This window comes from Pseudomonas sp. 43mfcvi1.1 (assembly GCF_900115935.1).
In the GTDB taxonomy this organism is placed as follows: domain Bacteria; phylum Pseudomonadota; class Gammaproteobacteria; order Pseudomonadales; family Pseudomonadaceae; genus Aquipseudomonas; species Aquipseudomonas bijieensis.
On record NZ_UETT01000004.1, the window covers coordinates 284,681 to 342,351 of the forward strand.

The following is a 57,671-nucleotide window of genomic DNA, read 5'->3' on the forward strand; positions in this document are numbered from 1 at the left end:
GGACCCAGGGAATGACCGTGGCGATGCTCATGTCCTTGACGTTCAGGCCGTGGGCCATGGTCAGGTAGCTGGGGAACCAGGTCAGGAAGAAGAACAGCGTGTAGTTATAGGAAAAGAACGCCAGGGACGTGAACAGCACCGTCGGTTGCTTGAGGTAGTACCGCAGCGGAAACACCGGTTGTGCCGCCAGCTCGCTTTGCCCCTCGGCCCGAAGAATCTCCTCGGCACCCTCGCCCTCTGGCCTTTCCTTGACGAACTTGAACCACACCGCCGCCCAGACCAGGCCGATCAGCATGATGATAATGAACGACATCTTCCAGCCGTAGGTGACGGCGATAAAGCCTACCACGGGACCGGAAATCGCCCCGCCCAATGGCGTGCCGGACATCGACGTGCCTATCGCCCGCGCCCTGCGCTTGGGGGTGTACCAGTTGTTCACCATTTTGCTGGTGGTAACGCTCAGCGGTCCTTCGCCCATGCCGAACAGAATCCGGATGAGCACCAGCGAAGCGAAGCCCACCGTCAGCACGGTCAGGCCGCTGAACAACGACCACAAGACCATGGCCAACAGCAGCGTGGTCTTGGCGCCATAACGGTCGGCGGCCCAGCCACCGATGAAATTGAAGGCGGCATAGCCAACGAAAAAACTGCTGAAGATCATGCCCATTTCACCCGTACTCAGACCGTAGTCCTTCTGGATGAAAGGCGCCGCCACAGACAATGCCGAGCGGTCGAGGTAATTGATGACCCCGGCCAGGAACAGCATGATGATGATTAAGCTACGTCCTTGACCAAACATGGTGGAGCCTCCCGCTTGTTGTGTTTATTCGGTGAGGGTGCCCGCACTCGGGCACGATAAGGTCGGAAGATCAGTGGTGGGCGTTCGTCAGTTCCACCAGTACCTTTCGGGTTTGCTCGGGGTGTTTTTCGATCAGGTCGATGGCACCGGGCATTTCGTCGAACGTGACGCGATGGCTGATCAGGTCCTGGACCTGCAACTGGCCGCTGGCGATCAGTTCGATCACCTTGGGGAACTTGCGGTTATTGAGCCGTGAGCCCACCAGGGTCAGTTCCTTCTTGATCATCTCCAACTGCACCAGGTCGCTGGGCGTGGCATTGAACCCCAGCAGGCCGATGCGTCCGGCCGGCGAGGCCAGGCGCACCATCTGCGGCATCAGTGCCGGGATGCAGGCGGCGTCGACAATCAACGGCACGCCTTCACCCTGGGTGAGTTCACGCATCGTGGCTTCGACATCGACTTGCTGGCCGTTGAGGGTCCGGCTCGCACCCAGTGCCCGCGCCGTCTCCAGGCGACTGTCGATGACATCGGTCACGGTGATGTCGGTCAGCCCCAGTGCCCGGGCCATCTGCACCAGGGTCAGGCCGATCACCCCGGCACCGTAGATCAGCACGCTGTCGCCCGGATGGGGCTGCATGCGATCGAGCACATTCAGGGCAATGGAATAAGGCTCCACCAGGGCACCGTGGCTGAGGGACATCGAATCGGGCAAGCGGTGGGCGTTCTCGGCCGGTACGCACACCTGCTCGCTGAAACCACCGTCACGATGCACGCCGATCACTTGCAGCCGCGTGCAGACATTCGGTCGGCCGATGCGGCAGGGATAACAGGTGCCGCAACTGATCACCGGATCGATGCACACCCGATCGCCCACTTGCAGGTGTTCGACACCTTCGCCAACTTGCCGGATCACCCCGGAAAACTCATGGCCGGTGACTCGGGGGAAACGCACGAATGCGTTCTGCCCATGAATGATGTGCATGTCCGAGCCGCAGATGCCGGCGTAGGCCACATCGACCTGGACCTCGCCATGGGCAACCTGGGGTCGGTCGACCTGGGCCAGCCCGAACTCGAAGGGTGCTCTTACCTGGAACGCTTTCATCGGGTCACTCCTGGCGGGGATATCCGCCCCGCCGCTTGATGGGTTGGAAACGCTTCACCAGTGCCAGAGCGTGCCGTCTTCAAGACGGTTGACCGGCAGGCTGGCGCGCTTGTAGGGGTATTGGCGGGCGAGGTCTTCATCAATGTCGACGCCATGCCCCGGCGCATCGCCGGGCGTGAAATGACCGTCCTCGAAGCGATAAGCATGGGGGAAGACTTCATCGATGCGCTCTTCATGAGGCATATGTTCCTGGATGCCGAAATTGGGCACCCAGGTATCGAAATGCAGGGCCGCCCCCATGCACACCGGTGACAGATCGGTGGCGCCGTGAAAACCGGTACGCACCTGGAACAGTGCGGCGAAATCGGCAATGCGCCGCACATGGGTGATGCCGCCGGCATGCACCAGCGTCGTGCGGATGTAGTCGATCAACTGTTCCTGGATCAACTCGCGACAGTCATGGATGGAGTTGAACACCTCGCCAACCGCCAGGGGCGTGGTGGTGTGCTGGCGGATCAGGCGAAAGCTCTGCTGGTTTTCGGCCGGCGTACAGTCTTCGAGCCAGAACAGGTTGTACGGCTCCACGGCCTTGCCCAGGCGCCCCGCTTCGATGGGCGTCAGGCGATGGTGCACGTCGTGAAGGATATGCAGGTCGTCGCCAAAGCGTTCACGCACGGCGGCAAACAGCTTGGGCACGTGGTTGAGGTATTTGGCAGTGTCCCAGACGTGTTCGGCGGGCAGGTCGCTGTCGGCCGGCTCATAGCGTTCGCCGCTGCGCTTGGCGACGCCGTAGGTGGTGGCGATACCCGGTATGCCGCATTGCACGCGCACGGCCTTGTAGCCCAACTCGACATGGCGAGCGACTTCGTCCAGGCAGCCTTCGATGTCCTTGCCGGTGGCATGCCCGTAGACCATTACCCGCTCGCGACTCTTGCCACCGAGCAACTGGTACAACGGCATGTTCGCGGCCTTGGCCTTGATGTCCCAGAGTGCCACGTCGACGGCGGCGATAGCGGTCATGGTCACCGGGCCACGGCGCCAATACGCACCGCGATAGAGGTACTGCCAGATGTCTTCGATGCGATGGGCATCGCGGCCGATCAGCGCGGGCAGGACGTGCTCCTCCAGATAGGCGACGACCGCCAGTTCGCGGCCATTCAAGGTTGCATCGCCAATGCCGTAGAGACCTTCATCGGTGACGATCTTCAACGTAACCAGATTGCGACCCGGGCAGGTGACGATGACGCGCGCTTCAACGATTTTCATAAAGTCAGACCTGTGCAACAGAAGAAAGAGAGGACGCGCCCATTTTCGGCATCGCCGCCTGGGGAATCAGCGCCCCCCGGTACTGGACAACCTGGGCCGCCAGGCGATGGCCCCAGCGGGCGGCCTGCTCCGGGTCGCCGCCCCGCAGGCGGCAGGCCAGGTAAGCGGCGTTGAACGAATCGCCGGCGGCGGTGGTATCGATGACATGGGCAACATGCTGGGCGGGCACTTCGAAACGGCCAGCCGGGCATTGGATCAAGCAGGAGTCGGCGCCGCGCTTGAGGGCCACTTCGCCGACTCCCTCCTGCGCATAAGCACTGAACAAGGCATCGGTGTCGCGGTAGCCGAACAGGATGGCGTCATCTTCCCAGGTGATCAGGGCCAGGTCGGTCAGGCGCAATAGTTCGCGGTAGACCTGCCGGGCCGCTTCGGGATCGGGCCAGAGGTGGGGACGGTAGTTGTTGTCGAAAACAATGCGCGTGCCCCCTCGGCGCGCCAGGTGCAAGGCCTGGATCAGGCGTTGGCGCCCTTCTGGCGTAAGGATCGCCAGGCTGATGCCGCTCAGGTAGACGTAGTCGTAATCGGCCAGTCCATTGAGCAGGGTGTCGGCCTCGGGGCCGTCGAACATGCGCCGCGCCGCTGCCTCCCCGCGCCAGTAGAGGAAACGCCGCTCGCCACGCGGATCGGTCTGGATGAAATACAGCCCCGGCAGCGCGTCTTCAATCACGCGGACATGGACGTCACCGATCCCTTCATCCAGCCAGGACCGGCGCATGGCAACGCTGAACGCATCGCTGCCTACGGCCGTCATGTAGTCCAGGGCAACTGCGCCACGGGGATTCAATCGGGCCAGGTAGACCGCGGTGTTGAGCGTATCGCCACCGAAGGTCTGCATGATCGCGGCACCCGGTTCACCACGCATCTCGATCATGCATTCCCCTACCAACGCCACCTTCAGTGGACGGGCGAAGCGGATCTCCGGGCCATGGTTAAGCGTTATATCCATAATCAACGCGCCTTTCTTGTTTTTAAAACGGCGTTTCATTTTTATCTCAAGGCCCGAGTCTAGTCAGATTTCCGGTCTCGTCAAGCAAAAATGAAACAGCGTTTTGTTCTGCTTGCGTATATCCTTGAGTTTTACTTTTCACGTTGGAGCCTTCATGGACAACAGCGTCATTCCAAACAACGAGCTGGTGTCGGCAGTGGGCCGGACCATGGCCGTGCTCGAGGCACTGGCCGAGCATCCGGAAGAAAGCGGCGTCTCGGAAATCGCCACCAAACTGGACATGTCCAAGGCCACGGTTTATCGCTTTTTGCAGTCGCTCAAGGCGCGGGGGTATGTGGTGCAGGATGCCGAGGATCGCTATCGCCTCAGCGTGCGGCTCTTCGAACTGGGCGCCCAGGCCCTGCCCCACCTCGACATCGTCCGGGAAGCGGAGCCGGGCATGCGGCGGATCAACGAGCTGACGGGCGAGACCGTCCACCTGGGGATTCTCGACGAAGGCAGCATCGTCTACGTGCACAAGATCGACTCCAAGTACAACCTGCGCATGTACTCGCGGATCGGTCGGCGGGCACCGCTGTACTGCACCGGCATCGGCAAGGTGCTGATGGCCTGGCTTGAAGAAGAAGAGCTGCTGGCGCACCTTGCGCAGGAAAGCTTCGAGCGCCGCACAGCCAATACCTTGACCAGTGCCGAGGCGTATCTGCAGGAACTGGAGACCGTTCGCCAACAAGGCTACGCCGAGGATCATGAAGAGTTCGAAGACAACATGCGTTGCCTGGCGGCACCGATCCGCGACCGCTTTGGCCACGTGATCGGCGGGATGAGCGTTTCATTCCCCTGCTTTCGCTTCAGGGAAGAGTTGAAGCAGGACTACGTCAAGCAACTGATGCAAGCCACCCAACAGATCTCAGGTCAGCTGGGTTGGCATGCACGGTAATAGCCGTCGACAACCGTGGCGAGGGAGCTTGCTCCCGCTGGGCTGCGCAGCGGCCCCAAAACCTGCCGAATGCGGAGCATCAGACACACCGCAACCGCCGGTTCACGACTGCTTCGCAGCCGAGCGGGAGCAAGCTCCCTCGCCACAGAGTCCACGTTTTTCCTAAGTGGACCACATTACCTGTGGGAGCGGGCTTGCTCGCGATGACGGCGGCACATCCAACACCTGTCCAGGCTGATCCACCGCTATCGCGAGCAAGCTCGCTCCCACAGGTCTCGACTGGCGGGTCTCAGAACCAGGTTTCCATCTGCATGCCGTACTGCCAGACGCCGCCGGCGTTGAAGTCGGTCTTGCCGAAGGAATCCGTGGTGCTGTACCGGTCCAGGTCCGACGACCAGTTCATCACGCTGGCGAACAGGCGTAGCTCGGGACGCGTGAGCAGATCGCCCAGGTCTGGCTTGAAGGTCGGGGCGACCGTGAACTTCCAGAAGTTACCGTCGACCGCATTGCGTTGCAGGTAGCCCTTGGGGTCGAGCTGCATGGTTTGCCAACTCATCTCGTAGGCCATTTCGAAATTGCTGTTGATTTCGTTGGCCAACCGCACGTTCAGGGTCATCCAACGATAGTCGTCGCCCTTGACGTAGCGGTCCTTGCTTTGCTCGGCCAACAGGCTCGGGCCGATGCGCCAGTTGGGCGCCAGGGGCGTCTCGCCGTACAGCGCCACACGCAGGGCACGGGCATCGTCGATCAGTTCGCCATCAGCGCCGATGTTCTTGACCTCAGCCCCCAAACCCTGCCCATAGAGCAGCGCGGTCTTGAAGAAGCCCTCGCGGCCGAAGAAAGTTTTCTGGTGATTGGCGACCATGCTGTGCAAGCCGGAATCGGCCGGCGTCAGCCCCGCTTCATTGGTGCGCGTGCCGAAGTCGTTTTTCTTCGAACCAATGGCGTTGAACATCCACTGCCACTGCCCACCGTCGAAAAACTGGTTGGACGTCAGGATGTAGCTTTCCACATCGGCATTGACGCCGCCCTCGCTGAAATCCCCGTAGTTACGACCGATCAGCGAATAATTCGAGCGCCAGTCCTTGTTCATCTGCACGTCGTAGATACCGCCGCCGGTGCCGGCCAGGTAGACAACGTCGGAGTCCAGCCAATGGATGTCGAAGTTGTCCCTGTCGAAGCGCTTGCCTGCCCACAGGGTGGAATTTTCGAACATCGAGTTGCCCTTGAATGCCGCCAGGTGATCGAGTTCGGTAAACACCTGGCGCACGTTCAGGTTGCTTTCCTCGGCGGTCCAGTCGTTGGAACTCTCCACGCCATCGGCGATGGACACCGTGAATTTGGAGCGGGTGCCGTTCTGCGCGTACAGCTCTTTCGACAGGTCGATGCGCATGTAGGTGTCGTCCTCGTTGCCAAGTCGCCCGACGGCGCCACCGACAGAGCCCGCCGGGGTGGTATACGGGCCGCCACGACCGCCGCCCAACCCATCATTGATCAGCAACCCGGAGCGGGCGTAGCCCTTGAAGCTGAAGCCGTCAGTGAGGTGTGGGCCACTGCCCTGCTTTTCCGTGCTTTGCTGGCGGGCTTCGAGTTTAGCCAGGCGAGCATCCAGCGTGGGGGTCTCAGCGACGGACACCGCCGGTTGCATGGCGGGCGCGGCGAGTTTGATTTGCTGCAGTTCCCTGGCAAGCGCCTGGGTTTGTTGTTCGGCGGCGGCGGCACGCTTTTCCGCTGCGCTGGCACGGGCCTCGAACGCGGCCATGCGCTCTTCCAGAGTCGCGGCCTGAGAGGTGGCCGCCGAGGCGCCGAGCACGCTTGCGAGTAGCCAGCTTGATGCTTTCTGCATGTGGATTTCCCTGTTTTGTTTTTATTGTTCTGTTGCCGCGAGCGGCCTTTTTCACCCAGGTTCTGAATTGTCAGAACTCAGGAAAAAAAGGATGCCTCATCGCAAATACACTGCTACATTTGGCGATGTTAACGTTAACTTTTCTAAAAACAAAAATAAAGAGGGCTTTATGAAACAACTCAAATCGCTCCTTCCAGCGGCATTGCTCGGCCTTTGTGTCGGGTTTCCGTCCATCTCCACAGCCGCCAACCTGACGATTTCCTGCGGTGCCGTGGGTGCTGAATTGCAGCTTTGCAAGGAAGCCGTCGAGGCGTGGTCGAAGCAGACCGGCAACGGCGTCGAGGTGGTTTCCACGCCTAACTCGGCGACCGAGCGGTTGTCGTTCTACCAGCAGATCCTCAGCGCGCAGTCCAGCGACATCGACATCATCCAGATCGACATGGTGTGGCCGGGAATGTTGGCCAAGCATTTGATGGACCTGCGCGAGGTGCTGCCTGCCAACGCTACCCAGGGTTACTTCCAGGCCCAGGTGGACAACGCCACGGTGAACGGCCGCCTGGTGACCATGCCGTGGTTCACCGACTCAGGGCTGTTGTATTACCGCAAGGACCTGCTCGAGAAGTACAACAAGCCCGTGCCCCAGACCTGGGAGGAAATGACGGCGACCGCCAGGACTGTCCAGCAGGCCGAGCGCGATGCCGGGAACGCCAATGCCTGGGGTTATGTATTCCAGGGACGCGCCTACGAAGGCCTGACCTGTAATGCCCTGGAGTGGATCAGCAGCCAACCCCAAGGCGGGCTGGTCAACACGCGAGGCGACATCGTGGTCAACAGCCCGGCCTCAAGGGCGGCGTTGACCCTGGCCAAGAGCTGGGTCGGGGACATCGCCCCCCGTGGCGTGCTCAATTACACCGAGGAGGAAGGGCGCGGCGTCTTCCAGTCGGGCAATGCGTTATTCATGCGTAATTGGCCTTATGTCTGGGCCCTGGTGCAAAGCCAGGACAGCGCGGTTAAAGACAAGGTCGGCGTCGCGCCCCTGCCCCGCGGCGGCGCGATGGGTTCCCACGCATCCACCCTCGGCGGCTGGGGCCTGGCGGTATCGCGCTACAGCGCCAATCCCAAGCTCGCCGCAGAACTGGTGAGCTACCTGAGCAGCGCCCAACAGCAGAAACACCGCGCCCTGGTTGGCGCCTATAACCCAGTGATCGAATCGCTGTACCAGGACCCCGAATTGCTCGCGGCCATGCCTTACTACAGCCAACTGCGCAGCATCCTCAACGATGGGGTCATGCGCCCCGCTTCAATCACCGCCGACCGCTATCCACGGGTCTCCAATGCGTTCTTCGATCAAGTGCATGGCGTGCTGGCGGGCGAGCGGCCGGTGGATCAGGCGCTGGCCGAACTGGAAAGCGAACTCACGCGCATCAAACGCCGGAACTGGTAAGCCACAAGGAAGGAAATCACCATGTCTGTCTCCACCACACTCGCCCCCGACGGCGAGTACCTGCTCACCCGGGAAACACCGGTACAACGCCGTCGCGTTCGCGCCGCCTGGCTGTTTCTGACCCCAATGTTGCTATGCCTGGCGCTGGTGGCGGCCTGGCCACTGCTGCGCACCTTCTGGTTCAGCCTGACCGACGCCAGCCTGGCCGACACCGGCGACGCGACCTTTGTCGGCTTGAGTAATTATCTGTTTCACAGCAGTGCTGGTTGGTCAGGCCTGCTTGTCGATCCACAGTGGTGGAACGCGGTGCGCAACACCTTGCATTTCACCGTGGTGTCGGTGGGGCTGGAAATCGTCCTGGGGCTGCTGGTGGCGTTGCTGCTCAACGTCCAGTTCGGCGGACGCGCCCTGGTGCGGGCGTTGATCCTGATCCCCTGGGCGATCCCGACCATCGTCTCGGCGAAGATCTGGTCATGGATGCTCAACGATCAGTTCGGCATCATCAATCACCTGATGCTGGGCCTCGGCCTGATCGACGCGCCCCTGGCCTGGACCGCCGATGCGGATCTGTCGATGTGGGCGGTGATCATCGTCGACGTCTGGAAGACCGTGCCCTTCGTCACCCTGCTGATGCTGGCGGCCTTGCAGATGTTGCCCAGCGACTGCTACGAAGCCGCCAGGGTCGACGGCATCCACCCGGTGAAAGTGTTCTGGCGGGTCACCCTGCCGCTGCTGATGCCAGCGTTGCTGGTGGCGGCGATCTTTCGCATCCTCGATTCCTTGCGGGTATTCGACGTCATCTATGTGCTGACCTCGAACTCGTCGAGCACCATGAGTATGTCGGTCTATGCCCGCCAGCATCTGGTGGAGTTCCAGGACGTCGGTTACGGCAGCGCCGCCTCGACCTTGCTGTTCCTGGTCGTTGCGGTGATCGCCATGGTTTACCTGTACCTCGGACGCCGTCAGCTGGAGGTCCGCTCATGAGCCCGCGCCTGCTGAAAAAATCCCTGCTGCGTCTCGGGTTCTGGTGCCTGATCGGCATCTTGCTGGTGTATGCGGTCTTCCCTTTCTACTACGCCATCGTGACGTCGCTGAAGCCGTCCAGCGCCTTGTTCCAGGTCAGCTACTGGATCGATAACCCGGATTTCTCCAACTATGCCGCCGTGCTCAACCAGGCCTCGTTCCTGCGGGCCATCGGCAACTCGCTGGTGGTGGCGCTGTGCGTGGTCACGCTGGCGCTGTTCCTCAGCCTGACCGCCGCGTATGCCTTGGGCCGTGTGAAGTTTCGCGGACGCGGTACGGTGTTGATGATGGTCCTCGGTGTCTCGATGTTTCCGCAAGTCGCGGTGCTGTCGGGATTGTTCGAGGTGATCCGTGCCCTGGGCCTGTACAACACATCCTGGGCGTTGATCCTGAGCTACACGATTTTCACCCTGCCCTTCACCGTCTGGGTGCTGACCACCTTCATGGGACAACTGCCTCATGAACTGGAAGAGGCCGCCATCATGGACGGTGCATCACCCTGGGTCACGCTGACCCGCGTGCTGTTGCCATTGCTCTGGCCGGCCCTGGTCACCACTGGCCTCCTGGCCTTCATCGCCGCCTGGAACGAGTTCCTGTTTGCCCTGACCTTCACCCTGACCGACTCGCAACGCACGGTCCCGGTCGCCATCGCATTGATTTCCGGCGGCAGCCCCCATGAGCTGCCTTGGGGCCTGTTGATGGCGGCATCGGTGCTGGTCACGGTCCCATTGGTGATTCTGGTGCTGATCTTCCAGCGCCGCATCGTTTCCGGCCTCACTGCCGGCGCGTTAAAGGGTTGAGGCCCAACACAGACAAGAAAGGAACAGCATCGTGATCAAGTTGAAGCTGGACAACGTGAACAAACAATTGGGCGGCGCACGCATTCTTCGCGACGTCAGCCTGGAAATCTCGGCGGGTGAATTCGTGGTCTTCGTCGGCCCTTCGGGCTGCGGAAAGTCGACCCTGCTGCGATTGATCGCCGGACTGGATTCGATCTGTGGCGGCGACCTGCTGATCGACGGACGCCGGGTCAACGACCTGGAACCGCGCGAGCGCGGCGTCGGCATGGTATTTCAGTCCTATGCGCTGTACCCGCACATGAGCGTCTACGACAACATCAGCTTCGGCCTCAAGCTGGCCAAGACCGAAAAGACCAGCCTGCGCGAGCGGGTGCTGAAAACCGCGCGGATCCTGCAATTGGACAAACTGTTGCAACGCAAGCCAAGGGAACTCTCGGGAGGCCAGCGCCAGCGGGTCGCCATGGGCCGGGCCATGGCACGGGAACCGGACATCCTGTTGTTCGACGAACCGCTGTCCAACCTGGACGCCTCCCTGCGCGTGCAGATGCGCAACGAAATCGCCCGACTGCATGGGCGATTGGGCTCGACCATGATCTACGTGACCCACGATCAGGTTGAAGCGATGACCCTGGCCGACAAGATTGTCGTGCTCAATGGCGGCCGTATCGAGCAGGTCGGCTCGCCACGGGAACTCTACGAGCATCCGGCCAGCCGTTTTGTCGCCGGTTTCCTCGGCTCGCCCAAGATGAACTTTCTGCCGGCACGCCTGCATACTCCCGGCGAAACCAGCCTGATCGATAGTCCCTTATTGGGGATGACGCCCCTTCCCTTCGACAGCGCCCACCTGGCAGCGGACAGCCCGCTGACCCTCGGGGTTCGCCCGGAACACGTGTCGCTCATAGCCGCGCAGGGAAACGCCGGAGTCGTCGTGGCCGGGGTCGAATACCTGGGCAGCGAGACCTACGTGCACCTGGAGACAGGCGAGGATGAACCCTTGATCTGTCGCTGCGAGGTCAACGCCGGATGGCACGTGGGCGATCGGGTTGAACTGCAACTGGCGTTCGACAATCTGCACCTGTTCGATGCCGACGATACAGCCCTGAGACGCCATCCTGCCGTCATTGAAGTCCTTGCACAGGACATCCCCCAGCGCTCGCCAAAAGCAGGCGTTCTATGACCCTGTCTGTGAATACCATGAACGCACCAATGCCAACTCCTCTCGAACGTGCGCAGCAGGCGCTGAGTGACGCCCAGTCCCGCGTCATCGACGATTATCGCCCTGACTATCATCTGGCGCCTGTCGCGGGCTGGATGAACGACCCTAACGGGGTGGTGTTTTTTCGTGGCGAATACCACGTGTTCTACCAACACCACCCCTTCGACGCCAAATGGGGTCCGATGTACTGGGGTCACGCCAAAAGCGCCGACCTGGTCCATTGGCAGCATCTGCCCATTGCCCTGGCACCGGGGGATGACTTCGACCGCGACGGCTGTTTTTCCGGTAGTGCGGTGGTGTGTGGCGACACCCTGGCGCTGATCTACACCGGGCACACATGGTTGGGAGAAGTCGGCGACGAACGTCTGATACGCCAGGTCCAGTGCCTGGCCACCAGTGTCGACGGCGTCCGGTTCGTCAAGCATGGCGCCGTCATAGAGGACGCACCGCAAGCCGCGATCATGCACTTTCGCGACCCCAAGGTCTGGCAGTCGGATGGCTATTGGTACTTGATTGCCGGCGCGCGCCTGGGCGACACGCCGCTGCTGCCGTTATACCGCTCCACCGACTTGCGCGCCTGGGAGTTCCTTGACTACGTGTCCAGCGGCAATGAGGGCGATGGCTACATGTGGGAATGCCCGGACCTGTTTCGCCTGAACGGGCGTGACGTACTGCTGTACTCCCCCCAGGGCATGCGACCAGTTGGCTACGAACGACTCAACAAGTACCAGACCGGCTACCGCATTGGCCGGCTCGACAGTGAATGGCACTTCACCGGCGGGCCGTTCATCGAACTGGATAACGGCCACGATTTCTATGCCGCGCAAACGCTGGAGGCCGCCGATGGTCGGCGCCTGGTGTGGGCCTGGCTCGACATGTGGGAAAGCCCGATGCCGAGCCAGGCCCATCACTGGTGCGGCATGCTTGGCCTGCCCCGCGAACTTGAACTGCAGGGCGATCGCCTTGGCGTGTTTCCGGCGCGGGAACTGGTCGCGCTGCGCCAGGCGCCGTTACCGAGCATCGCGCCGTGGGGCGAGTCGGGCAGCCGCTGGGTACCGCAGGTGAAAGGCGACAGGCTCGAAATCCACGTGCACCTGGATCTGCTCGACTGTACCGAAGGCCACCTGGGCATCGCCTTGCGCTGCAGTGCCGATGAGCAGGAGCAAACCCTGCTTTACTACGACGCGTCACTGCAACGCCTGGTGCTCGATCGCAGCCACTCGGGCGCCCAGGTGAGCGGTCAGCGCAGCGTGTCGATAGAACGGGCACAAACGCGACTGCACCTGCGGGTGTTTCTCGATCGCTCGTCCATCGAAGTGTTTGAGGAAAACGGCCGCTTCAGCCTCAGCAGCCGCCTCTATCCGCGGCCCGACAGCCTCGGGGTGAAACTGTTGGCAAACGGCACTGGCGGGCGCGTCGCCATTCCCAAGGCGTGGCCGTTGGCCTCGGGCTGGTTGTGAGTACCGCCATTGGAGTCGCGAGAAGCCCGGGCCCTGTGTCATGATTCTGCGTCAACCTGACTGGCCGCACTTCGCATGACTTCCGTGAAAGACGTTGCACAGCTGGCCGGCGTATCCCTAATGACGGTTTCGCGCGCGCTCAACACGCCGGAAAAACTGAGCCCCGAGACCCTTCAGCGGGTACGTCGCGCCATTGATGAACTGCAATTCGTACCGAGCCTGTCGGCGCGCAGGATGCGCGGCGACAACTTGCAGGCGCGCACCATCGGTGTGTTCGCGTTGGACACTGCAACCACGCCATTCGCCGTCGAGCTGCTGTTGTCCATCGAACAGACCGCGCAGCAGGCAGGCTGGAACGTCTTCATTCTCAACCTGTTGAGCAACCCGCCCACCGACCAGAACATCGACCTGATGCTGTCGCATCGCCCTGACGGATTGATCTTCAGCGCCATGGGATTGCGCCAGGTGAGCATTCCCGAGCGACTCAAGAGCAAACCGCTGGTGCTCGCCAACTGCCTGGCGGACGACAACCAGTTGGTCAGTTATGTGCCGGATGATGAAGCTGGACAGCATCGAGCCATGGCGCATGCGTTGAGCCAAGGCTATCGGCGCCCGCTGTGCATCAATTTGCCCAGGAAGAGCGTTGCCTGGCGCCTGCGCCAACAAGGCCTGCAACGCGCCTGCCAGGCATTCGCGCTCGCGCCCGAGGCACTCCTGCAATACGACCTTTCCGATCACGACGCCTATGGTGAAACCGCCGCCATTCTTGACCGGCATATCGTCGACGGCCGTCCGCAATTCGACATCCTGGTCTGCGGCAACGATCGCATTGCCTTTTGTGCCTATCAGCTGTTGCTGGGCCGTGGCCTGAAGATTCCCGACGATGTCGCTGTGCTCGGTTATGACAACATGATCGGCATCGCTGAGTTGTTCATCCCACCCCTGACAACGGTACAACTGCCGTACTACGAGATCGGTCGCCAGGCTGCCCGGCACCTGATCGAGAACCTCGAGGTATCGGGTGCCCAGCCCGTGGATTGCCCGCTGGTGGTCAGGGCGTCGCTATAAGGTCAATCGGTACCCGGTGTCCTTGCATCAAGGCTGCTTCGCCGGCGACGGCGGCAGCGCCGCGATTATCCGGGCGCGGCAAACCTCGAGTATTTCATCGGCCAGCGCGGAATCGTCCGGACAGGCGCGAGACAACATGATCGCACCGACGGCATGCGCCAACGTGTCGAGCATCTTGGCCCTGATCGTCTCCTGCGGCGCGTCTTGCCCCGCCTCGTAGTGGCGTTCGAGTGCGGCCAGCGTGTTTTCCACGCCGCTGGCAAAGGTGGCCTTCAGCTCAGGCGATTGACGCGCAGCGTCCCCACACAGGGCCGACAGGGTGCAACCGTCGCCCCGGCCGTCACGGTGGTCCCTGGACACGTAAAGATTGATGAACCCAGGCACGCCGAGGCCCGAGCTGTCGGTCAGCGATTGCGCAAGGCTGCTGGCGGCCGCTTCTGCCATCAAGTCGGCCTTGGAGCCGAAATGTTTGTAGAAACCGCCATGGGTGAAGCCGGCGGCCGCCATCAGGTCCGCCACCCCTACGCCGTCAAAGCCTCGCTCGCGAAACAGGACAGAGGCCGTCTTGACGATGTGCTCCCGATTTGCCTGGGCCTGGGCCTTGGTCACTCGCATTTTTCACTCCCTCGTGCTGCTCGAAAATCATGCTCGCATCATACATAGATGTCGGGTGTAATCAAATTCGTTGACAGCTTAGATTTCGATCATCATCCTAATAACAGACCGAGCTCGACTGAGTCGATGCCTCGCCAGACTGCACGCGATCCTTTATCCAAACCTACGGAAACAAGACGCCATGACCGACCGGAATCTGTTCACACCCCATAAGCTGGGTGATCTCACGCTGTCCAACCGAGTGGTCCTGGCACCGCTGACACGTAACCGTGCGGGGCAAGGCTTTGTACCGAGCGAGTTCGCTGCCACTTACTACAGCCAGCGAGCGTCAGCAGGCCTGCTCATCTCCGAAGCGTCGCAGATTTCGCAGCAAGGACAGGGTTATCAGGACACACCCGGGATCTACACCCAGGCGCAGATCGACGGCTGGCGTACGGTCACCGATGCCGTGCATGCCAAAGGCGGGCGAATTTTTCTGCAGTTGTGGCATGTCGGCCGCGTTTCCCACGTCGACCTGCAAGAGAACGGCGCCGCGCCAGTGGCACCCTCCGCTTTGCGTCCGGCGACCAAGGTATTCGTCAACAACCGTTTCGAGGACGTCTCGGCGCCGCGCGCGCTGGACATCAGCGAATTGCCCGGGATCGTCAATGATTTTCGCCAGGCAGCGGCGAACGCCATCGCTGCGGGATTTGACGGTGTAGAAATCCACGGCGCGAACGGCTATTTGCTGGACCAGTTCATCAAGGACGGCGCCAACGTGCGTACCGATGCCTACGGCGGCTCGATTGAAAATCGTGCTCGCCTGCTGCTGGAAGTGACCGCGGCCGTCGTGAAAGAAGTCGGCGCCAAACGCACCGGCCTGCGCATATCGCCTGTCTCGCCGGCCAACGGTGTGTCCAGCAGCGCGCCACAGCCTCAGTTCGACTACCTGGTCGACCAGCTCAACGCCCTGGATATCGTTTATCTGCATGTGGTCGAAGGTGCGACAGGCGGACCGCGCGACGTTGCACCCTTCGACTTTGGTGCTTTGCGCCAGCGCTTCAAAAACACCTACATCGCCAACAACGGCTACGACCTGGACCTGGCCACCTCACGACTCGTCGAAGACAAGGCTGATTTGATCGCCTTCGGCCGGCCGTTCATCGGCAATCCGGATCTGGTGGAGCGGCTGAAAACCGGCTCGCCTTTGTCGGCGTTCAATCCCGCTACCCTCTACGGAGGTGGTGCGACGGGCTACATCGACTACCCAACGCTCGCTGAGTCCAGCGTGCGGTAACACCGGCCAGACCCGACCGCACGCCTGAACGACAGCGCGCGCGACTCGCTCATCAACCCCCTTGAAGAAGAGACTGCCCCATGGACACTCGCACAACCGTTCTCATCACTGGCGCGTCCACCGGCATCGGCGCTGTCTATGCCCAGCGCTTTGCGCAACGTGGACACGATCTGGTCCTGGTGGCCCGCGACAGCGCGCGCCTGGAAGCGCTGGCCGCCAAGCTGCGCAGCGAACACAACGTTGCCGTCGATATTCTCCAGGCCGACCTGACCCGGATCAGCGATCTGACGGCCGTCGAAGCCCGACTGCGCGATGACGCCAACATCGGCATCCTGGTCAATAACGCCGGTGCCGCCCAATCCGGATCCTTCATCGAGCAATCGACCGACAGCGTCACGCACCTCGTGTCGCTCAACACCATCGCGCTGGTCCGGCTGGCCAGCGCCATCGCCCCACGCCTGGTCAAAGCGGGTGACGGTGCGATCATCAATATCGGCTCCGTTGTTGGCCTGGCACCGGAGTTCGGGATGTCGGTCTATGGGGCGACCAAGGCCTTCGTGTTGTTTCTGTCCCAGGGACTCAGCCTGGAACTATCCCCTAAAGGCGTCTATGTTCAAGCCGTCCTGCCAGCGGCCACCCGTACCGAGATATGGGAGCGCGCGGGCATCGATATCAATACCCTGAATGAGATCATGGAAGTCGGTGACCTGGTCGATGCTGCGCTGGTTGGTTTTGATCGTCGCGAGCCAGTGACCATACCGCCCTTGCATGAAGAGGCACGCTGGGATGCCTTGCAGGCAGCGCGCCAAGGGCTGCTCGGGCAAATCAGGCAGTCCCATGTTGCCGAACGCTATCAAGACCCGGCGTGATCATCGTCTAACGGACGCCGGCGCGAAGGAAAGCGCCGGTATTCCTGGATGCCTGGCGGGTGATCACTGCGCTGCATCCCTTATGAGAGCAAAGCACCATGAAGGCATTTTTAATCGACCGCTACGGCAGGAACAGTGGCCGTATGGGCGACCTACCGGCCCCTGAAGTGGGTGACCACGACGTTCTGGTCCGCGTGCATGCCGCCAGCGTCAATCCACTGGACTCCAAGATCAGCCAAGGCGAATTCAAACTGATCCTGCCCTATTCATTTCCCTTGGTGCTGGGCCATGACTTGGCCGGGGTCGTGGTGCGTGTGGGATCCCGCGTCCAGCAATTCAAGCCAGGTGATGAAGTCTATGCCCGCGCCCCGGACGGGCACATCGGCACCTTCGCCGAGCAGATTGCAGTGAACGAAAATGCCCTGGCCATGAAACCCATGAACGTCAGCATGGAAGAAGCCGCCGCCCTGCCCTTGGCCGCCCTGACGGCCTGGCAGGTACTGGTTGAAACAGCCCGATTGAAGAAAGGACAAAAGGTGTTCATCCAGGCCGGTTCAGGTGGCGTCGGCAACCTCGCCATCCAGCTTGCCAAGCACCTCGGTGCCTTCGTTGCAACCTCCACCAGCACCGGCAATGTGCCCTGGGTCAAAGCGCTGGGGGCGGACGTTGTCATCGATTACAAGCAGCAGGATTTCTCAAGCGCTCTGCAGGACTATGACGTCGTGTTGAACAGCCTGGGCGCCGATGAACTGGAGAAGTCGCTGAAGATCCTCAAACCCGGCGGCCAGCTCATTTCCATTTCGGGGCCACCCACCCCGCAGTTCGCCCAGGCCCAGGGGTTTTCCTGGCCGCTGAGACTGATCACGGGCCTGTTGAGCAGCGGTATACGCCGCAAGGCCCGCCGAAAGGGCGTGAGCTACGCCTTCGTGTTCATGCGCGCCAGTGGTCCGCAACTGCGTGAAATCGCCACGCTCGTCGAGTCCGGCAACCTCAAGCCGGTGGTCGACCGATCCTTCCCCTTCGACGCGACGGCCGAGGCCCTGGACTACGTCGAACAAGGACGGTCCAAGGGCAAGGTTGTCATCAAGGTTCACTCAGGAATGGCCGATGAGTGAAACCGCTCATCACCAAACAGCAATATGCGAATCCGCCCGAGGCTCGGTCCCGCCGCACAGCACGCCGCTGACCGGGTCACGCAGGATGATCTGGCCGCGGCCATAGTCGGTCAGGTCGCTGGCGATCTGGACCTCATGCCCCCGTCGCGCCAGGGCGTTGGCCAAGTCCCGTGACGCCCCGTGCTCGATCCCGACCTTCATGCCCCCCAGCCATTGCCAGCGCGGTGCGTCCAGGGCCGCTTGCGGGTTCAAGCCAAAATCCACCAGGTTCATGACCATCTGCACATGCCCCTGGGGCTGCATGTAGCCGCCCATCACGCCGAAGGGGCCGAGGGCCTCGCCATCGCGGGTGAGAAATCCGGGAATGATGGTATGGAAGGTCTTCTTGCCCGGGGCCAGGCAGTTGGCGTGGTTCGGATCGAGGCTGAACTCCTGCCCACGGTTCTGCAGGGCGATAGCGCTGTCGGGCAACACCACGCCGGAACCGAACCCGTGGTAATTGCTCTGGATGAACGAGACCATATTGCCCTCCCCATCCGCGGTCGCCAGGTACACCGTGCCGCTGGCGTGGGGGTCGCCGGGCACGGGCGGTTGGGCCTGTTCGCCGATTTGCCCGCGTCGGCGAGCGCTGTAGTCATCACTGAGCAGGTCAGCCACCGCCACACGCATGTGCAGCGGGTCGGTGATGTAGTGCAGGCCGTCACTGTAGGCCAACTTCATCGCCTCCAGTTGGCGATGCCAGGTCTGCTGGCTGTCACGATGATCGAAGTCGAAGCCCTCCAGTATCTTCAGCGCCATCAAGGCCACCAGGCCCTGCCCACTGGGCGGGATCTCCCAGACATCCACGCCTCGGTAGTTGACGTGGATAGGGTCGACCCACTGGGCGCGGTAATCCCTGAGGTCCGAGGCGCGCAGGTAACCGCCACTGGCTCGGGAATGGGCGTCCAGGCGCTCGGCCAATGCACCGCGATAGAGGCTTTCGCAGTGGGTGTCGGCCAACTCCTGGAGCGTGCGGGCCTGGGCCAGGTTGCGAAAAACCTCCCCGGCCCGTGGCGCACGGCCTTCGATCAGAAAGGTATCGAACCAGGTTTCCAGGACGGTATCGCGATGGGGCGTGAACTCGTTCACCGCGATCTGCCATTGATGGGCAACCACCGGCGACAACGCAAAGCCATCCCGCGCCAGGCTGATCGCCGGTTGCAGCAGCTCGGCAAAGGGCAGCTTGCCAAAGCGTCGGGACAACTCGGCCCAGGCCGATGGGCAACCCGGGACGGTCACCGGTGTCCAGCCATAGAGCGGCATCTGTTCATGACCAGCGGCCCTGACCGCTTCGATACTCAAGGCGGCGGGTGCATGGCCGTTGCCGTTGAGGCCGTGCAACTGCCCCTTGCACCAGACCAGGGCGAAGGCGTCACCGCCGATGCCGCAACCGGTGGGTTCCACCACCGTCAGCGCCGCCGCCGTGGCGATGGCGGCGTCGATGGCATTGCCGCCTTTTTGCATGATCTCGATGCCCGCCTGGGCAGCCAGGGGCTGGGACGCGGCGACCATTCCCCGACGGGCGAAAACGCTCTGGCGTTGCGATGGATAAGGATACTCGTGGGCAGAAAATTTCAGCATGGCGAAGGCTCTTCAATACAAGAATTGATTGACCGGATCCAGGATGGACAATCGTGCACAGGTCAAAGCACCCGACTGAGAAAAGCCCGGGTACGCGGGTGAATGGGGTGACAGAAGATCTGCTCCGGCGGCCCTTGCTCGATGAGCTCGCCTTGATCCAGCACCACCACGCGGTCGGCCACTTCCCGGGCAAAACCCATTTCGTGCGTCACCACGACCATGGTCATCCCCTCCTCGGCCAACTCCTTCATCACTTGCAGCACCTCGCCGACGGTCTCCGGGTCGAGGGCGCTGGTGGGTTCGTCGAACAACATGGCCTGGGGTTTCATGGCCAAGGCCCGGGCGATCGCTACCCGCTGCTGCTGGCCGCCGGAGAGCATCGACGGGTAATGATCGGCCTTGTCCGCCAGGCCGACCCGCTGCAGCAACCCGCGGGCCTGCTCCAACGCGGCGGCGCGAGTCACGCCGAGCACCTGGATCGGCGCCTCGATGATGTTCTCCAGGGCGGTCATGTGGGGGAACAGGTTGAAACGTTGGAAGACCATGCCGATGTCCCGGCGCTGACGGGCAATGTTGCGCTCCGACTCACGCACCAGGCTGCCGTCGGCCCGCTCGCGATACCCCATGGCCCGGCCATTGACGCGGATGCGGCCGCCCTGGATGTCCTCCAGCAGGTTGATGCAACGAATGAACGTGGTCTTGCCCGAGCCGGAGGCACCGATCAGAACCACCACTTCGCCGCGCCGTACTTGCAGGGAGATGCCCTTGAGAATCTGCAGCTCGCCGAAGGACTTGTGGACGTCCAGCGCCTCGATAATCAGCTCTTCGCTTTTGTGCGCCATGGTTAACGAGCCCTCAGCAGGTTCAGGGTGCTGCGACCGAACATCCGCGTCGACGCCGGCGGTGGCGACGAAGGCCGGTCCGACTGGCCGAAACGGGCCTCCAGCCAGCGCTGGAAAAAGCCCCACAATGTAGTCAGCAACAGGAAATAGATCGCCACCACCAGGTACAGCTCGAACACCCGGAACGTCGCCGAAGTAACCATCTGGGTACTGAGCAACAGTTCCTGGACGCCGATCACACTGACCAGCGTGGTGTTCTTGAGCATCACGTTGAACTCGTTGCCCAGCGGCGGAACGATGACCCGGAACGCCTGGGGCAAGACAATGCGGCGCATCAGTTTGGCGAAGGTCATGCCCAGGGAACGCCCGGCCTCGTATTGGCCCTTGTCCACCGCGCCAATGCCGGCGCGGATGATCTCGGCCATGTAGGCACCCTCGTTGAGGCCCAGGGCAATGATCGCGGCCTGGATATTGCCAGGAATGACCAGGCCGAACAGGTCGATGTCTTCGAAGCGGAAAATCCCGCCGGCGGCCAGCGCGGTGTAGAGAAAGACGATCTGCACCAGCAGCGGCGTACCGCGCATCAACCATACATAGAAGCGTACCGGCAGGTTCAGCAACGGGTTACGCGACAACCGCAGCAACGCCGCGGCCAGCCCCAGCACACAACCCAGCAGCATCGCCAGCACGCTGATCAGGCAGGTCAACCAGAGCCCGGTGAGGTACACCCCACTGGGCTGCAGCAGGTACTGCCAGAACACATCCCAATTGAAATTCATCGATGGTTCACCTCAATCGAGTGTGTCACTGGCGACATGCCATTTACCGAGCAGTTGGCTGTAGCTGCCATCGCTGCGCATATCACTGATCACCTGCTGCACGGCGGCGGTCAGTTGCGGATCGTCCTTGCGAATGCCCAGGCCGGTGAGAATCCGGCTGAAGGCCGGCACCCCTTCCTCGAACAGGTCGGGCGCCATGGCGGCGTAGTAACCGGCGGTTTCCACGGTGGTGCCGTAGGCGTCGACCTGGCTGATGCGCAAGGCCTGGAAAGCATCGGTGTCGGTGTTGTAGACCACCAGCTTCATCGCTGGCCTGCCGGCCTTGGCCAGGGTTTCGTTCTCGGCGTCGAGCAGGGTCTTGATGGTGGAACCGTTGAGCACCGCGACCTTGTGCCCGGAGAGATCCGGCAATGTCTTGAGGCCCTTGGGATTGCCCTTGGGCACCACCACCGCCTGGCTGGAATACATGTAGTTGACGATGTCGATCACCTCGCGGCGCTCGGGCTTGTCAAACAGCTGGTCGACGATCATGTCGCACTGTCGGGCCAGCAACGCGGGGAGCAACCCGGAGAAGGGAATGACCCGCCATTCCACCTTCTTGTCGCCCAGACGCTTGGCGATTTCAAACCCCAGGTCCACGGTCAATCCCTTGGGTTTCTGAGCCTCATCGAAGGACACCAGCGGCGGCGAATCCATGCCCGAGCAGTAGACGAGTTTGTCGACCTTGAGCAAACGCTCCGGGACAACGGGCGCGGCAACCGCCCACTGCGCACAGAAACCCAAGGATATAGCGGCAACCAACAGGCGAGGCTTATGCATGACCAGACACTCCAGTTCAGTAAGTAACGGGCAGTACTCAAAGTCAAAACACGGGCAGGCTCTAAGTGTCCTGCTCTCGTTATTTTTTCGATTGCAGGAACTCGATCAATTCAGGAACGGTGCCTTCGATGTGTGCACGCACCACCGCCTCGGCCTTCTCGGCGTCGCCAGCACGCAGCGCGTCGAGGATCAGCATGTGCTCCTGGCGTGCGCTCAGGGGCTTTTCCACATGCTGCAACCACAGACGCATGGGCGCTTCGATCAGGGAATAGAGCGCGCTGATCTGCTTCAACAAACGGGGGCGACCACTGAGGCTGCACAGGTATTCATGGAAAGCGCGATGACGACTGACCCACTCGGCGCTTTCCTCGCGGTAATCGTCCATCTCGTCGAGCAAGCGCTCCAGGGCGGCCAACTGGCGTTCGCCGATTCTGGCTGTCGCGACACGGACCGCCAGGCCTTCCAGGGCGCTGCGCATTTCGAAGACTTCGTGCAACTCTTCGATGTCCAGGCCGCTGACAATCGCTCCACGATTGGGCCGCAGAGTCACCAGGCCCTGGGCATCCAGACGGCGAAAGGCCTCGCGCACCGGCATCCGGCTCATGCCGATCTCGTTGGCAATGTCCTCGGCAATCAGCCGGTCACCTTTGCGTAACCGACCGCCACAAATGGCATTGAGCAAGAAGTTGTAAGCCTCTTCTTCGGCAGTCATGGGCGGGCGTTCAGCGTAAGTCGGAGCGAACTGCATGGCAGCACCTTCTGCATTTTTGTATCCAATTATCCATGAATTCAAAAAAGCAGGATGCGTGCCAACCTCGCGCGTCATCGTGCAAGAGATTGATTTGAAGGGATTTTCCCAGGGGAAACGACGGCCAGACTCAAGCGCCACTACCGGCTGAACCGCACAGGTGTGCTACCAAACAGCTCAGCGGCTGCCTTTTATGGGTGCAAGATGGTGCTTCGGTAACACCGCAAACAGCGGCTCATCATGCCTGTGCCCTGGGCGTATCTGACGGCGACTCGCCGAACAGCGCCCGGTAATGGGCCGCAAAATGACTCAGGTGGTAAAACCCCATCGCCACGGCAATTTCACTGACGTTCAATGTAGCCGCATGGGTTGCGATCAGACGTCGGCGCACAGCGTTGAGCCGCAGGTTGCGCAGGTATTCCATCGGACGCATCCCGGTGACCGCCTGGAAACTGTTTTGCAGGGTCCTGCGACTGACCCGCAATTGCTCGCACAGATCGAGAATGCTCAAGGGCACATCTGCGCTGGCGTCGACCAGTTCCTGGCAGCGCTTGACCAGGTAGGCGCTGACGGCAAAATTGCCGCGGCGGCCACGCACCTCGTCCGAGGCGTGACTGAACAGGTCGAGGAAGGCGTTGAGCAGGACGTCCTCGAGGATTTTTTCCGAGGCGGGATTGACGGCGTCCGCCTGTTCCAAAAGGTGGCCAAACAGTGGGTGGATCCTTTGCTGCACCCTGCGCAGTACCACCTCATCCACGCTGACTTGGGACACGCTTTTCAAGCGCTTGAGTTGTTCACTCGACAGTTCATAGGCCGCCAGCTTGGCGAACCGTACCGTGTCGACATTGGCCGCGAAGAAGTGCGTACCCTCCGGGGCGTGCAGGACGAAGTCTTCGCCATCGCGCAGCAGCACGACGCTGTGGGCGCCCACCTGGTGCCCCTGGACCACTGGCGCACCGCCCAGCGACATGGCAATGCACAGGCGCCCTTTTGGCGCGCAACCACGCTGCACCACCCGTTTATCCAGCACCTCCTGGAAGATCTGGAAACGATCGGCGCACACCTGCCGCAGCTCGCTGGAGAGGCATCCACGCCCGAGCTGATCGTAGACTTGTTGCCAGCCCAGGATCGAACCGGCGTGTTGCTGAGGATCATTGAAAGTACGAACTTCGGCGAACATGATCATTGTTCCTCGGTGGCCCTGCGCTTATTGCCTGGTACGGTTATGCAAGCAAGTCGGTAGCCTCGTGGCGAGGGAGCTTGCTCCCGCTGGGCTGCGCAGCAGACCCATTTTGGCGAGCGCTTCGCACTCAAGCGGGAGCAAGCTCCCTCGCCACGCGTGCATCATTTCACTTGAGTAAACAGTTCTTACTGTCGACCGTCTTCATCCGCCTGGAAAACCAAAGCCAGTTCCATGCCAAGCATGTACAACCGGTATTCGGCGGCCTTGATGTCCAAGGGCACCAACAAAGAGCCGGAAAGCACCACCTGGCCCGCTTCAACGCACTGCCCGTCGGCCAGCAAGCGCCGTACCAGCCAGCACAGGTTTGCCTGGGGGGTGTCCTCGCGCGCCTGGGCATTGCCTTCGCCGCAGGGCACCCCGTCGCATTCCAGGCGATAGGTCACGTGGGTCAATTGCTCAGGATGAAACCTGACTCGCGAGCCAAGGCAATAAAGCCCCGCAGCGGCATTGTCGGCCAGAAACGCCCCGACGCCGAAACGCCAGCCCTCCCAGCGGCAATCGGCAATTTCGAACGCCGGCGCGACCTCGGACACAGCGGCCAGAATATCTTCGTCGCTGTAAAAACCTGGCACCAGCGTACGCCCCAGGACAAACGCCAACTCGATTTCCAGCTTGGGCTGGATCAGCCGTGCAAGCGCCAGCGTACTGCCGGGTTTCACAGCCATGACATCGGTCAGTCCGCCCAATACCGGCTCATCAATACCGAAACGGTCCTGGGCGGCGCGGCCAGCGAAGGCCACCTTCCATCCGGTCAACTGCTCACCAGCGACCTGGCGTCGGCGCATTGCCTCGCGCTGCAAGGTGTAGCCCGCCGACAGGTCGAAGGCGTGAGGCTCCAACGAAGGCAAGGGGTGTACGGCCTGCGCGGCATCGTGAAGCCGGACCAGTAGATCGTCTTCGCGCCTCATGAGAGTTGCTCCGCCAGTTTGCGCAATACGCCTTCGAGCCGCTCGGGTGTGGTGATCGCCGCGACAAACCGATCCGGCCGCACCACCACGATGCAATCACGCACCTTGGCAAACCATTCGCCCAGGCGGTTATCGACGTCCTCGACGCAAATGGCGCCATTGGCAGACAAGGGCTGGTTACGCCCCACGCCACTGCGCGAACGATTGATCTGGATGAAGCGTGTGTCCCAGCGCGCCCACCAGGCGGCGGTTTGCTCGCTGAGCTGTTCGCTCGGATTGACCCGATACCCCAGCACCGCATAGGAATGCCCCAACACTTCGTCCAGGCGCCGGCGCTGGCCCTGGGCATCTTCGATAGACGGTTGGATGAACAACTGCCCGACCAGATCATCCTCATGCAGCTCGGCGCGCTCGTGATACACCAGGCCTTTGGTGATGGTCGCCTTGGGTTTGAACTTGAATTCCAGCAAGTGCGAGCGAAGGTTGTCGACGCTGTTGACGGCCTGGAACAACCAGTCCCGGACACCGGCCATCAGCGGGTTGGTCAGCCCCAGGACGGCACCCATGTTGTCGGCCAACGCGATGAGGTCGGTCGCATGCCCACGGCGCTCCTGATCGTAACTCGCCAGAATCGCCGGCGATGCACGCCCCTGGAGAATCGCGGCGAGCTTCCAGGCAACGTTGGCGACATCACGCAAGCCTGAATTGAGCCCCTGCCCGGCCCAGGGCGGGGAAATATGCGCCGCGTCCCCCACCAATGCCACCCGGCCCTGGACAAAACGCGCCGCGACCCGGGAATTATGGGTGTAGGCACGGATCCGGATGATTTCCAGCTGATCGACCGCCTCGCCGATATGTCCACGGATCAAGTCCCGGATCGTCGCCTCTTCGCACATCCTGGTCTCGTCTTCGCCCTCCAGGAGCATGAACTCCCAGCGCCGTTGCTGATACGGCAGATAGATGCAGACGAAGGGACGCTGAGGGTCGGCATGCAGGGCCGTATAAGGTGCATCCAGGGTGTCGTTGGCCGTGTCGATCACCACCCATTTGCGTGGATGGGTCAGCCCCAGCAGTTCGATACCGAGCTTCTTGCGCACGCTGGAACGTCCGCCATCGGCGCCGATCACGTACTGCGCCTGCAATTGATAGAGCTCGCCCCCGGCATCTCGCACCTGCAAGGTCACGCCCTCGGCATCCTGCTCCAGGTCGAGCATTTCATGGCCCTGGCGCAACTCGACGCTGGTGTGTTTGCCCAGTTGTTCACGCAATGTCGTTTCAAGCAACTGTTGCATGAAGATGTTGCGCATCGGCCAGCCATAGTTCGCCGTGCTCGGTTTGACCTCGGCAAAACAGACGCCTCGCGCATTGTAGTAACGCAAGGGCACGTTGCAGATCATGTCGCGCGCGGCCAGCTCGGCGATGCCGATACCCTGCAACACCCGTAGCGCCTCGTCATCCATGCCCACCGCGCGCGGATACGGCAGGACGCCGTCAGCCAATTCAAGGACGATGCAGTCGATTCCGTACAGCCCCATGTAATGAGCGGCCGTGATCCCGTTCGGGCCACCGCCCACGATGACAACCTGGGTTTTCTCCTGCTTCATCGCTATTCACCGCTTTGTTGTTGTGGTTGTAGGCATTGGTCGTGCAAGTAGTCCCTGACGACACGGTTGAAGGTGTCCTCCTGGTCGTCATGGACATAATGGCTGGCATCGGCGATTTGCGCTGTGCGCACCTGCGGGTTGGCCTCTTTCATAGCCTCCAGGGTCGCCTGGGGCAGGAAGTCGGAACGCGCGCCGCGGATGAACAGCGTCGGGCAATCCAGGGCCCGAACCGCCGGCCACAGATCGGTCGGGGTGATGCTCAAGCGCGCCTCGGCAATCCCGGCCTGGTCATGGCGCCAGCCGATGCCTTCCGGTGTTTGCTTCATCGAGTGGGTCAATCTGGACGTCAGCCCCTGGGCAGACAGACCCGGCCGCGATCGGCGCCAGAATTGCGCGGCGCTTTCCCAGTCGGGAAACGACAGCGGCGTCTGGCTCATCTCGCGACGGATGCGCTCTGCACCGTCGCCGCTGACCGACGAACCGGGGCCGATGTCTTCGATCACCAGGGCTTGCAGGCGTCCGGGATTGAGCCGGGCATACTCCAGCGCATTGGTGCCGCCGAGGGAATGCCCGACCAGGACGAAACGCTCCAGGCCCAGGTGCGCGACCCAATCTTCCAGATCACTGACATAGGCCTCGGTCCGGTAGCTGGAAGCTTCTGCCCAGTCACTGTCGCCACGACCGCGCTGATCCAGGGCATAGCAACAGTACTGCTCGCCCAGTGCATTGGCCAATGACGTCCAGGTCTGGGCATAGGCGCGCAACCCATGCAGCATCAGGACGGGAATGCCCGACGCATTGCCCCAGGACAGATAGTGCAGGCGCATCCCGGATCGATTGGTGAAGAACTGGCTGTTTGCAGACATTCGTTTGCTTCCCACGATCAACGCACCTCAATACAGGCCGTCATTACCCTTCACGTCCGCAGCCTGGAGGCCACCGAGACGTGCATGCAAGCGCCCGCGCGTGGCGAAGGCCCAGATGATGACCAGCTCGTCGGCCGAGGGACCATCACCGAACGAAAGCGAAATGCTGTCGTAGTGCGAGCGGACATATAGCGCGTCCTTGTGGGCCAGCGGCACATCGATGGTCACGCCAGGCCCGCCACGCTTGCCCGTGGAAGGCACCCAGGACTTGCCGCCGCCCAATGCGACGCGGATCGGATCCGCCGCCGGATTGGTCAACAATGCATTGCCATGCTCGTACTCGCCCTGGCTGCCCACCAGGCACGCCTTGCCGTAACTCACGATTTCCCGCTGGCCGGCCAGAGCCTGGATGCGCCGACCAAACTCCTGGCCCAACAACGGTGAAGGCTCGATCAGCTCGGCCAGACTTTCGCTGAAGCGTCCGGCGTAAGGGTTGGCGATCACGGCGCCAATGGCGTACTTGAACAGCGGCTCACCATCGGCCAACTGGCCGGTTTCGTTGGCCAGGGTTTCCTCGACGAAGCTGTACCATTTGCGAATGTGGTAACTGGCGAAATTTGCGGTTTTCATCAGACGTATCTCCTTAAAGTGGGTCGAGATCAAAATGGCGGCTGGGCGCCCCGGCCGCCTTGAAGCGGGCCTTGCCGCGTGCATCGTCGTGTTCGGACTCGAGGAAAAATTCCATGCGATTGCCATCGGGGTCGTTGAAATACACGCCGTTGCCGATCTCGTGGTCGGTGATCTTCACCACCTCGACGCCCTTTTTCAGCAACATGCCGTAGAGCTTGCGCAGGGTGGTCATGTCGCCCGCGATCTCCAGCCCGTAGTGCTGCAACCCCAGGCCGCCCTGGTGGGCCCCGGGTTCCGCGCGGAGCAACGCGATGTCGTGATGCTTGGCACCAAACGCCATCATGATCCAGCTTTCACCCCGGGCGCTTTCATGCATGCCCAGCACGTCGGCGTACCAACGTGCCGACACTTCAGGGTCGCTCACGAACAACGACAGGTGAGTACGAACGACTTCGACTTTCATCGCGCGATACCTCAGTTCTTCTTGATGATGGATTGATGCCCGGACTTGATTTGCGCCACGGCGGGCGTCCAGAGCACATCAGCGATTTCACTGAATTCACGCCACTGCTTCTGCCAGCCGTCACCGCCGTTCTCGGAGGTGAACAGATGCCCGTACTTGGTACCGGCGACGATCTGGCGAGGGTCGGCAGGGTTCAAGGCAATCGCCCAGACACAGGAATTGGGTTGCTGCGGCAGTGGCAACACTTCCCAATTGAGGGCGGCGTCCCGGGAGACCAGCACCTTGCTGGTCGTGCCCGGTGTGCCGTCGGAAATGCTCAGGTAAAGGATATCTTCGCTGCCCATCGGGGCATTCATGGCGCGCACGTAGTACAGGCCGAAAGCTTCCCGCGCGACGATGCCGGTCCAGGTCAGCCCCTCGTCGAGACTGCGGTAAACGGCGTTGACGCACACCACCACAATGACCTTTTGCCCATGGTTGGGCAAAACCAGGATGTTGTGCACGTCCGAGTTGAAGTCCCACAGCAAGCGGTCATCGACGCGGGTCCAGCTCTCGCCACCGTCACGACTGTGAAACAGCCCACCCTCCTCCAGGCCGAACCAGAGCTGGTTGCGATCCGTCGGGTCGTAGGCGAAGGCCAGCAAGCGTGGACGACTGACGCCATCGCAGAACTCCGGAATCTCCACCGGGGCACGATCCCAGCTCTGGCCGCCGTCCAGGGTGCGCCACAGCACCGCTCGCGAAGGCGCACCGGTGCCGACGAAAATGCGCTGTGCATCCTGTGGGTCCACGGCCACCTTCCAGACGGTCTGCCCATTGAACGGTGAATCCACCCGCTGCCAATAGCCTCCGGTGTCACGGCTGATGCACAAGCCGACGTCGGTGCCAGCGTAGATCACCTCCGGTGTCCCCGGATGGACACTCAGGGATCGGGTGATCGCATCGAATTCCAGGTCCTGGCCCAGGCCCAGGCGATGCCAGGTGCGGCCATCGTCGGCGCTGCGGATTACCGCCTGCCCTACGGTGGCGACCAAAAGGGTTCCGTTACTCATCACTGTTGCTCCTCAAATGAAGATGCCACGGGTCAAGCCGCCGTCGATGCCAATGGATTCCCCGGTCACGGCGCCCGCCTTGGGGGATGCGAGGAAACCGATCAACCAGCCCATTTCGATGGGCGCCAGGGTGCGTCGGATCGGCGTCGCGTCGATGTAACCCTGCTCCACCTGCTCGGGCGTCTTGCCCTGCTTGACTCCTTCGCGCTCGTACAGCTCCTGGATGTGCGGGGTATCCACTACACCGGGGTGGATCAGGTTGACCGTGATGCCCGATGGGCCCAACTGGTCGGAGAGGGTTTTGGTCATGTGGGCAATGGCCAGGTTGCGCATGCCCGAAAGCACCTTGCTGCCGCGCCCGGTCAGGCCACCGATGTTGATGATGCGACCGAAGCCGCCGGCCTTCATGTGCGGAGTCACTGCCTTGGCGCAACGGAAATAGCCGATCACCTTGGTGTTGAGGTCCGAGAGCAATTCATCGTCACCGGCATGTTCGATGTCGTTGCGCACCACACCGGACGGTGCCGCGGCGCCGTTGACCAGGATGTCGATGCGGCCAAAGTGCTTGTGGGCCGCCTCGACCATGTCCGACACCGCCGACATCTGGTTGGTGTCACAGAACAGCGGCAGCACTTCGTTGCCGGTTTCTGCGGTGATTTCCTCGGCGGCCTGCTGGAGAAACTCCATGCGCCGCGCACAGATCACTACCTTGCAACCTTCCTGGGACAGAAAACGCGCGACTTCCTTGCCGATACCCATACCTCCGCCGGTGACGATCGCCACGCGGCCTTGCAATTCCAGATCCATAGCAGTTCCTCTTGTGATTGTTCGGCTCAGGCGAGATCGACGAAGACACTTTTGGTTTCGGTGTAGGCATCGATCACGTTCTTGCCCATTTCCCGGCCCCAGCCGGATTGCTTGTAGCCGCCAAATGGCGAGGCCGGGTCGACGACGTTCCAGCAGTTGATCCACACCGAGCCGGCCTTCAACTGCGCAGCCACGCGATGGGCGGAACGCAAGTCACGGGTCCAGAGACCGGCGGCCAGGCCGTAAGGCGAGTCGTTGGCGCGTAGTACCAGCTCGTCGATTTCGGTCCAGCTCATGACGGTCAGCACCGGGCCGAAAATTTCTTCCCGGGCGACACAGGCACGCTCGGCGCGGTCGAGAAACACGCTGGGCTGAATGAAGTGCCCCTGTTCCAGGTGGGCCGGCCGGTCACCGCCGCAGATCAGTTCGGCGCCCTCTTCCTGGCCCCGTTGCAGGTAGCCACGCACCGTACCCAATTGCCGGGCCGAGACCAGCGGGCCCATGCTACTGGCCGGATCCAGGCCAGGCCCCAACACATGGGCGGCCGCATGGCGCTGGAGTTCTTCAAGCACCTGGTCGAGGACGCTGGCGTGCACGTACAGACGCGATCCGGCGGTGCAGACTTGCCCCTGGTTGTAGAAAATGCCGTCGGCGGCGCCTTTGGCGGCCCGGACGATATCGGCGTCCGGCAGGATGATGTTGGGAGACTTGCCACCCAACTCCAGCGAAACCTTCTTCATGTTGCCGGTGGCGGCCTGGGCGATCAGCCGTCCCACCTGGGTCGATCCGGTGAAGGCGATCTTGTCCACGTCCGGGTGCTGGGCCAGCGGTGCGCCGGTATGCACACCAAGACCGGTGAGCAGGTTGACCACCCCGGCCGGGAAACCGGCGGCCTCGATCAGTTGCACCAGGCGAATGGCAACCAGGGGCGTCTGCTCGGCGGGCTTGAGCACCGCAACACAACCGGTCGCCAGCACCGGGCCGAGCTTCCACACGCACATGGTCAGCGGGAAGTTCCACGGCACGATCAACGCACAGACGCCCACTGGCTCGCGCAAGGTGTAGTTGAGCATCGGCGCGCCACTGGAAGGCGATACCGGCAGCGTGCTGCCTTCGATCTTGGTCGGCCAGCCGGCAAAGTAGCGAATGATGTTGGCGGCACTCGCCGCCTCCCCGCGGGCGTTGGCAATCGGCTTGCCGTTTTCCAGGGTGATCAGTTGCGCCAACTCTTCGCGATGCTGGTCGAGCAGTTCCGCCAGGCGAAACAGCAACAACCCACGCTGGGCCGGCGACTGCTGCGCCCAGGTCCCGGTGAAGGCCGCGCGGGCGGCGGCGACGGCTGCATCCACGTCGCGTTCGCCGCCTTCGGCGACTTCAGTCAGGGTCTGCTCAGTGGCTGGGTTCTCCACGGCAAACCGACGGCCATTGGCGGCGTCCTGCCAGGTGCCGCCGATAAACAGGCGTCCCGGTTGCGACAGGAACTTCTCGACGGCAGGTAACAATTGAATCGGGTTCATATCCGCTCCTTCACAGCGCCATTTCAATCAGGCAAGGGCCGCCGTCGGCCTTGGCATTGGCCAGGGCCCGATGCAACTCACCATTGGTATGCACGGTGCTGGCCGGCAAGCCATAGCCCTTGGCGAGGGCTTTCCAATCGATGCGTGGACGGTCCAGTACGGTCAGGCTCAAGGCCTCGGGGCCCAGCTCGGTCATGCCGAAGCGGCGCAGCTCGTTCTGCAAAATGGCGTAGCGATGGTTGGCCGCGATCAGGATCACCACCGGCAGTTGCTCGCGGGCGATGCTCCACAGGGTCTGGATGGTGTACTGGGCACTGCCGTCCGATTGCAGGCAGAACACCTGGTTGCCACGCTCGGCCATGGCGGCGCCAAAGCCCACTGGAATACCCTGGCCGATGGCCCCACCGGTGTTGGTCAAGACCCGATGCCGCGCGGCATGGGCCGAAGCGGTGAAGAATGGATAGCCGCACGTCCCGCCTTCCACCGAAACGATGCAATCGTCCGGCAGCGATGCGGCCAGCACCTGACCCACGGACTGGGGCGTCAACGTGGCATCGCCTGGTGGCAGCTCGATACCCATTGGCGTTGGCACATAAGCCGGCGCCTCAAGCGCATCGGCAAGCGCAGTGAGCGCTCCGGCGACGTCGTCCCCGACTTCCGCCAGGCAGAGCAGGCGTTCACGTTCAGCCAGGCGAGAAGCGATGCCTTCGTAGCCGAAATAACTGATCGGGTCCGGCACACCGGCGCAAACCACCGCGTCGTATTGGTCAAGGATCTCAATGGCCACTTCGGGGAAGTAAGGCAGACGATCCAGGTCAGGCAGGCCACCACCGCGATAGCTCAGGCGTGGAAAGGTTTCGGCGAACAGGCGCACACCCGGCAACTGGGCCAGGCGCCCCGCCGCTTCGAGCCCGGCGACGGACAAGCCTTGGTCGCCAACGATAAACACCAGGCGCCGGCCATCACGCAATGCCTGGGCGACCGCCTCGATCCGGTCACCGGCAAAACGCCGAACCGGGGCCCGCAATGCCGTGAAGGCTTTCTCATGCTGCACAGTGTTGGCTTGCAGATCCATTGGCAGGATCAGGCTGGCGATCTGTCCGTTGGCTTGCCAGGCGGCACGCACGGCCTCTTGGAAATCTTCGCCTACACCCGATGCGGTGCGCGATGTGCGCACCCATCCGGAAACGCTCCCGGCCAGGGCCTGGATATCACTGGCCAGCGGCGGATCGTAGTTGACGTGCCATGACGCGTGATCGCCGATGACGTTGACGATCGGGGTATTGGCGCGACGCGCGTTGTGCAGGTTGGCAATGCCATTGGCAAAGCCAGGCCCCAGGTGAGTCAGGGTCATCGCCGGCTTGCCGGCAATCCGGCCGTAGCCGTCCGCGGCACCGGTGCATACCCCCTCGAACAAGGACAATACCGGCTTGAGGGCTGGCGCACTGGCCATGGCTGCCACCAGGGGGATTTCAGTCGTTCCGGGATTGGCGAAGCAGTATTCGATACCACTCGCCACCGCCGCCTTCACTATCAGTTGCGCACCATTCATTTCCAGCCCTCTTGATCGAGCGTTTGCAGTGGCTGAGATTTATCACACAGGAGAACCGACAAAACAAGCTATTTTTCTGCATAAAAATCATATTTTGAGATTTATGCATTTTTATTGAGACAAAACCGCCGCAAATGAGCTTGTATTTCTCAGACATTGGGTTACCGTGACAACGCGCTCCTGAGCGAGCCTGCGGGCTTTTCATCACTGCCGCGGCTACCTATAGTGCTCACCCAACGACCACCTACGCGCCATTCCCCCCTTTAGGAGCGAAATGAGCAGTCTGAGCAAAATGCTGAGTGTGCTGGACCTCTTCGGCCCGGCAACGCTGAAGATCGACCCCGAGACCATCGCCGAGCGCATGGGCCTGTCACGGGCGACCGTGTACCGCTACGTCAAGGATTTGTGTGACGCCGGCCTGCTGGTGCGGGTGGATGCCGGCAGCTATGGCCTGGGGCCGCGCATCATCGAACTCGATTGGATGATGCGCCAGTACGACCCGATCCTCGTGGCGGGCCGCGAGTTGATGCACGAGCTGTCCGAAGCCACCGGCCTGGCGGTGTTCGCCAGCGTTTTCTATGACGGACACATCATCAACACCTACATCGCCGAACCCAATGACACCTATCAGTTCGCATTCGGACGCGGCCAGCCGCTGCCGTTTTTTCGCGGTGCGCAGTCCAAGGTGTTGATCGCCTTTCAAAAGGGTCGACGCCTGCAACGCCTGTTCGAGGAACACCTGGCCAATGACCCTGACAGCACCTACGACTGGGCCAGCTTTTCCAAGGCAGCGAAAAAGATCCGCAAGGACGGCTATTGCCTGACCCACGATGAACTCAACCTGGGGCTCACCGGTATCGCGGCGCCGATCGTCAACCCAGGGCTCGACGAGGTGGTGGGCAGCCTTTCGGCGGTCGGCAGCACCCACAACTTCAAATTGCTGCGCCAGGAAACCGTGATTGAGATGGTGATGGACACCACCCGGCGGATTGCCGAACGCATGCAGAATCCGCCTGCGGCTGCCCACGGGATGTGACGGCGGTTAACGCAGATCGACGTTATCCAGCGTTCTGTTCGATCGACTTCTCAACTCGGACTCACCACCAAGAGAAACGTCACCGCCTTGCCATTGGAGGTCGCGGTCACCGTCACGAAACCCGGTGTGTGGCCAGCAATCAGCTTCGATGACACTGCGTCACCACTGCTGCTGGTCGTCACCGTCGGCGTCTGATCGACCCCGACGAATCGGGTCCCTGTCCTACCATCATCAGTGATCGTGTAGACGACCCAGGCCCCCGCCACCGGATCCCGGTCCTGATTCGAGGCTCGAACCGTGAGCGCAAGAGTGAACTCGGTACCCGCTGGTGCGATCTGTCCATTCCCACCTGCCAGGATCAGAGACTCCACATCATCCGTCGGGTCCCCCTCCTCCGACACCACCCTCAAGTAGAACCTGGCCATTCTGTCGTTAGAGGTGGCGGTCACCTGCAGCGTGCCCACCCCGGAGCCGGCGACCAGCCTCGGCGAGGTTGCATCACCATCGGCGTTCGTCTGCACGATCGGTGTCTGATCGCCCCCGTCGAAGCGCGTCCCTGTCGCCCCTTCATCGGAGACCGCGAAGGTGACATCCGCACCCACAACAATCTCGCCCAGCGGGTCTATCGCCCGCGCCGTTAACGGCTCCGCGAACCTGCTGTCCACCGGGGCCGCCTGAAGATTTCCGGCCTGTGCCTGTAGCGATGCCACGTCACCTGGGTCCAGCGACATCACGTTCAGGGTGGTGTTGGTTCCTCCGCGGGTTTGCCCTGTGTCAGACAGTAGCCGTACCCGGCCGTCGACGATTTGGCCGTCGGGGGCGGTGTCATCCACGCGGAGCGTCACCGACTGTGCGGTGGTCCAGTCTGCTGCGCTTGACAGGGTGCATGACGCGGCGTCGCCGTCCTCGGCAATCCACTTGGTGGTTGCGCTCTGGCAGAACACGTCGGTGATCGTGGTGTGTGCGGGGGCGTGGTAATACAGCTGCTCACCGGACGCCCCTCCCACCGCAGATTCCCCGTCCACCTGTGTCACGCGCACCGGCACCTGTACGCTAACGGCTCCCGGCTTGGCCACCGGCACGGTCGGCTGTTCCACCGGGATACTGCCCTCGGGCAACCTGCCATCAAAATACCGCGCGATGTCCGGCCAGATTTCAGCCATCTGCGTGCCCGAGTTGGCTGAGGCACTACCGCCACTGTGGAGAGCAATTGCCGTATTGGTTGACGCGTCGATCACGGGTGATCCGGAACTGCCGGACTCGGTATCGCAATTATATTTCACCCAACCGTAACGGCCGTTGTCACCCACATCGATCACCCGGCAGGGAAGACCGTCGTCGTGATCGCGAGAAACCCGCTTCGGTAAAGCACTGGGGTGTCCGGCGAGGTAGACGTCAGCACCAATATGCGGGACCTGAGTGTTCAGGCCCAGATAACCGAAGGAATCCAGCGCACCGCTGTTGACGATATCCTCGTCGAGGGCAAGCAGCGCAAAATCCTTATCCCGATCATAGGCCACGATCCGCTCGACCGGCACCCGAACCACATCCGCCGTACTGTCCGAATGGCAAGATGTTTCTTCGTAATTGAAGCTCACCACCATTTGGGTCGGGTCGCCCGCGTCCTGGTCAACAACATGCCAGTTGGTCAGCGCGAGGTTTCCAGGCCCTACCCGCCAGACAGTTCCACCTCCAAGTCTGGAATGGATCCTGCCCACCGCGCGCGCACGCCGGTACTTTGCCGGATCCGACTGCTGTACGCAGCGAGCCTTCTCGAGCTGACTCTCCCCGATGATTTCACCCGGCGTAATCGGGGTGGAAGGCGGAGGCTGCATGCCAGCGACCGCCGACCCAGCACCCAATACCAACCCAACAGAGGCCAGCATCAATCCACATACAGCCGAGCGCATGGCCGGCGACACGGGCGTTTTTTCCGGTTGGGTCGACATGGCGGGCACTCCGGTCGCGCAATGGACGATGGAGCGATTTATGACGCGGAATGTGTTCGGCGCCTACTGTCGGAGCTGACAGGTTTGAGCAGATTACAGACGGATGGTCGGGGCTGACTGGACACTACCCCGTGGCGAGGAAGCAAGCTCGCTTGCCACGGGTTCAGGGAACCAGCCCCCCGCTTCAGAACGGAACGGCCACCGTCACCTGACTGTACACGTTGGTGCCATTGCCCGTCACTTGATTACCCCCCGTCGTTGCATCCCGATCCGGCTTGTAGAGGCCTATCAGCGGGGTGATGATCAAATGCTCGTTGACGGCCCACTCGGCATACACATCCAGCTCACGGGCATCCAGGTTCAAGGCGTTGTCTTTACGTACGGTGTTGTAATCGAAGTACAACGCACCGAGGGTCAGGCTCTCCAATGGCGTGGCCTTCAAGCCCACATGATGGATCCCCGTATTGCTGTTGAATGGCCCGGCATAGTTACCCGCGACTTCACCCTGGAACCAGGTGCCATAACCCGTGCTCTGCCCGGTGAACAGCGAGTCCCACTTCTGGGAATAGCGGGTGTAGCGGTACGTCAGCTTGGGCGCCCAGGCGATATCGGCAAAGGTGTAGCCGGCCTCGGCGTACCAGGCGTTCTGTGGGCCGGCGTTCTTGTCCTGCCAGGCGTATTCGAATGCCAGGCTGGCATTGTCGATACCCGCGTCGCCTTCCCCACGAATGCTGTAGACGTTCATGTCCTTGCGTTGCTTCTGGAAGTCGCTGGCCCACCGCTCGTTCACGTCGAGGCCATGCACCCATGTCAGGCCCAACGTACCGGCCCTGGCGGTGTAATCCAGCGTGCCGGCGGCCAATTCGGTTTCGGCCTGGGCACGGTTGTCGGACTTGAGCCATACCACACTGCCATGCAACCCATCCTGCCCGCCCAGGCGCAACACGGCGGTTTGATCGAAGGCGTGCCGGGCCGCCAGGTAATAGGCCCCACCACGATTCAAGCGACCATCGGCCGGCCCTTTGCCCAGGTTCGGCCCGTCATCGTTGATCAAGAATCCCCGGCCCAGCTTGACCACCTGGCGGCCACCGGAGATGTCGACACCGTCCTGCCCCAGCACAGGGAACAGATCGGCGGAGCGCCAACCCAGGTAAGCGTCTTCGATCTTGGTGGTGCGCTCGGACCCAAGGGAATTACCGGCCGGATCGCCATCGCCCCAAGTGGCGGAACTGATCAGGTTGAACGCACCGTAGGCAGTGCCGTGGCCGGCCAGGCCCTGGTCGCCGCTGACGCCATACTTGATGAAGCCTTCGCGCCAGGTTGAACCGCCGGGCGTGCCGTCGTAGTTCTTACGACTGTTGAAATGGCCGAACACCGCCAGCAGGTCGGCGTTGAGGTGAGTGTCTTCATCGGCATACAACTCATAGGCCTGAACCTGACTCGTGGCACAAAGCGCCAGCGTACAGGCAAGGCCACTGCCGAAAAAATCCATACGAGATAGAGACCGCATGGCTGGAGCTCCTTGTGGTGCACCTTTGAAGGCTGTCTTTATATTCAGGAGCCGGCGCAGGACACTGCGCCGGCTATCAGGCTAGCGGCAATCGGCGAGCGCGCTGTCCAACGCGCCGACCATCAGGGCGGCCTCGTCGCTGGTGAGGGTCAGCGGTGGCGACATCACGATTTTGTTGCCGATCGGGCGCATCAAAACGCCGGCCAGGCGCGCTTGCTCGGCGATGCGCGAGGCCAGGCCGTTGGCCGGGTCAAGTGGTTCGCGCGTGACTTTGTCCGCCACCAGGTCCACGGCGATCATCAAGCCCTTGCCACGCACTTCACCCACCACCGCATAACGTTCGGTCAGCGGTTGCAGTTGCTCCAGCAACTGGGCTCCGACTGTTCCCGCGTTACCCGGCAGATCCTCGGCCTCGACGATGTCCAGCACCGCCAGGGCCGCCGCACAAGCGGTCGGATGCCCACTGTAGGTGTAGCCGTGCATGATCACGCTGCTGAAACCCGGGCCGTTCTCGATGGCATCGACGATGCGCTGGTTGAAGACCGTGGCGCCCATGGGGATGTAGCCAGCAGTGATGCCCTTGGCCAGGCACAGGACGTCGGGCGCGACACCCCAGCCGCGACTGCCGAGCATGCAGCCGGTGCGGCCGAAACCGGTGACCACTTCATCGGCGATCAACAGGATGCCGTGGCGGTCGCAGACTTCGCGCAGCCGCTTCCAGTAATGCGCGGGCGGCACGATCACGCCGCCGGCGCCTTGTACCGGTTCGGCGATCAGCGCAGCAATGGTCTGTGGGCCAAGCAGCGCGATCTGGTCTTCCAACTGACGAATACAGTGGGCAGTCAATTCTTCCGGATCGCGGCAATCCCAGGGGTTGCGGTACAGCCACGGCGTATCGAGCAGATGACAGCCGGCCAATAGCGGCCCGTGGTTGTAGTGATAGACCCCATTGCCGCCCACCGATGTACCGCCCACGTGCACGCCATGGTAGCCATTGCGCAGCGACAGAAAGCGCGTGCGCCCTGGCTCGCCGCTGGCGATCCAGTATTGGCGGGCCATTTTCAGCGCCGTCTCGACCGCATCGGAACCGCCGGAACTGAACAGCACCCGGGCCATGTTTTCCTGGGCGAACATCGACGTCAGCCGCTCGGCCAGGTCGAACACCCGCGGATGGGCGATGCCGTCAAAGGTCTGGTAATAGGCCAGCTCGTCCAGCTGCGCAGCGATGGCCGCCTTCACTGAAGCCCGGTTATGACCCACGTTCACGTTCCACAAACCGCCGACACCATCGAGCATGCGATGGCCCTCGATATCGGTGATGTAGTTACCGTCGCCACGGGCGATGATCAACGTCTTGGAGCGATTGGCTGGCGCCGAAGAACTCATCGGGTGCCAGAACTTCTTCTGTGCTGTCTTGTATTGCTCGTACATGGTTGCAGTCCTCATTCTGTTTCACGCTTGCGTACGTACAGCAGTTGCTGGCCGGTGAACTCCAGCAACCCTTCAAGGCCGAACTCGACGCCGAACCCGGACATCTTGCTACCGCCAAACGGCGTATTCGGCTGGATCTGCGCATGGCAGTTGACCCAGGCCATGCCACATTCCAGGCGACTGGCCAATGCCTGTGCCTGCTCGCTGTCGCGTCCCCAGACCGATCCGCCCAAGCCCATTTCGCCGGCGTTGGCGCGGCGCAGGACATCCTCGATATCCTGATAGGCAATCAGGGGCAGCACCGGACCGAACTGTTCCTCGTCCACCAGGCGCTGCCCATCGGTGACATCGGCAACCAGGGTCGGCGGATAGAAAAAGCCCGGACGGTCCAGACGGGCACCGCCGCACAACACCCGCGCCCCATGGGCACGGGCATCGGCCACCAGTTCCTCCACCAGCGCCAACTGTTCGAGGTTCTGCACCGGGCCAAAAGTGACTCCAGGCGCCAGGCCGTCACCCACCACCTGACGCCTGGCGATTAGAGTCAGGGCCTCGGCAAAGGCCTCGTACTGGGATTGGTGAATGTACAAACGCTTCAGGGCGGCGCAGGTCTGCCCCATGTTCAGGAAGGCCGCCTGGAAAATATCTTCGGCGACCGCCTCGACCGACGTGCCTGGCAGCACGATGGCGGCATCGTTGCCGCCCAGCTCCAGGGTCAGGCGCTTGAGGTTGCTGGCAGCGCCGCGCATCACGCTTTGGCCGGTGGCGGTCGAGCCGGTGAAGACAATCTTCTGGATACCGGCATGGGCGGTGATCGCGCTGCCGAAACCTTGTTCACCAGTCACGCTACTGATCACGCCACGAGGCACATGGCGCGCGATGATGTCCACCAGGCGCAGGGTGCTCAAGGGGGTCAGGCTGGACGGTTTGCTGATCACGCAGTTACCGGCCCGCAACGCCGGCATGATGTGCCAGACGGCGATCATGAACGGCCAGTTCCAGGGCGTGATCGACGCCACAACGCCCAACGGCTTGCGGTGCAGTTCAATGCGCTGGGTCGGGGTTTCTTCCACCAGCTCTACGGGAATCTGCTGCTCGGCGGCATAACGCGTCCAGGCCACCGCGCCCATCACTTCGGAGAACGCCAGTTCCAGTGGCTTGCCCTGCTCCAGGACAATGAGCCGGGCCAACGACTCGGCTTCCTGTTCAAGATCGGCAGCGATGCTCAGCAGGCGCTGGCGGCGGTTTTCATGAGTACTGTGTCGCCACTCGACAAAGGCCGCTTGCGCCGCTTCGACGGCAAGGTCCAGTTGGGCGAGGGAACCGGCCGGGCAGCGGGCGAACACGGTACCGGTCGCCGGATTGAACACATCGAAGTGGCCGTTTTCACCGTCGACCCGCGCCCCATTGATGAGCATTTGATAATCGTGCATAGCACCTTCCTTTCACGCGCTGACGAACCGTCCGGAACGACAGCGGACTTGTTTTCTGGGTGGATTGACGTTGTCGCTTGACGCCTTAGAGCTTGTGGCTTCCCAGCGCCATGAACCGCTCGGGCGAAGCCTTGCGCAATCGAACAGCGAGGAGCACGCCGACGATCAGCGCGGCGGGAATCACGGCACAAAGGCCGTAGGACAAGAGCTGGCTGGCGCCGGTCAGCACATCGAAATGAATCACCGCAAGGGCCAGGACCGCCAGCAATGCCAGGCACGAAAAACCCGGAAGAATCCGACCGCGCCAGAGCCCCAGCTTCAGTTCCGGATGCGCGCGGAAATAGACAAATACCGCCGCCGAGGTCAGGGCCATGAGCAGGATCACGCACAGCGTGGCCAGGTTGGAGAACCAGGCGAACAGTTGGAGGATCGGATCGGCGTCCAGCGCGGCGAAAATCAGCACCACCACCGCCGCGATCAGGCTTTGCAGGACCGAACCCATATGCGGACTCTGGTGCACACGATGGGTGGTCCCCAACCGGCTGTGCAGCAAACCGTCACGGCCGATGGCATAGAAGTAACGAGCCGCGGCATTGTGGAACGCCAGCAACCCGGCGTAGATGCTGACCATGAACAGCACGCGGATGATCTGGGTCAGGTACGGGCCGACAAAATGATCGGACATGCCGTAGATGAAGGTGGTGGGATCCTGGAGCGCCTGCAGGGTCGGCACGATCTTGTCCGCCCCGACGCCGACGATCATCGACCAGACCGACAGGGCATAGAAACCACCGATCAACAGCACCGAACTGTAGGTGGCGATAGGAATCGTACGGTGCGGGTTCCTCGCCTCTTCGCCATAGATGGTGGTGGCCTCGAAGCCGATGAAGGCGGCGAAACAGAACAGCAAGCCGATTGACGGCGTACCACTGAACACATGGCTGCGCTCGAACGAATCGAGATTGATGCCGCTGTCGCCACCGGTCTTGAGAATGGCGAAATCCAGCGTCAGGATCGCCAAGTACTCGGCAACCACCACCACCGACAGGACCCGGGCCGACAGGTCGATCTTGCGATAGCCGAGGATCGCAATGCTCGCCATTGCCAGGAGCGAGTAAGTCCACCACGGCAAGTCCAGGCCAAAGACGCTGGCCATCGTGCCACTGACCACGCCACCGAACATGCCATACAGGCCCACTTGAAGGATGTTGTAGGCAAACATCGCCAGCACCCCCGCCGCCCCACCGGCCAGGCCACCGAGGCCACGGGAGGTGAACGCGTAGAAGCCACCGGCGTTGGTCATGTGCCGGGACATGGCGGTGTAGCCCGCCGAGAAGGCCAGCAACACCAGCAGCGCCAGGAGCAGCAATGCCGGTGTGCCGGCGCCGTTGCCCAACATGATGCCAATGGGGAAACCGCCGGCGATGACACTCAAGGGGCTCGCCGCCGAAATCACAAAGAAGATGATAAAGCCGACGCCCAGGGCGCCGCGCTTCAACTCCGTCGAGCTGCTGATCGGGAAAGATACACTCATTGTTCTTGACCTTATTGTATGAGGCAGTTGTTGCTGGATCGGAGACGGCCAGCTTCGCCGACTTCCAAAAGCTTATTGTTCTGCTTGCACGCTGGATTCGATGCTAGGCCCTTGCCAAAACCCTTCGCTATCCCAAAACGGCAGCATCCAAAGCCGTGCCCCAAAACAGGTCAGCCCTTGTGGCGAGGGGATTTATCCCCGCTGGGGCGCGAAGCGGCCCCTAAGCAGTCAACTCAATCTGTCTGATACACCGGGTTGCCTGCATTTGGGGCCGCTTCGCAGCCCATCGGGGATAAATCCCCTCGCCACAGGTATGTCGTTGCCCTAAGTGAACCGCATTAGCCCAATGCCGGAGCACAACGGCTGCCGATTCGGGATAACGGGAAGGCGCATCCTGCCGCAAGATAACCTCGCCCACCGCTCAGACAGCGCTGGGCCCAAAACAATAAAAACCCCCATGCGTAGGAAAACTTCAGCATGTTCTTCGCTCGTCTCTCTATCCAATGGCGGATCACACTCTTGAGTGGGCTGTGCCTGCTGGCCGTCGTCGGGGCATTGACCGGCGCCTCCCTGTATCAGAACCAGCAAGGCGCGACGCTGCTCAAGCAGCAAAGCGGTCAACTGTTGGGGCGCTCGGCCCTGGAAGGCCTGCAGGCTCAGGCCCTGGCTCATGGTCAGCGGGTGGAACGCTTCTTCAGCGAAACAGCGATCTATGGGGAAGGTTTCGCCCAGCAGGTCTTGCAACTGCGCGCCCAGGCACTGAACGGGCGACTGACGCCAGGACAGTTGCGCCAGGACCTGGTCAGCGCGACCCGTCAGGCACTTATGGATCGCGGGAAAGTGCTCGGCTTCTACGTCGTGCTGCTGCCCGACGCGCTGGCCGGTGACGATGCCGGTTTCGCGGGCCAGCGCAGCCTGGCCGGCAACGAAAACGGTCGCTTTGCCCTGTACTGGTCGCAGAGCCAACCCGGGCATCTGGTCCAGGAGGTGCTCAGCGAAGCCCAGATCAGTGCCAACACGGCGCCGCCGGGCAGCGAGCCGGCGAACGCCTGGTACGTCTGCCCACAGACCCAGGGGCACACCTGCGTGACGGAGCCCTACGCGATTGAAGTCGAAGGCCAGAAAACCCTGATGAGCAGCATTTCCATCCCGCTGTCGGACCAGGGCAAAATCATCGGTGTGGTGGGCATGGACATCAGTCTCGGGACCCTTCAGGAACTCGCCGCCCAACTGGCCGACGACCTGTACCCCGGCCACAGCGAGATCAACATTCTTTCCCCTTCAGGGCAAACTGCCGGCCATAGCGGCAGTGTGACCGACACCTCAGTCGACGTTCGACAAGCCGTGCAAACCGTTCCCGCCAATACCCCCTGGCAGTTGCAGATACGCGTGCCGCAAGCGCTGGTGCAAGCGCCGGCCCTGCAAATGCAGGCACAGCTGGACGACAAGCATCGCCAGGCCAACTGGTTCAACCTCGGTCTGGGCTTGCTGGCTGCCGGTTTGGGACTATTGCTTATCTGGCTCACCGCTTATGGCGTGACCCGGCCGCTGCTGAGGGTAGCGCATATGCTCGATGCGATTGTCGAAGGCGATGGCGATCTCACCCAGCGCCTGCCCAATGACCGCCACGATGAACTGGGCCAACTGGCGAATGGCTTCAACCGCTTTCTCGACAAATTGCAGCCCATTATTCGCGATATCCAGCAAGCGTCCCTGGACACCCGCAACACCGCCGATACGTCGGCGCAGGTGGCCCGGGAAGTCAGCGCGGGCATGCACACGCAGTACCGGGAAGTCGAGCTGGCAGCCACCGCCCTGCATGAAATGAGCACCAGCGCCCAGCAAGTGGCCCGCCACTCCCACCAGGCGGCCGATGCCGCTACCGTCGCCGAAAATGCCAGCCGTTCGGGGCGTGAACTGTTCGCCGATGCGGTCACCAGCATCGATCACCTCGACCGGCGCCTGGAGACCACGCTCGGGCAAGTGCAGGCGTTGGCCGGCAGCAGTCAACACATCGGCCAGGTGCTGGACGTGATCTGCGCCATTGCCCAGCAGACCAACCTGCTGGCCTTGAATGCCGCCATCGAAGCAGCCAGGGCGGGTGAACAGGGCCGCGGCTTCGCGGTGGTGGCTGACGAAGTCCGTCATCTGGCCAGCAACACCCAGAACTCGGTCGAGCAGATACGCACGGTGATCGAAGCGCTGCAGCAGTTGAGCCAGGAGGTCGTGCACAGCACCCAACTGAGCCGCGAACAGGCCAGGGACAGCGTCGCTCAAGTCGGAAAAACCCATGCGGCGCTGCAGCACATCAGCGACGCCGTGGCAGTGATCGAACACATGAACCAACAGATCGCCAGCGCGGCCCTGGAGCAAAGTGCCGTGGTAGAAGACATCAGCCATCGCGTCAGTGACATTCGCGGGATCAGCGAGACCTTGACCGGCCGAATGGAGGAAGCCTCTCAGGCAAGTCACTCGCTGCATACCATGGCCAACCGTCAACAGCAGTTGGTGGGGCATTTTCGGATTTAGCGGCCTGTGTGATTACACAATTTCACAGAGCGCCTACAAAGCTTCACCCCTGTCATGGGCCTGGATCCCTACCATGGGCGGCTCAATATTGGGGAAGCACCATGTCCAAGATTCCTGTCGTCACACTGGGCCTGTTGGTCGGGACACTGCTGCTCAGTGGCTGTGATAGCACCTCGACCCCTGAAGCCTCCGCCCCGCTGGCAAGCGTGCGTGTCGAAACCGTCCAGGCCCGGCCACTGTCGATCAGCAACGAGCTGAGCGGCCGTATCGCCGCGCCGCGAGTGGCCGAAGTCCGGGCGCGGGTGGCCGGCGTGGTCTTGCAGCGAGTGTTTCGCGAAGGCAGCGATGTGAAGAAAGGCGATGTGCTGTTTCGCATCGATCCGGCGCCGTTCAAGGCCGACCTGGACAGTGCCGAGGCGGCGTTGCGCAAGGCCGAGGCCAATGCGTTCCAGGCCCGCTTGCAGGCACAGCGTTACGCTCAGTTGATCGATGACAAGGCGATCAGTGGCCAGGATTACGACAACGCCCGGGCCAGCGTGCGTCAGACCGCAGCCGATGTCGCTGCCAGCAAGGCCGCCGTAGAGCGGGCGCGGTTGAACCTGGGGTACGCCACGGTGACCGCGCCGATTTCCGGGCGCATCGGTCGCGCCCTGGTGACGGAAGGCGCCCTGGTGGGGCAGAACGAAAGCACGCCGTTGGCGCTGATCCAGCAACTGGACCCGATCCACGCCGACCTCACGCAGTCGACTCGCGAACTCAACGACCTGCGCCGCGCCTTTCGCGCAGGGCTTTTGCAAGCGGTCGGCCAGGGCCAGGCCAAGGCTACGTTGATTCAGGACGACGGCAGCCCTTACCCGCTGCCCGGCAAGTTGCTGTTCACCGACCTCAGCGTTGACCCGAGCACCGGCCAGATAACCCTGCGCAGCGAATTCCCCAACCCCGACCTGGACCTGCTGCCCGGCAGCTTCATTCGCGTGCGCCTGGAACAGGCGGTCAACAGCCAAGGCATCACCGTGCCGCAACGGGCGATCCTGCGAGACAGCGCCGGGGTCGCCCAGGTGTTGCTGCTGGACGCCGAGCAGAAGGTCAGCCAGCAACCGGTGCAATTGGGTGCCGCGCAAAACGATCGCTGGGTCGTCACCCACGGTTTGAAACCCGGCGACCGCATCGTCATCGAAGGCCTGCAACACGCCCGGCCCGGTGACCAGGTCCAGATCGATGACACCCCACTTCCCCTCGCCCAGGTTCCCGGGCCACAGGCAGGACACTAAGCCATGCCGCAGTTTTTCATCGACCGTCCGGTATTCGCCTGGGTCGTCGCGTTGTTCATTCTGTTGGCCGGTATCTTGGCCATTCCACAACTGCCGGTGGCGCAATACCCGGTCGTGGCGCCGCCACAAATCGAGATCTACACCGTCTACCCAGGCGCTTCGGCGCAAACCGTGGACGAAAGCGTGGTCAGCCTGATCGAGGAGGAGCTCAACGGCACCGACAACCTGCTGTATTTCGAGTCCCAGAGCAGCCTGGGCAGCGCCACCATCACCGCGACCTTCCAACCAGGCACCAACCCGGAACTGGCCCAGGTCGACGTGCAGAACCGCCTCAAGGCGGTGGAGTCGCGCCTGCCGCAAGCGGTCACACAGCAGGGCTTGCAAGTGGACAAAGTCTCCGCCGGCTTCCTGCTGCTGATCACCCTCACCTCCAGCGACGGCAAGCTCGACGACGTGGCCCTCAGCGACTACCTGGCGCGCAACGTGATGAACGAGATCAAGCGCCTGGACGGTGTCGGCAAGGCCCAGTTGTATGGGGCTGAGCGCGCCATGCGGATCTGGATCGACCCGCAGAAACTGGTGGGCTTCAACCTGACCCCGGCTGACGTCAATGCCGCCATCGTGGCGCAGAACGCCCAGGTGTCGGCCGGTAGCCTGGGGGATTTGCCGAGCCGCAGCACCCAGGAAATCAACGCGACCATCGTCGTCAAAGGCCAGCTCAACACGCCGCAAGAGTTTGCCGACATTGTGCTCAAGGCCAACCCCGATGGCTCGACGGTGCGCATCGCCGACGTAGCCCGGGTGGAAATCGGCAGCCAGGAATACCAGTTTTCCACGCGCCTGAACGGCAAGCCCTCCACCGCCGTGGCGGTGCAACTGTCGCCGGGCGCCAATGCCTTGAACACCGCGACCCTGGTGCGCAACAAGATGGATGAGCTGTCGCGCTACTTCCCGGCCGGTGTGGAATACAAGATTCCCTACGACACGTCGCCGTTCGTCAAGGTCTCGATCACCAAGGTGATCTACACCCTTGGCGAGGCAATGTTGCTGGTGTTCGCCGTGATGTTCCTGTTCCTGCAGAACATCCGCTACACCCTGATCCCGACCCTGGTGGTGCCGGTGGCGCTGATGGGCACCTTCGCCACGATGCTCGCGCTGGGGTTCTCGATCAACGTGCTGACCATGTTCGGCATGGTACTGGCCATCGGCATCCTGGTGGACGATGCCATCGTGGTGGTGGAGAACGTCGAGCGGATCATGGCTCAGGAAGGGCTGTCGCCCAAAGAGGCCACGCGCAAGGCCATGGGGCAGATCACCGGCGCGATCATCGGCATCACCCTGGTGCTGGTGGCGGTATTCATTCCGATGGCCTTCATGCAGGGTTCGGTGGGGGTGATCTACCGGCAGTTCTCGCTGTCGATGGCGACGTCGATCCTGTTCTCGGCCTTCCTCGCCTTGACCTTGACCCCCGCGCTCTGCGCGACCTTGCTCAAGCCTGTCGCCAAGGGCGATCACCACAGCCAGGGCGGCTTCTTCGGCTGGTTCAACCGTGGCTTCGAACGATTCGGCGACCGCTACCAGGGTTGGGTGGCCTATGCGTTGAAACGCAGCGGCCGTTATCTGCTGATCTACGGCGTGTTGCTGGTAGGCATGGGCCTGCTGTTCAGTCGCCTGCCCTCCTCGTTCCTGCCCGTGGAAGATCAGGGCTACACCATCACCGACATTCAGCTGCCACCGGGTGCCAGCAAAAACCGGACGGTGCAGGTGGTGGAGCAGATCGAAGCCCACAACGCCGGCGAACCGGGGGTTGGCGACAGCACGATCATTCTCGGTTTCAGCTTTTCCGGCAGCGGGCAGAATGCGGCCCTGGCCTTCACCACCCTCAAGGACTGGTCGCAACGCGGCGCCGATGATTCGGCGGCGTCCATCGCCGAGCGCGCCAACCTGGCGCTGAGCCAAATCAAGGACGCCATGGCGTTCTCGGTACTGCCGCCGCCGGTAGACGGCCTGGGCACCTCCAGCGGTTTCGAGTTCCGTCTGCAGGACCGTGGTGGCCTCGGCCATGCGACGTTGATGCAGGCCCGCAGCGAATTGCTTGCCGCCGCCGAAAAAAGCCCGATGCTGATGAATGTGCGCGAAAGCGCCCTGGCCGAAGCACCGCAGGTGCAATTGGAGGTCGACCGCAAGCAGGCCAATGCCCTGGGCATTTCCTTCGCCGACGTCGGCAGTGTGTTGTCCACGGCAGTGGGTTCGGCCTACATCAACGACTTCCCCAACCAGGGGCGCATGCAGCGGGTGGTGGTCCAGGCCGAGGGCGACCAGCGCAGCCAGGTCGAGGACTTGCTGAAGATTCATGTGCGCAACAACAGCGGGAAGATGGTCCCTCTGTCCGCATTCGTCCAAGCCCGCTGGACACAGGGGCCGGCACAATTGACCCGCTACAACGGCTATCCGGCGGTGAGTATTTCCGGCGAACCGGCACCGGGTTATAGCACCGGGCAAGCCATGGCCGAAATCGAACGACTGGTGGCCCTGGGGCCGACAGGCCTGGGCCAGGAATGGACCGGGTTATCCTTGCAGGAACGCTTGTCCGGTAGCCAGGCGCCCATCCTGTTGGGCCTGTCGCTGCTGGTGGTGTTCCTGTGCCTGGCGGCGTTGTACGAGAGCTGGTCGATCCCGACCTCGGTGTTGCTGGTGGTGCCGCTGGGTGTGCTCGGCGCGGTATTGGCCGTGTCGTTGCGCGGCATGCCCAACGATGTGTTCTTCAAAATCGGGCTGATCACCATCATCGGCCTGTCGGCAAAGAACGCGATCCTGATCATCGAGTTCGCCAAGAGCCTGTACGACGAAGGCCACGACCTGATCGATGCCACACTCCAGGCCGCACGCCTGCGCTTGCGGCCGATCATCATGACCTCCTTGGCGTTCATCCTTGGGGTGGTACCGCTGGCGATTGCCACCGGTGCCAGCTCGGCGAGCCAACAGGCCATCGGTACCGGGGTCATCGGCGGGATGATCAGCGCCACGCTGGCGGTGGTGTTCGTGCCGGTGTTTTTTGTGGTGGTGATGAAGCGTGTCAGGCGTGTTGGTGCAAAGTGAGGCTAGGCCTTATAGCCGGCCTGGTTTTCCCGGTCGTACTCCGTTCCCATTGTGGGAGCTGGCTCGCGATGGCGGCCTGGCAGCCGACCTGGCTCTCCTGGTCGTACACCTGTCAGATCTGTGGAAGCAAAGCTTGCTCGCGATGGCGGCGGCACATTCAGTGTGGATGCAAGCAGCCCCACCGCCATCGCGAGCAGGCTCGCTCCCACAGTTTGATCTTCGACAGGCACAGAATTCATCTGCCCCACAGGCCCCTGTGGGAGCGAGCAGGCTCACGAAGATGGCAGCGAGCCCAGCGATCAGTCCGCCTGCACCGTGACTTGGCGCTGTTCGCCCAAGCCGTCGATCCCCAGGCGAATGGTCTGGCCCGGACGCAGGAACACTGGGTTGGGCTTGATACCCAAGCCGACGCCAGGCGGTGTGCCGGTGGAGATCACATCCCCCGGTTGCAGGCTCATGCACCGGCTCAGGTAGGCAATCAATTGCGGCACGCTGAAGATCAGCGTTCGGGTATTGCCGTTCTGGTAGCGGTGTCCGTCAACCTCCAGCCACAGATCCAGCGTATGCGGGTCGAAGATTTCGTCCCGGGTCACCAGCCAGGGCCCAAGGGGGCCGAAGGTGTCGAAGCCCTTGCCCTTGTCCCAGGTACCGCCGCGCTCCAGCTGCCACTCGCGTTCAGACACATCGTTGATGACGCAGTAGCCGGCGACATGCTCCATGGCGTTCGCTTCGTCGATGTAGCGCCCGCCTTTACCGATGACCACGCCCAGCTCGACTTCCCAGTCGGTCTTGAGCGAGCCGCGGGGGATCTGGATGTCGTCGTTCGGCCCGCAGATGGCACTGGTCCACTTGTTGAAGATGATCGGTTCTTTCGGCACCTCCATATTCGACTCGGCCGCATGGTCGGCATAGTTCAGGCCGATGCAGATAAATTTGCCGACCTGACCGACGCAGGCACCGATCCGTGGCTGGCCGGTAACGAGCGGCAGGCTGCGCGGGTCGAGGGCAGCGAGCGCTGCCAGGCTGTCCGGGCCGAGGACCTGACCGGCGATGTCCGGCACGTGGCCCGAGAGGTCGCGGATTTGATTGTCATCATCCAACAACCCAGGTTTTTCCGAACCTTTTTCGCCGTAACGCAACAGTTTCATGAAGTGCTCCTGCTCAATTGAAAATTCAGAGGCTCATGCCGCCATCGATCACGTGTACCGCCCCTGTAGTGTAGGCAGACGCATCGCTGCCCAGGTACACCGCCAACTGCGCGATCTCTTCAGTACTGCCGATGCGCCCCATGGGCTGGCGGTCGAGGAATTGCCGGTAGACCTCTGCTTCATCGACACCCTGCCGCGCGGCCTGGTCGGCGATGCGCTGGCGCAGCGAAGGCGAATCCACGGTGCCCGGGCATATCGCGTTGCAACGGATGCCCTGGCTGACGAAGTCGATGGCGACGGATTTGGTCAGGCCCACCACCGCCGCCTTGCTGGTCGCATAGGCGAAGCGATTGGGCACGCCTTTGATGCTGGAAGCCACCGACGACATGTTGATGATCGAGCCGCCACCACGGGCCAGCATGCCCGGCAGGAACGCACGGATCATGCGGTACATGGCCGTGACATTGAGGTCCATCGAACGCGCCCAGGCCACTTCATCGCACTCCAGGATATTGCCGCTGTGCACGAAGCCTGCGCAGTTGAACAGCACATCGAGCCCGCCGATGCGTTCGCAGGCGGCGCTGATGGCCGCGGGCGACGTGACGTCCAGGGGCATGGCGGTGATCCCTTCGATCCCCGTCAGGGCACGGATATCGATGTCAGTGGCGAACACCTCGGCACCGGCCCGGGCGAAGGCCACGGCGCTGGCCAGGCCAATGCCCTGCCCCGCGGCCGTCACCAGTACGCGCTTGTTGTGTAGATTCATGCAGCCTCCAGTTGCGCTGCCGTGGCGGCGCTCTTGGGTGTCCTGCCGAGCATCGAGGCGGGAATGGCCAGGATCAGCCCGCCACTGACCAACAGACACAGCGCCAGTACATAGGTGCCGTTGTTGATATTGCCCGTCAGGGTTTCCGCCACCGCAGTGATCATCGAACCGGTGAAGCCCGACAGGTTGCCGATGGCGTTGATCATGCCAATCCCGGCTGCGGCGGCGACGCCCGACAGCACGGTCCCCGGCAGCGTCCAGAAAATCGGCATCAGGCTGAGGATTCCGGAAGCGGAGACGCTGAGAAAGAGCACGGACAACACCAGGTTGTCAGCGAAGAAGGCACTGAGGATCAGGCCGGCACCGCCAATGAAGGCCGGAATCGCCGCGTGCAGGCGCCGCTCACCGGTGCGGTTGGAGTGCCGGGCGTTGAGCAGCATCGCCACGATCGCCACCGAGTAAGGAATGGCGGTCAACAAACCGATGTGCAAACTGTTGGTAATGCCGGTGCTCTTGATGATCGACGGCATCCAGAACGCCAGGCCATAAAAGCCGGTGTTGAAGGTCAGCAGGATCAACACCAGCAACCACACCCGAGGGTTGAAGAACACTTCGCTCAAGCGAGTGGCCTTGCCCTGGTTGTCGGTTTGCAGATTGGCCTTGAGCAAGGCTTTTTCCGCGACGCTCAGCCATTTGGCTTTGTCGATGTTGTCGGCCAGGCAGACGATCACCACGAACGCCATGATGATCGACGGAATGCCTTCGATGAGCAGCATCCATTGCCAGCCGGACAGGCCATGCACCCCTTGCATGCTATTCATCAGCCAACCGGAGAGGATGCCGCCCAGGGTCAGGCTCACTGGCAACGCCAACAGGAACCCGGACATCACCCGGCTCTGCCGATGGGTTGGAAACCAGTAGTTGAGGTAGAGAATCACGCCGGGGAAAAAGCCCGCTTCGCAGATCCCCAACAGGAAGCGCAGCACGTAGAACATCGTGCTCGATTCGATGTGAAAGAAAGCCGCCAGCGGCACGGTGTAGGCCACGGCCATGGAGATCACCGCCCAACTGAGCATGATCCGGGCGATCCAGAACCGTGCGCCGAAGCGATGCAGCAACAGGTTGCTGGGGACCTCGAAAAGGAAATAGCCCCAGAAGAACATACTGGCGCCCAAGGCATAGATGGTGTTGCTGAATTGCAGCTCGTTGAGCATGTCGAGCTTGGCGAACCCGATGTTCACCCGATCGAGGTACGCCGCCATGTAGCACAACAGCAACACGGGCAGGATCCGCCAGATGACCTTGCGGTAGGTCCGGTCTTCAAAATCGAGCTCGCCAGCTTGCGCCTGGGCGGGCAACTGCTCGGAGATGGTTTGCATGAGGTAACCCCTGATTGTTTTTATTGGGTCACGTCGAATGAGCGAATCATCCGGCGATTGAACGAGGACTCTACTGTCGGGAATCGATTCTTTCCCAATGGCATTTTTGGATTAGTCGATAACGAGGCGTTATCAACTAACCCTCAAGTTCATGGAACCTGTAGCGAGTCATCTGTGGGAGCAAGGCTTGCCCGCGATGAAGACGACGCGGTCTGAGGGGAAACGAGGCGCCTGCATCGCGGGCAAGCCTTGCTCCCACAGACTCATCTTGTCCTTAAGCAGGCTGCATGGCGGCCAAGCGGGCGTTATCCTTGAGGATCTCGGCGAACTCCAGTGCCGCGCCTACCAGCGGCTCATCCTTTCGCGTGAGGATGCCGTAGTCCTGTGGTACCAGGTGCAAGGGGGTGTCGAGGGTCTTGAGCTGGCCGCTTTCGAGCAGCGGATCGACCATGGCGTTGGGCAGCATGCCGATCATGGGCCCGCGTTGCAGCACCTGGAGGAAGGTCTGCATGGAAATGGTATCGATGGTGTTGCGCGGCATCGCAACCCCGGCCTCGGCAAAGGCCAGTTCCATGCGAGCGCGGATCGGCGTGCCGACCGGGTAGAGGATCCACGGCAGGTCCACCAGTTGCTGCAGGGACGTCGGCCCGGCGTTCGCCAGCGGATGACGGTCATTGACCACGATGCAGAACGGCTCCGGAGCCAAGGGCTGGAAATCGTAGCGCTGTTGCTGGCTTTGCTCGGTAAACCGGGCCACCGCCAGATCGAGCTTTTTCTCCTCAAGCATCTTCATCAGATGGTTGCTGGTCTGCTCCACCACCTCGATAGACAGCAAGGGCCAGCGTTGCTTGATCTGCAAGATCGCCTCGGGCAAGGCCACCGCCGTCGCGGCAAAGATACCGCCGACCTTCAGGTAACCATGGCCGCCTTCGCGCAGGCTGCTGATTTGTTCGACGAACGAACGTGCGTCGTTCAAGGCGATCTGCGCGTAACGCAGCACATGTTCACCCAACGCGGTGGGCGGCATGCTTCGGGGGCGACGTTCGAACAGAGCGAAGCCGAGCAGGCTTTCGATTTCCTTGAGCATCTTGCTCACGGCCGGCTGGCTGAGGTTCATCTGCTCGGCCGCCAAATGCATGTTGCAGGTGCGCCCCAAGGTATCGATCAGCAGCAGATGGCGGAATTTGAGCCAGCCGCAGAAGCTGGAGAAAGACAGGTCGGACATGGGCAATCCTCGACGATGCAATAACCGGACGTTATCAGATACTGAATATATCTCATTGGAGTTCATCAACAGCGCGCCCTAGCTTGAAAGCTTTACGAACCAGGAAGACTGCCCATGTCGCTGATGCTTACTCCCGAGAACACCCTGCCCGCCGATGGCGTGGCCGGCACCCTGATTGGTCGTGCCTGGGTGCCTGGCCACGTCGCCGGGCCTTCGCCAATTGCGTTGCGCAGCGACGGTGTGTTCGATCTGTCGGATCGTTTTGCGACATTGAGTGATTTGCTGGAAACAGAATCGCCCTTGGCCGCCGTGAGACAGACACCCGGCACCTTCATCGCCAGTGTCGAGGCGCTGCTGGCCAACACCGGCCCCGATACCGACCCATCCAAACCGTCGCTTTTGCCCCCTCTGGATCTGCAAGTGATCAAGGCCGCCGGCGTGACCTTCGCCGCCAGCATGATCGAGCGAGTGATCGAGGAACAGGCCAGCGGTGACGCGGCAAAAGCCGAAGCCGTGCGCGCCACCGTGCACAGCGTGATCGGCGACAACTTGCGCTCGATCGTGCCGGGCTCCGAGCAGGCCATGCGCCTGAAAGCCTGGCTCATCGAACAGGGCATGTGGTCGCAGTACCTGGAAGTCGGCATCGGCCCGGATGCGGAAATCTTCACCAAGGCCCCGGTTCTCTCCGCCGTCGGCAGCGGCAACCGCATCGGCATTCATCCCGGCTCGCAATGGAACAATCCGGAACCTGAGGTGGTGCTGGCGGTGAACAGCCGGGGCCAGATCCACGGCGCCAGCCTGGGTAACGACGTCAATCTGCGGGATTTCGAAGGTCGCAGTGCGCTGTTGCTGAGCAAGGCCAAGGACAACAATGCATCCTGCGCCATCGGTCCGTTCATTCGCCTGTTTGACGAGTGCTTCAGCCTCGATGATGTGCGGGCCTGCGTGGTCGATCTGGAGGTTCAAGGCGAGGACGGTTACCGCCTGCGCGGCTCGAGCTCCATGAGCCAGATCAGCCGTGACCCACAGGACCTGGCAGGCCAGACACTCAACGGCAATCACCAATATCCGGATGGCTTCCTGTTGTTTCTGGGTACTCTGTTCGCCCCCACCGCAGACCGTGATCATGCCGGCAGCGGTTTCACCCACAAACTGGGTGACCGGGTCAGTATCAGCAGCCCGTTGCTCGGCAGCCTGCATAATCAAGTGACCCACAGCTGCGACGCCACACCCTGGACCTTTGGCGTCGGCGCCTTGCTGCGCAACCTGGCCGCCCGAGGACTGCTCGCCCGCTGAACCGTTTGCCGATTCGCCTAATTACAAGAGAGAAATGAATCATGACTGACACGCCAAAACGCCGCCTGCGCAGCGAGCAATGGTTCAATGACCCTGCCCACGCAGATATGACAGCCCTGTATGTCGAACGCTACATGAACTACGGGATGACCCGCGAGGAGCTGCAATCGGGACGCCCGATCATCGGCATCGCCCAGACCGGCAGCGACCTGACCCCTTGCAACCGTCATCACCTGGAACTGGCCCAACGGGTCAAGGCCGGTATCCGCGACGCCGGTGGCATTCCCATGGAGTTCCCGGTGCACCCGATCGCCGAACAATCGCGCCGACCCACGGCGGCACTGGACCGTAACCTGGCCTACCTGGGGCTGGTGGAGATCCTTCATGGCTATCCATTGGACGGCGTGGTGCTCACCACCGGTTGCGACAAGACCACCCCGGCCTGCCTGATGGCGGCGGCGACCACCGACCTGCCGGCGATTGTCCTGTCCGGCGGACCGATGCTCGACGGCCACCACAAGGGCGAGCTGATCGGCTCCGGCACTGTGCTCTGGCATGCGCGCAACCTGATGGCCGCCGGCGAGATCGACTACGAAGGCTTCATGGAAATGACCACTGCGGCATCGCCATCGGTGGGCCACTGCAACACCATGGGCACCGCCCTGTCGATGAACGCCCTGGCCGAAGCCCTGGGCATGTCGCTGCCTGGTTGCGCGAGCATTCCGGCGCCCTATCGCGAACGCGGGCAGATGGCCTATGCCACCGGCAAGCGCATCTGCGAACTGGTGCTGCAAGACGTCCGCCCGTCACAGATCATGACCCGCCAGGCTTTCGAGAACGCCATCGCCGTCGCCTCGGCCCTGGGCGCTTCGAGCAACTGCCCGCCGCACCTGATTGCCATCGCCCGGCACATGGGCGTCGAGCTGAGCCTGGGTGACTGGCAACGGATCGGCGAGGACGTGCCGCTGCTGGTCAATTGCATGCCGGCGGGCAAGTACCTGGGTGAAGGTTTCCATCGGGCCGGCGGCGTGCCCGCGGTGATGCATGAATTGCAAAAAGCCGGACGCCTGCATGAAGACTGCGCCACGGTCAGCGGCAAGACCATCGGCGAAATCGTGCGCAGCAGCCTGACCAGCAACGCCGATGTAATCTACCCCTTCGACACCCCGCTCAAACACCGAGCCGGGTTCATTGTGCTCAGCGGCAATTTCTTCGACAGCGCGATCATGAAGATGTCGGTGGTGGGCGAGGCGTTTCGCAAGACCTACCTGTCCGAGCCCGGCGCAGAAAACAGTTTCGAAGCCAGGGCCATCGTGTTCGAAGGACCGGAGGATTATCACGCCCGGATCGACGACCCGGCGCTGGACATCGACGAGCGCTGCATCCTGGTAATCCGCGGCGTTGGCACCGTGGGTTACCCCGGCAGCGCCGAAGTGGTGAACATGGCCCCTCCGGCATCGCTGATCAAACAAGGCATCGACTCCCTGCCTTGCCTGGGCGACGGCCGCCAGAGCGGCACATCGGCAAGCCCATCGATCCTCAATATGTCCCCTGAAGCGGCCGTGGGTGGCGGCCTGGCGTTGCTGAAAACCAATGACCGGCTGAAAGTGGACCTGAACACGCGCACCGTGAACCTGCTGATCGACGATGCCGAGATGGCCCGACGCCGACTCGAGTGGACGCCGAACATCCCACCTTCGCAAACGCCCTGGCAGGAGCTGTACCGGCAACTGGTGGGGCAACTGTCCACGGGGGGCTGCCTGGAGCCGGCCACGTTGCATCTGCGCGTGATCGCCCGTAGCGGCGAGCCGCGTCATTCGCACTGAGCCAAGGCTGCCGATTGTTCACGCATGTTGAATGCTGATGACAATCCAGAGGGATTTATTCCATGGACCTAAAGGGGAAAGATGCGCGCAAGGGGTCGTTGTCCCTACCGCATCTTTCCTACACCCACGGAGTCGATCCATGCCATTCGCCAACTACAAATTCCCCGAAGGAATCCTGGACCACGCCCGCAAAGAAGAAATCATCCATCGCACCACCGAAATGTTCGTCGAGTACTTCGGCGAAGGGGTCCGCCCCTTCACCATGGTCCTTGTCGAAGAGGTCGCAGACGGCGGATGGGGACGCGCCGATGAAACGCTGACGCTAGCGAAAATGGGCCTGCCCGCCAAAGGACAATAGCGCCTTCGGAGTATTCGCAGAGGTATCGACCCTCGCCTCGCGCCGGGGGTCGTATCGAACTCATGCGCCGGCGCTTCAAGCCACCCTGCCAGGGATTCCCCATGACAACTCAAGACTTATCGTCGCTGCGCCACGCGCAGGCCACCGTGACTGCACGGGTCGCCAGCTTCGAACCCTATTTGTACGCCTTGCTGCGGATTATCTTCGCCGTGGTCCTGTTGACCCACGGTTTACCAAAGGCTCTGCGCAGCTCTCACGGCTCGATGGCAGATCCAATGGCCGCCTCGATCAACCTTATCCAGAACGTGATGGGGCTGCCTTTCGCTGCACAGCTTGCCTTTCTGGTCATGCTTCTGGAGACGGTCGGTGCAATCATGCTGGCGATGGGGTTGGGTACGCGACTCGTCGCCCTGCTGATCGCCATTCAAATGCTTGCAATCAGCTATGCGCTGGGACCGACATGGCCTTGGATAGACCGAGGCATTGAGTTTCCGGTACTGATGGGCTTTCTCGCCCTCTACATCGTCGCGCGCGGCGGCGGAGCCTATTCATTGGACTCGCGCCAGCGGTAGACGCCGATGATGGCGGC

At 62.0% G+C, this 57,671-nt stretch carries 47 protein-coding genes and 2 pseudogenes (1 of these 49 cut by a window edge); 19 read left to right on the top strand and 30 right to left on the bottom strand.

All coding sequences use genetic code 11. The features are described from left to right. From DTP52_RS09890 to DTP52_RS09905, 4 genes are all read right to left on the bottom strand, one after another. Positions 1–799 carry the 5' portion of an MFS transporter gene (locus tag DTP52_RS09890; RefSeq protein ID WP_109753187.1) on the bottom strand. The gene continues 494 nt to the left of window position 1, outside the view, so only the first 799 of its 1,293 coding nucleotides appear in the window; it begins with the start codon at positions 797–799; its stop codon lies off the left edge, out of view. Between the two features lie 70 nt (positions 800–869). Then, on the bottom strand, positions 870–1,901 hold the full coding sequence (locus tag DTP52_RS09895) for a Zn-dependent oxidoreductase (protein ID WP_109753188.1): 1,032 nt from the start codon (positions 1,899–1,901) through the stop codon (positions 870–872). A gap of 54 nt (positions 1,902–1,955) precedes the next feature. Continuing rightward, positions 1,956–3,167, bottom strand: a complete 1,212-nt coding sequence (gene manD / locus DTP52_RS09900) for a D-mannonate dehydratase ManD (RefSeq protein WP_109753189.1) — start codon at positions 3,165–3,167, stop codon at positions 1,956–1,958. 4 nt (positions 3,168–3,171) lie between these two features. After that, positions 3,172–4,173 carry a sugar kinase gene (locus DTP52_RS09905; protein WP_109753385.1) on the bottom strand — a complete coding sequence of 334 codons (1,002 nt, stop codon included), beginning with the start codon at positions 4,171–4,173 and terminating at the stop codon, positions 3,172–3,174. Positions 4,174–4,327: 154 nt separating this feature from the next. Here DTP52_RS09905 and kdgR point away from each other — a divergent pair, with 154 nt between their 5' ends. After that, positions 4,328–5,110, top strand: a complete 783-nt coding sequence (kdgR, locus tag DTP52_RS09910) for a DNA-binding transcriptional regulator KdgR (RefSeq protein WP_109753190.1) — start codon at positions 4,328–4,330, stop codon at positions 5,108–5,110. 289 nt (positions 5,111–5,399) lie between these two features. Here kdgR and DTP52_RS09920 read toward each other — a convergent pair whose 3' ends face one another. Beyond that, complete coding sequence (locus tag DTP52_RS09920) at positions 5,400–6,956, bottom strand: carbohydrate porin (protein ID WP_109753191.1); 1,557 nt, start codon at positions 6,954–6,956, stop codon at positions 5,400–5,402. Between the two features lie 169 nt (positions 6,957–7,125). On the opposite strand from DTP52_RS09920, the gene DTP52_RS09925 reads away from it, so the two are divergent. From DTP52_RS09925 to DTP52_RS09950, 6 genes are all read left to right on the top strand, one after another. After that, the gene (locus tag DTP52_RS09925) at positions 7,126–8,400 is read left to right on the top strand and encodes an ABC transporter substrate-binding protein (protein ID WP_109753192.1); all 1,275 of its coding nucleotides are present in this window, start codon (positions 7,126–7,128) and stop codon (positions 8,398–8,400) included. A 21-nt stretch (positions 8,401–8,421) separates the two neighbouring features. Continuing rightward, positions 8,422–9,384: a carbohydrate ABC transporter permease gene (locus tag DTP52_RS09930; RefSeq protein ID WP_109753193.1), complete on the top strand. Its 963-nt coding sequence runs from the start codon at positions 8,422–8,424 to the stop codon at positions 9,382–9,384. Then, positions 9,381–10,223, top strand: a complete 843-nt coding sequence (locus tag DTP52_RS09935; RefSeq protein ID WP_109753194.1) for a carbohydrate ABC transporter permease — start codon at positions 9,381–9,383, stop codon at positions 10,221–10,223. The genes DTP52_RS09930 and DTP52_RS09935 overlap by 4 nt, the downstream gene beginning before the upstream one ends. Before the next feature lie 31 nt (positions 10,224–10,254). Further along, a complete protein-coding gene (locus tag DTP52_RS09940; protein ID WP_109753195.1) occupies positions 10,255–11,400 on the top strand; it encodes an ABC transporter ATP-binding protein in 1,146 nt (381 codons plus the stop codon). Then, on the top strand, positions 11,397–12,899 hold the full coding sequence (locus DTP52_RS09945; RefSeq protein WP_178082474.1) for a glycoside hydrolase family 32 protein: 1,503 nt from the start codon (positions 11,397–11,399) through the stop codon (positions 12,897–12,899). The genes DTP52_RS09940 and DTP52_RS09945 overlap by 4 nt, the downstream gene beginning before the upstream one ends. Positions 12,900–12,974: 75 nt before the next feature. Further along, a complete protein-coding gene (locus DTP52_RS09950) occupies positions 12,975–13,967 on the top strand; it encodes a LacI family DNA-binding transcriptional regulator (RefSeq protein ID WP_109753197.1) in 993 nt (330 codons plus the stop codon). A gap of 27 nt (positions 13,968–13,994) precedes the next feature. Here DTP52_RS09950 and DTP52_RS09955 read toward each other — a convergent pair whose 3' ends face one another. Then, a complete protein-coding gene (locus DTP52_RS09955) occupies positions 13,995–14,582 on the bottom strand; it encodes a TetR/AcrR family transcriptional regulator (protein WP_109753198.1) in 588 nt (195 codons plus the stop codon). 181 nt (positions 14,583–14,763) lie between these two features. On the opposite strand from DTP52_RS09955, the gene DTP52_RS09960 reads away from it, so the two are divergent. From DTP52_RS09960 to DTP52_RS09970, 3 genes are all read left to right on the top strand, one after another. Next, entirely contained in the window at positions 14,764–15,858 is a 1,095-nt protein-coding gene (locus DTP52_RS09960) for an alkene reductase (protein WP_109753199.1), read from the top strand. 80 nt (positions 15,859–15,938) lie between these two features. Further along, positions 15,939–16,727 carry an SDR family oxidoreductase gene (locus DTP52_RS09965; RefSeq protein WP_109753200.1) on the top strand — a complete coding sequence of 263 codons (789 nt, stop codon included), beginning with the start codon at positions 15,939–15,941 and terminating at the stop codon, positions 16,725–16,727. A gap of 98 nt (positions 16,728–16,825) precedes the next feature. Further along, positions 16,826–17,842: an NADP-dependent oxidoreductase gene (locus DTP52_RS09970; protein WP_109753201.1), complete on the top strand. Its 1,017-nt coding sequence runs from the start codon at positions 16,826–16,828 to the stop codon at positions 17,840–17,842. Positions 17,843–17,851: 9 nt separating this feature from the next. Here the strand turns inward: DTP52_RS09970 and DTP52_RS09975 are convergent, their stop codons facing one another. From DTP52_RS09975 to DTP52_RS10045, 15 genes are all read right to left on the bottom strand, one after another. Beyond that, positions 17,852–19,462, bottom strand: coding sequence for a gamma-glutamyltransferase family protein (locus DTP52_RS09975; protein WP_109753202.1), 1,611 nt, complete (start codon positions 19,460–19,462; stop codon positions 17,852–17,854). Between the two features lie 62 nt (positions 19,463–19,524). Beyond that, a complete protein-coding gene (locus DTP52_RS09980) occupies positions 19,525–20,304 on the bottom strand; it encodes an amino acid ABC transporter ATP-binding protein (RefSeq protein WP_109753203.1) in 780 nt (259 codons plus the stop codon). Positions 20,305–20,306: 2 nt separating this feature from the next. Beyond that, a complete protein-coding gene (locus DTP52_RS09985) occupies positions 20,307–21,083 on the bottom strand; it encodes an amino acid ABC transporter permease (protein ID WP_109753204.1) in 777 nt (258 codons plus the stop codon). Positions 21,084–21,095: 12 nt separating this feature from the next. Next, positions 21,096–21,902 carry an ABC transporter substrate-binding protein gene (locus DTP52_RS09990; protein ID WP_109753205.1) on the bottom strand — a complete coding sequence of 269 codons (807 nt, stop codon included), beginning with the start codon at positions 21,900–21,902 and terminating at the stop codon, positions 21,096–21,098. A 79-nt stretch (positions 21,903–21,981) separates the two neighbouring features. After that, on the bottom strand, positions 21,982–22,650 hold the full coding sequence (locus DTP52_RS09995) for a GntR family transcriptional regulator (RefSeq protein WP_109753206.1): 669 nt from the start codon (positions 22,648–22,650) through the stop codon (positions 21,982–21,984). Positions 22,651–22,888: 238 nt separating this feature from the next. Beyond that, positions 22,889–23,830, bottom strand: a complete 942-nt coding sequence (locus DTP52_RS10000; protein WP_109753386.1) for a helix-turn-helix domain-containing protein — start codon at positions 23,828–23,830, stop codon at positions 22,889–22,891. A 188-nt stretch (positions 23,831–24,018) separates the two neighbouring features. Further along, positions 24,019–24,801 carry a 2-keto-4-pentenoate hydratase gene (locus DTP52_RS10005; protein ID WP_109753207.1) on the bottom strand — a complete coding sequence of 261 codons (783 nt, stop codon included), beginning with the start codon at positions 24,799–24,801 and terminating at the stop codon, positions 24,019–24,021. Next, entirely contained in the window at positions 24,798–26,405 is a 1,608-nt protein-coding gene (locus DTP52_RS10010) for a bifunctional 3-(3-hydroxy-phenyl)propionate/3-hydroxycinnamic acid hydroxylase (protein WP_109753208.1), read from the bottom strand. Before DTP52_RS10010 ends, DTP52_RS10005 begins: the two co-directional genes overlap by 4 nt. Positions 26,406–26,407: 2 nt before the next feature. Then, positions 26,408–27,271, bottom strand: a complete 864-nt coding sequence (locus tag DTP52_RS10015; protein ID WP_109753209.1) for an alpha/beta fold hydrolase — start codon at positions 27,269–27,271, stop codon at positions 26,408–26,410. A gap of 27 nt (positions 27,272–27,298) precedes the next feature. Beyond that, entirely contained in the window at positions 27,299–27,901 is a 603-nt protein-coding gene (locus tag DTP52_RS10020; RefSeq protein ID WP_109753210.1) for an amino acid synthesis family protein, read from the bottom strand. A gap of 13 nt (positions 27,902–27,914) precedes the next feature. Continuing rightward, complete coding sequence (locus DTP52_RS10025; RefSeq protein ID WP_109753211.1) at positions 27,915–28,364, bottom strand: VOC family protein; 450 nt, start codon at positions 28,362–28,364, stop codon at positions 27,915–27,917. Between the two features lie 11 nt (positions 28,365–28,375). Beyond that, a complete protein-coding gene (locus DTP52_RS10030; protein ID WP_109753212.1) occupies positions 28,376–29,416 on the bottom strand; it encodes a YCF48-related protein in 1,041 nt (346 codons plus the stop codon). Between the two features lie 12 nt (positions 29,417–29,428). Continuing rightward, the gene (locus DTP52_RS10035; protein WP_092445563.1) at positions 29,429–30,223 is read right to left on the bottom strand and encodes an SDR family NAD(P)-dependent oxidoreductase; all 795 of its coding nucleotides are present in this window, start codon (positions 30,221–30,223) and stop codon (positions 29,429–29,431) included. A gap of 26 nt (positions 30,224–30,249) precedes the next feature. After that, complete coding sequence (locus DTP52_RS10040) at positions 30,250–31,740, bottom strand: aldehyde dehydrogenase family protein (protein WP_109753213.1); 1,491 nt, start codon at positions 31,738–31,740, stop codon at positions 30,250–30,252. 10 nt (positions 31,741–31,750) lie between these two features. Then, positions 31,751–33,292, bottom strand: a complete 1,542-nt coding sequence (locus DTP52_RS10045) for an acetolactate synthase large subunit (protein WP_109753214.1) — start codon at positions 33,290–33,292, stop codon at positions 31,751–31,753. Between the two features lie 274 nt (positions 33,293–33,566). Here DTP52_RS10045 and DTP52_RS10050 point away from each other — a divergent pair, with 274 nt between their 5' ends. After that, the gene (locus tag DTP52_RS10050; protein WP_109753215.1) at positions 33,567–34,328 is read left to right on the top strand and encodes an IclR family transcriptional regulator; all 762 of its coding nucleotides are present in this window, start codon (positions 33,567–33,569) and stop codon (positions 34,326–34,328) included. Positions 34,329–34,378: 50 nt separating this feature from the next. On the opposite strand, the gene DTP52_RS10055 is transcribed toward DTP52_RS10050, so the two are convergent. The 5 genes from DTP52_RS10055 to DTP52_RS10075 form a co-directional block, all read right to left on the bottom strand. Further along, positions 34,379–36,277 carry a serine protease gene (locus DTP52_RS10055; protein WP_109753216.1) on the bottom strand — a complete coding sequence of 633 codons (1,899 nt, stop codon included), beginning with the start codon at positions 36,275–36,277 and terminating at the stop codon, positions 34,379–34,381. A gap of 184 nt (positions 36,278–36,461) precedes the next feature. Next, positions 36,462–37,787: a hypothetical protein gene (locus DTP52_RS10060; protein WP_109753217.1), complete on the bottom strand. Its 1,326-nt coding sequence runs from the start codon at positions 37,785–37,787 to the stop codon at positions 36,462–36,464. An 81-nt stretch (positions 37,788–37,868) separates the two neighbouring features. Then, positions 37,869–39,218: an aminotransferase class III-fold pyridoxal phosphate-dependent enzyme gene (locus DTP52_RS10065; protein ID WP_109753218.1), complete on the bottom strand. Its 1,350-nt coding sequence runs from the start codon at positions 39,216–39,218 to the stop codon at positions 37,869–37,871. Positions 39,219–39,229: 11 nt separating this feature from the next. Beyond that, positions 39,230–40,651: an aldehyde dehydrogenase family protein gene (locus tag DTP52_RS10070; RefSeq protein WP_109753219.1), complete on the bottom strand. Its 1,422-nt coding sequence runs from the start codon at positions 40,649–40,651 to the stop codon at positions 39,230–39,232. Positions 40,652–40,736: 85 nt separating this feature from the next. Beyond that, entirely contained in the window at positions 40,737–42,185 is a 1,449-nt protein-coding gene (locus DTP52_RS10075; RefSeq protein ID WP_109753220.1) for an APC family permease, read from the bottom strand. Between the two features lie 825 nt (positions 42,186–43,010). On the opposite strand from DTP52_RS10075, the pseudogene DTP52_RS31570 reads away from it, so the two are divergent. From DTP52_RS31570 to DTP52_RS10090, 4 genes and pseudogenes are all read left to right on the top strand, one after another. Next, positions 43,011–43,856: pseudogene (locus DTP52_RS31570) on the top strand (HAMP domain-containing protein); the annotation flags it as partial. Between the two features lie 327 nt (positions 43,857–44,183). Further along, positions 44,184–44,714 (top strand): annotated as a pseudogene (locus DTP52_RS31575) (methyl-accepting chemotaxis protein); the annotation flags it as partial. A gap of 101 nt (positions 44,715–44,815) precedes the next feature. After that, a complete protein-coding gene (locus DTP52_RS10085; RefSeq protein ID WP_109753222.1) occupies positions 44,816–45,985 on the top strand; it encodes an efflux RND transporter periplasmic adaptor subunit in 1,170 nt (389 codons plus the stop codon). A 3-nt stretch (positions 45,986–45,988) separates the two neighbouring features. Beyond that, on the top strand, positions 45,989–49,084 hold the full coding sequence (locus tag DTP52_RS10090; RefSeq protein WP_109753223.1) for an efflux RND transporter permease subunit: 3,096 nt from the start codon (positions 45,989–45,991) through the stop codon (positions 49,082–49,084). A gap of 299 nt (positions 49,085–49,383) precedes the next feature. On the opposite strand, the gene DTP52_RS10100 is transcribed toward DTP52_RS10090, so the two are convergent. The 4 genes from DTP52_RS10100 to DTP52_RS10115 all read right to left on the bottom strand — a co-directional run bounded on the left by DTP52_RS10100 (position 49,384) and on the right by DTP52_RS10115 (position 53,602). Beyond that, positions 49,384–50,232, bottom strand: coding sequence for an ureidoglycolate lyase (locus DTP52_RS10100; RefSeq protein ID WP_109753225.1), 849 nt, complete (start codon positions 50,230–50,232; stop codon positions 49,384–49,386). A gap of 25 nt (positions 50,233–50,257) precedes the next feature. After that, positions 50,258–50,998, bottom strand: a complete 741-nt coding sequence (locus tag DTP52_RS10105; RefSeq protein WP_109753226.1) for an SDR family oxidoreductase — start codon at positions 50,996–50,998, stop codon at positions 50,258–50,260. After that, on the bottom strand, positions 50,995–52,377 hold the full coding sequence (locus DTP52_RS10110; protein WP_109753227.1) for an MFS transporter: 1,383 nt from the start codon (positions 52,375–52,377) through the stop codon (positions 50,995–50,997). The genes DTP52_RS10105 and DTP52_RS10110 overlap by 4 nt, the downstream gene beginning before the upstream one ends. 274 nt (positions 52,378–52,651) lie before the next feature. Further along, positions 52,652–53,602, bottom strand: coding sequence for a LysR family transcriptional regulator (locus DTP52_RS10115; protein ID WP_109753228.1), 951 nt, complete (start codon positions 53,600–53,602; stop codon positions 52,652–52,654). A 114-nt stretch (positions 53,603–53,716) separates the two neighbouring features. Here DTP52_RS10115 and DTP52_RS10120 point away from each other — a divergent pair, with 114 nt between their 5' ends. From DTP52_RS10120 to DTP52_RS10135, 4 genes are all read left to right on the top strand, one after another. Next, entirely contained in the window at positions 53,717–54,898 is a 1,182-nt protein-coding gene (locus DTP52_RS10120; protein ID WP_109753229.1) for a fumarylacetoacetate hydrolase family protein, read from the top strand. A 41-nt stretch (positions 54,899–54,939) separates the two neighbouring features. Next, positions 54,940–56,724 carry an IlvD/Edd family dehydratase gene (locus DTP52_RS10125; RefSeq protein WP_109753230.1) on the top strand — a complete coding sequence of 595 codons (1,785 nt, stop codon included), beginning with the start codon at positions 54,940–54,942 and terminating at the stop codon, positions 56,722–56,724. Between the two features lie 139 nt (positions 56,725–56,863). Then, on the top strand, positions 56,864–57,082 hold the full coding sequence (locus DTP52_RS10130) for a 4-oxalocrotonate tautomerase family protein (RefSeq protein WP_003200762.1): 219 nt from the start codon (positions 56,864–56,866) through the stop codon (positions 57,080–57,082). A 101-nt stretch (positions 57,083–57,183) separates the two neighbouring features. Then, entirely contained in the window at positions 57,184–57,654 is a 471-nt protein-coding gene (locus DTP52_RS10135) for a DoxX family protein (RefSeq protein ID WP_109753231.1), read from the top strand. Positions 57,655–57,671 lie beyond the last annotated feature (17 nt).

Excerpts from the sequence above, each read along its gene's own strand:
- DTP52_RS09895 (WP_109753188.1), bottom strand. The coding sequence starts at position 1,901 with ATGAAAGCGTTCCAGGTAAGAGCACCCTTCGAGTTCGGGCTGGCCCAG.
- manD (WP_109753189.1), bottom strand. The coding sequence starts at position 3,167 with ATGAAAATCGTTGAAGCGCGCGTCATCGTCACCTGCCCGGGTCGCAAT.
- DTP52_RS09905 (WP_109753385.1), bottom strand. The coding sequence starts at position 4,173 with ATGGATATAACGCTTAACCATGGCCCGGAGATCCGCTTCGCCCGTCCA.
- kdgR (WP_109753190.1), top strand. The coding sequence starts at position 4,328 with ATGGACAACAGCGTCATTCCAAACAACGAGCTGGTGTCGGCAGTGGGC.
- DTP52_RS09920 (WP_109753191.1), bottom strand. The coding sequence starts at position 6,956 with ATGCAGAAAGCATCAAGCTGGCTACTCGCAAGCGTGCTCGGCGCCTCG.
- DTP52_RS09925 (WP_109753192.1), top strand. The coding sequence starts at position 7,126 with ATGAAACAACTCAAATCGCTCCTTCCAGCGGCATTGCTCGGCCTTTGT.
- DTP52_RS09930 (WP_109753193.1), top strand. The coding sequence starts at position 8,422 with ATGTCTGTCTCCACCACACTCGCCCCCGACGGCGAGTACCTGCTCACC.
- DTP52_RS09935 (WP_109753194.1), top strand. The coding sequence starts at position 9,381 with ATGAGCCCGCGCCTGCTGAAAAAATCCCTGCTGCGTCTCGGGTTCTGG.
- DTP52_RS09945 (WP_178082474.1), top strand. The coding sequence starts at position 11,397 with ATGACCCTGTCTGTGAATACCATGAACGCACCAATGCCAACTCCTCTC.
- DTP52_RS09950 (WP_109753197.1), top strand. The coding sequence starts at position 12,975 with ATGACTTCCGTGAAAGACGTTGCACAGCTGGCCGGCGTATCCCTAATG.
- DTP52_RS09955 (WP_109753198.1), bottom strand. The coding sequence starts at position 14,582 with ATGCGAGTGACCAAGGCCCAGGCCCAGGCAAATCGGGAGCACATCGTC.
- DTP52_RS09960 (WP_109753199.1), top strand. The coding sequence starts at position 14,764 with ATGACCGACCGGAATCTGTTCACACCCCATAAGCTGGGTGATCTCACG.
- DTP52_RS09965 (WP_109753200.1), top strand. The coding sequence starts at position 15,939 with ATGGACACTCGCACAACCGTTCTCATCACTGGCGCGTCCACCGGCATC.
- DTP52_RS09970 (WP_109753201.1), top strand. The coding sequence starts at position 16,826 with ATGAAGGCATTTTTAATCGACCGCTACGGCAGGAACAGTGGCCGTATG.
- DTP52_RS09975 (WP_109753202.1), bottom strand. The coding sequence starts at position 19,462 with ATGCTGAAATTTTCTGCCCACGAGTATCCTTATCCATCGCAACGCCAG.
- DTP52_RS09980 (WP_109753203.1), bottom strand. The coding sequence starts at position 20,304 with ATGGCGCACAAAAGCGAAGAGCTGATTATCGAGGCGCTGGACGTCCAC.
- DTP52_RS09985 (WP_109753204.1), bottom strand. The coding sequence starts at position 21,083 with ATGAATTTCAATTGGGATGTGTTCTGGCAGTACCTGCTGCAGCCCAGT.
- DTP52_RS09990 (WP_109753205.1), bottom strand. The coding sequence starts at position 21,902 with ATGCATAAGCCTCGCCTGTTGGTTGCCGCTATATCCTTGGGTTTCTGT.
- DTP52_RS09995 (WP_109753206.1), bottom strand. The coding sequence starts at position 22,650 with ATGCAGTTCGCTCCGACTTACGCTGAACGCCCGCCCATGACTGCCGAA.
- DTP52_RS10000 (WP_109753386.1), bottom strand. The coding sequence starts at position 23,830 with ATGTTCGCCGAAGTTCGTACTTTCAATGATCCTCAGCAACACGCCGGT.
- DTP52_RS10005 (WP_109753207.1), bottom strand. The coding sequence starts at position 24,801 with ATGAGGCGCGAAGACGATCTACTGGTCCGGCTTCACGATGCCGCGCAG.
- DTP52_RS10010 (WP_109753208.1), bottom strand. The coding sequence starts at position 26,405 with ATGAAGCAGGAGAAAACCCAGGTTGTCATCGTGGGCGGTGGCCCGAAC.
- DTP52_RS10015 (WP_109753209.1), bottom strand. The coding sequence starts at position 27,271 with ATGTCTGCAAACAGCCAGTTCTTCACCAATCGATCCGGGATGCGCCTG.
- DTP52_RS10020 (WP_109753210.1), bottom strand. The coding sequence starts at position 27,901 with ATGAAAACCGCAAATTTCGCCAGTTACCACATTCGCAAATGGTACAGC.
- DTP52_RS10025 (WP_109753211.1), bottom strand. The coding sequence starts at position 28,364 with ATGAAAGTCGAAGTCGTTCGTACTCACCTGTCGTTGTTCGTGAGCGAC.
- DTP52_RS10030 (WP_109753212.1), bottom strand. The coding sequence starts at position 29,416 with ATGAGTAACGGAACCCTTTTGGTCGCCACCGTAGGGCAGGCGGTAATC.
- DTP52_RS10035 (WP_092445563.1), bottom strand. The coding sequence starts at position 30,223 with ATGGATCTGGAATTGCAAGGCCGCGTGGCGATCGTCACCGGCGGAGGT.
- DTP52_RS10040 (WP_109753213.1), bottom strand. The coding sequence starts at position 31,740 with ATGAACCCGATTCAATTGTTACCTGCCGTCGAGAAGTTCCTGTCGCAA.
- DTP52_RS10045 (WP_109753214.1), bottom strand. The coding sequence starts at position 33,292 with ATGAATGGTGCGCAACTGATAGTGAAGGCGGCGGTGGCGAGTGGTATC.
- DTP52_RS10050 (WP_109753215.1), top strand. The coding sequence starts at position 33,567 with ATGAGCAGTCTGAGCAAAATGCTGAGTGTGCTGGACCTCTTCGGCCCG.
- DTP52_RS10055 (WP_109753216.1), bottom strand. The coding sequence starts at position 36,277 with ATGTCGACCCAACCGGAAAAAACGCCCGTGTCGCCGGCCATGCGCTCG.
- DTP52_RS10060 (WP_109753217.1), bottom strand. The coding sequence starts at position 37,787 with ATGCGGTCTCTATCTCGTATGGATTTTTTCGGCAGTGGCCTTGCCTGT.
- DTP52_RS10065 (WP_109753218.1), bottom strand. The coding sequence starts at position 39,218 with ATGTACGAGCAATACAAGACAGCACAGAAGAAGTTCTGGCACCCGATG.
- DTP52_RS10070 (WP_109753219.1), bottom strand. The coding sequence starts at position 40,651 with ATGCACGATTATCAAATGCTCATCAATGGGGCGCGGGTCGACGGTGAA.
- DTP52_RS10075 (WP_109753220.1), bottom strand. The coding sequence starts at position 42,185 with ATGAGTGTATCTTTCCCGATCAGCAGCTCGACGGAGTTGAAGCGCGGC.
- DTP52_RS10085 (WP_109753222.1), top strand. The coding sequence starts at position 44,816 with ATGTCCAAGATTCCTGTCGTCACACTGGGCCTGTTGGTCGGGACACTG.
- DTP52_RS10090 (WP_109753223.1), top strand. The coding sequence starts at position 45,989 with ATGCCGCAGTTTTTCATCGACCGTCCGGTATTCGCCTGGGTCGTCGCG.
- DTP52_RS10100 (WP_109753225.1), bottom strand. The coding sequence starts at position 50,232 with ATGAAACTGTTGCGTTACGGCGAAAAAGGTTCGGAAAAACCTGGGTTG.
- DTP52_RS10105 (WP_109753226.1), bottom strand. The coding sequence starts at position 50,998 with ATGAATCTACACAACAAGCGCGTACTGGTGACGGCCGCGGGGCAGGGC.
- DTP52_RS10110 (WP_109753227.1), bottom strand. The coding sequence starts at position 52,377 with ATGCAAACCATCTCCGAGCAGTTGCCCGCCCAGGCGCAAGCTGGCGAG.
- DTP52_RS10115 (WP_109753228.1), bottom strand. The coding sequence starts at position 53,602 with ATGTCCGACCTGTCTTTCTCCAGCTTCTGCGGCTGGCTCAAATTCCGC.
- DTP52_RS10120 (WP_109753229.1), top strand. The coding sequence starts at position 53,717 with ATGTCGCTGATGCTTACTCCCGAGAACACCCTGCCCGCCGATGGCGTG.
- DTP52_RS10125 (WP_109753230.1), top strand. The coding sequence starts at position 54,940 with ATGACTGACACGCCAAAACGCCGCCTGCGCAGCGAGCAATGGTTCAAT.
- DTP52_RS10130 (WP_003200762.1), top strand. The coding sequence starts at position 56,864 with ATGCCATTCGCCAACTACAAATTCCCCGAAGGAATCCTGGACCACGCC.
- DTP52_RS10135 (WP_109753231.1), top strand. The coding sequence starts at position 57,184 with ATGACAACTCAAGACTTATCGTCGCTGCGCCACGCGCAGGCCACCGTG.